This is a genomic window from Anaerococcus provencensis, from assembly GCF_000312365.2.
GTDB lineage: Bacteria > Bacillota > Clostridia > Tissierellales > Peptoniphilaceae > Anaerococcus > Anaerococcus provencensis.
Map to the genome: position 1 here is coordinate 1 of NZ_HG003684.1, position 57,671 is coordinate 57,671.

Here is a 57,671-nt window from a genome sequence, read left to right on the forward strand (position 1 = left end):
GATGCCTCAAGTAAATGGACAAGCAGAATACGTGGCTGGGATCAAATCTTATCACAATTATCAATATTTTTTGAAGGGAGGTTTTAAATAAGTAAAAAAATCGAGTATAAAATCTGCTGTAAATTTTCATGAAAATTTGACAGTTTATTAAAGTTGTGTAAAATTAAGACAAGCTCCATTCCTATAGGAATGGACATATATTGATACATAAAAAATGTATCAACCCTTACCCTTACTCAGGATTTAGGTTGATACACAAAATTATTTACATATCCTTTGGAAAAGTAAAAAATAATAATAATATGTAAACCTCCAAATATATATTATGTTGTAAAGCCCTCGCTATAAATTAGTGAGGGCTATTTGTTTGCAATAATTAAAATTCAATCTCCATAACTATTGGTGTATGGTCTTGTCTATCGCCAGAATCTAGGATATCTGACCTTTTTATCTTATCTTTTATCCTATCAGATACTAGGAAATAGTCGATTCTCCATCCTGAGTTATTGATTTTACTTGTTTTAACCCTTTGGGCCCACCAAGTGTACTTGCCCTCTACATCGCCATTGATGTGGCGGAAGGTGTCTATAAAACCTCTGTTTAGTAGGTTAGTAAAACCCTCACGTTCTTCATCAGTAAAGCCTGCTGACATATGGTTGTTATCTGGATGAGCAAGGTCGATTTCTTTGTGGGCAACATTAAAGTCGCCAGAAGCTATTACAGGTTTTTCTTTATCTAGTTTTGCTAGATAATCTGCATATTTTTGATCCCAAACTTGGCGAAGAGGAAGTCTAACTAGTTCGTTTCCTGCATTAGGTGTGTAAACTTGGGTGAAGTAGAAGTCATCAAATTCTAAAGTTACTATCCTTCCTTCCAAATCCATTGGTTCTGGTGCATCTATAAATGGGAAGTTAGAGTTAACTTCCAATTCTTTTTTAAATAGTGTCATGCAGCCAGCGTATGATTTTCTAGCGCCTTCAGAAGAATTGACGTGAACGTAATTATATTCTGGGAAATATTCTTCTAGCTTTTCCTTATGCTTTTTACTAAGGCCTGTTTGTGGAAGTTTTGTTTCCTGTAAGGCAATTACATCAGGATCTTCTTTTCTTATAGTTTCAAAAACATCGCGTGTCATATGGGCTCTATTAGAATCGCTTGTTAGAGCTGCATTTAGCGAATCTATATTCCATGAAATAAATTTCAAATTAATCTCCTTTTAAATTTCTATCTTACTTTAACTATAAAATTTTTATGAATAAATGCAAGCTCATAGATATTAGAAATTTGTAATAAATATGTAGAATTTTTTATTGTGGGTATAATAAATATAAGAAAGACTTACAAAGGAGGAAATTATGAATAAGAAAATTTTAGCCTTAGGTCTTAGTATGACATTTATTCTATCAATTGGAAACAATGCCTATGCTAAAGATAATCCAAGCGATGTCCCTATAGCAAGTACACAAAAAGAAGATACCCATACATATTTATATGAGGTCATAAAGCTAGAAGATGAAAAGGTAAAACTGCTTTATCAAGGGGAAATAACCGAGGATTCCATAATGATGGAAGAAATTTATAAGAATACAGATTTAGAACTTGATAGAGAATTTTTTGAAGAAGATGTAATAATCCATGACAGATACGAAATTACAAGCAATAAAACTCTTTCTAAATTAGACAGTAAAGATATCAAAAAAGACGATGTAAAATTAAAGAGAAAATACGAGAAGCCAAAAAATATGGCAAAGGAAGACTTGCCAGCCAATACAGAAAGTATGGATTTTGTTATTGAAAATCTAAAAGGTAACACTGAAGAGGGATTTGCTGCAATAGTTTCAGAAGTAGGCAATGAAAATAACAAATATTCTATTTTTAGTGATAATTTAAGAGATGATAATCCTAAAGTAGGAGATCAGTACACCATTTACTGGGACGGAGTGACCTTAGAATCCTATCCTGCCCAATTTGGCAAGATTTTTAGAGTTGAAAAATTGGTAAAGGATAATGAAAATCAAAAGACAATAGAATTTGAAATTGATGAAATAGTAATAAATAAAGATAATAAGTCTGCCATAGTTTTTGAAACAGGAAATAAGACCAATGTATTTTCAATCGACCTAGAAGATTTGAAAGATGAAAATGCAAAAGCTGGTGACAGATACGAAATTACTTGGAATGGAATAGCTACTAAGTCAATTCCAGCTCAATTTGGTGAGATTTATGAAGTAAAGAAAACTTTTGACAATAAGGAAGAACTTAAAGAAACAGCTGAATTTGAACTTGTTGATATTACTGATAGCAAGGAAGGTAAGGATGCTAATCTTAAAAAATCTGATTCTTTTGGTGAGATAAACCTTAGAATGCTATCAGAACTAGAAGATGACAATGCTAAAATAGGGGATAAGTATTTAATAACCTATACAAAAGATCAGCTGGGCCACATGGGCATCATAGAAAAGGTTGAGAAAGTTAAAAATGAAGATGATACTGATGTGAAATTTGATGAACTTAAAAAGACAGTTGATGAAGCTGGAAGCATAGTGTTAGGTGATGGTACATTTACAAAAGAAAGTGCTGACAGATTCCAAAAAGCCTTTGAAAATGCCAAAGAGATCTTAGATAAAGCTGATGCTAGCCAAGAAGAAGTTGACAAGGCTAGCAAAGAATTAAGAGAAGCTATGGATGGACTTAGCGAAAAAACAGGAGTAATTACTCGTCAATTTGTCCTAACAGAAATTGGCGAAAAAGCTGGCAAGTTTGCTCGTCTAACCGACTCAGAGAATAAGGACGTGGAATTTACAATAGACTTTGAAAGCTTGGGAGATCCAAATGCCAAAGTCGGAGATATTTACAATGTTACTATGGAACATGTCGATCCAAATGAATCACCATATCAAATGGGCAAGATTACAAAAATAGAAAAAGTTCCTAATTATGGAAGACTAATTGATGCTATAGAAAAAGCTAAAAAAGCTTACGACAAGAACAAAACTTACACAAAAGAAAGTTTAGCAGCTTATAACAAAGCCTTTGAAACTGCTCAAGATATGATTGCCAAGAATTCACTAGATAGTCCAGAAAATGTAGACAAAGCAGCAAATGAGCTAGAAAAAGCAGCAGAAGGTCTAAAAGAAGTTAAAAAAGAAACAGACAAAAAAGAGACTCCTAAAGAAAATAAAAAGGCAAAAACTGTAAAGGGTTGGAATCCTAGTACAGGAATCACTCCAGTTGCACCACTACTAGCAGTAATCGCTGGGGCAGGATATTTATTAAAAAGGAAAAAATAGTTAGAAATTGCGGGTAAGAAATTGCCCGTAATTTTTTTGGCAAAAAATATATGCTATAATAAAGTTATGATACTAGAAGCATTTGAAAATATCCGAGTTGATAAATACATCTCCGACGAATTTGAAGAAATTCCAAGAGAGAAAATCAAAGAATTTATCAAGGATAAAAAAATAAAAGTAAATAATAAAAATATAAAGCCATCTTACAAATTAGAAATTGGTGACGAGATTGAAATAGACGATGAGCTTTTTGAAGTTCCAGAAATCAAAGCTGAGCCAATGGATTTAAAGATTGTCTATGAGAACGAAGACTACGCCATAATTGATAAGGATGAAAATGTTATAGTCCACCCGGCAGGATCTATCATCACTGGAACTTTGGTAAATGGCTTGCTCTATAAGTACGGCTATGATGGCCTATCTCACATTGGAGGAGATGATAGGCCAGGGATTGTTCATAGGCTCGATAAGGATACTACTGGGCTGATGGTAATTGCCAAAAACAATGAGGCTTATAAGTATTTGAAGGGACTTTTTGAAACAAGGCAAGTCTACAAGGAATATCTGGCTATTGTCTTTGGGAATTTTGATCAAAAATCAGCTCGTATAGAAAATTACATGGATAGGGATAAGAACAACCCTAGGAAGATGGCTGTATGTCCAAGTGGGAGAAAGGCAATTAGTGAATATGAGGTCATAAAAGAAGTGGAGGGATATTCATTAGTTAAAATCCACATTCTAACAGGTCGCACTCACCAAATTCGTGTACATATGAGCCATATCAACCACCCATTGCTAGGAGATCCGGTTTATGGCAATGTAAAGCACAAGTTTAACCTCGACCACCAACTATTGCATTGCACAAGGCTTGGCTTTACAGACCAAAATGGAGAATATGTGACCTTTAGTGCGCCTGTCCATGCCAAATTTCAAAAATATCAAGATGTCTTAGGACTTGGAGATTAATATGTATTCAAAAACTATAACTTGCTCCCTTTTGGGACTTAATGGAAAAGCAATAGAAGTAGAAAGTGATATTACAACAGGTTTGCCAAACTTTCTGATAGTTGGCTTGCCGGACTCATCAATCAAAGAATCCAAGGAAAGAGTGAGGGTAGCAATCCTAAACTCAGGCTATAATTTCCCACCTGGTAGGATAACAGTAAATCTATCCCCAGCTGACCTCAAAAAAGAAGGAACTCAACTTGACTTGCCAATAGCAATCTCCCTATTATCTTCAATGGGAGTCATTACATATCCTTATGACGATTATGTATTCTTGGGAGAATTGTCCCTTGCAGGCAAAATCGTTCCTATAAGAGGTGCTCTAGCCATGATTATTTCTATGCGTGAGCTGGGATACAAAAAATTTATAATAGCAGAAGAAAACAAGGACGAATGTGCTATTATAAACGATGTGGATATTTTGCCTTTTGATAATCTAAACGACATAGTAAGCTTTCTAAATAAGGAAAAGGAAGTAAAGCCCTACCAATTAGATTTACATAAAATAGATAACCAAGTGACTTATGACCTAGATTTTTCTGACATAAAGGGTCAAGAGAGTCTAAAACGTGCCTTGCAAATAGCAGCTGCTGGTGGTCACAATGTACTAATGATTGGCCCACCAGGATCTGGAAAGACTTTCTCTGCCAAGCACCTGCCAACCATTTTGCCAGATATGAATTTTGATGAAAAGGTAGAAGTAACCAAGATATATTCTATAATGGGACTTTTGGACAAGGGCCAGTTGGTAAATGAAAGGCCATTTAGATCACCCCACCATAGCGCAAGCGAGGTGGCACTTATTGGTGGAGGGCACTCTATACCAAAACCTGGAGAAATATCCTTGGCTCATAGGGGAGTTTTGTTTTTGGATGAATTTCCAGAATTTAATAAAAAGACTATAGAAGCTTTGAGGGAACCTCTTGAAAATCGTGAGATAAATATTTCAAGAGCTCAAGCTTCCTTAAAATACCCATCGGATTTCATATTAATTGCAGCTATGAATCCGTGTCCATGTGGTAACTATGGCAATCCACTCAAAGAGTGTACTTGTACACAAAATGAAATACGAAGGTACCTAAACAAGATTTCTGCACCGATTTTGGATAGGATCGATATTCACATAGAGATTGCTCCAGTTAAATATGAGGACTTGAAAGATAAGTCTCCATCAAAATCATCAGCAGAGCTAAAGGCAGAAGTTTCCAAGGCAAGAGTAATCCAAGATGACCGCTACAAAAATGAAAAAATAAGATCAAATTCTGAGCTTTCTACCAATCAGATGAAAAAATATATCAAACTTAAGCCAGAAGTAGAGAAAGTTGCTCAACTTGCCTTTAATAAATACAATTTTTCAGTAAGAAGCTTCAACAAAATCTTGAAAATGGCAAGGACTATAGCTGACCTTGACGGAAGTTTGGAAATAGAACAAAAACACGTCCTAGAAGCAGTGAGATATAGGGCACTTGATGATAAATATTGGACGGTATAAAATGCTTGATCAAAGAGAAATAATTTCAAATATAGATAAGTTTGTCTATGACCTCTTAGACTATGCCATATATCACAAGGCCAGTGATATACACATAGAAGGTGAGGAAACATACGCCAGGATAAGGCTTAGAATAGATGGGAAACTTAGTGAAATCTTGCATATCAGCAGAGATAATTATGAGAAACTAGTTTCAAAAATAAAACTTTTGTCAAAAATGGATATAAGCGAACATAGAAGACCCCAGGATGAGAGCCTAAAACTTGCTGGCTTTGAAAATGTAGACTTCAGAGTGTCAAGTATTGGCACTATCAATGGGGAAAAGCTTGTAATCCGTATACTTTCAACGAGTGAGTATGAGAAAAAAGCTAACTTGATTGGATTTTCAGAAACTTCCAAAGAAATTTTATATGAAGCCATGAAAAATAAATCTGGCATGATAATATTCTCTGGCCCAACAGGTTCTGGGGAGAATAGTATAATAGTGACAGATACAATAATTAAGTTAAATCAAGGTTTAAAGGCTTCCACAAAATTTTTAAACAAGATGATTTTAATTTGAATCTGTCATCTTTTTGTTGAATTCACAAAATAAATTTAATTTAGGTAAAAAGGATTGAAGAGGATATGATAATAGTTAGAGTAATTTTAAAATCATACTTTTTCCTATTAGTATAGCACTAAGTATTATTGCTATGTTTTTAACTTTTATATTGGGACTTAGTACGGTATTTTTTAAATTAATATCTTTTATTGCAATAATGGGGTTTTTAGGATCTGTTATTAACGGAGAAAAAAATCTTGCAGTTGAAGCCATTATATTAGCATTTCTTTTTAGTCCTTATGGAATTCCAGCGTTAGGATATGTTGTAGTAGAATTAATAGAAGAGGTGAATGAAAAAATAAAATTAATATAAAAACAAAACATAAAAATTAATTCAAGAAGAGATAGCAAATTAAGATATGCTGTCTCTTTTTCTGTACTAAGAAAGGGGGTGTAAGATGAAAGAAATAGTAGAATTTGAATATTACTATGGTAATGAAGCAGAACAATATTCGTTTTTTAGAATTCCAAAATCTTTATTTACTAATCAATATTTTAATAGTATGTCAGTAGAAGCTAAAGTCTTATATGGAATTTTATTAGATAGAATGAGTTTGTCACTAAAAAACAAATGGTTAGATGAGGCAAATAAAGTATATATCATCTACACCATAGAAGAAATTATGGAAGTGTTAAATTGGGGTAGAAATAAGTCCGTTAAGATAATGAAAGAAATCGAAGAAATAGGGCTATTAGAAAAAAAGAGACAAGGACTTGGCAAGCCAAATCTACTTTATGTAAAGAACTTTATATACACAGAAAACAATAAACCTACAGAAGTTTCAAAAGTAAACTTGCAGAAGTTTAAAAATCAAACTTCAAGAAGTTTCAATAATAAATCTCAAGAAGTTTTAAAAGAGGACTCTAATAATACTAATATTAATAATACTGATATTAGTAATACTGATTTTAATAATCCCACCTCCATAGCATTCTTAAAAGATGAAGAAGAAAATTTAGATAGAACAATTTTGGAGGAGGCAAAATTAAAAGAAAAGATTAAAAATAATATATCTTATGAAATATTTGAGAAATCAAGGATAGAAGATAAGAAACAAGTAGATGTAATTATAAATGTTCTGGTAAGAGCATTAAATAATTCTAAAAGCATTCACATAGGTGGGCTGAAGATAGATCATAAAAAGTTAAAAGAAAAGATTCTAAATCTAAACTATAAACATATAGATTATGTATTGACATATTTAAAAGAAAACGCACCCAAGGATATAAGAAACATAAACGCTTACTTGCTTACACTCTTATGTAATGCAGATGAAAATATTAAAAATATGGAAATTATAAAAGGCAGTAATAATAACAATAAAAAATATGACTATAGTAGGGATGAAGATATCTGGCAAGAATTTTTAAATACGGAATAGGAGGCGAAATTTCTATGGAATCAATTAGAGATATTTTAGAAAACAATGTAGAACCATTAGAAAAAATATATTCTTCAAAAAAAGACAATAATGAAAGTTATATAGATCAAAAAACAGGACTAAAATATTGCTCACATTGTAAAAGTCCAATGGAAAAAGAAATTGACTTTTTAGGAAAAAGAAAAAAAGTACCTATTTTATGTAAGTGTAAACAAGAAAAACAAAAACAGCAGGAAGAAGAAAGGCAGAAGATTAATCATCTTTTAAAGATTGATAGATTAAAAAAAGAATGCTTTGATGATCCTATACTTTTAAATTGGAACTTTGCTAACATGGATAAAGACAGCGAACATGAAGAAGTAGCAAGAAATTATGTAGAAAAATTTGATGATATATATATAAATAATATAGGTTTAATTTTAACAGGAGATGTAGGATGTGGAAAAACTTATCTTGCAAGTTCCATAGCTAATAGTCTTTTAGAAAAAGAAATAAAAGTTAAGATGACAAACTTTTCAGTAATTTTAAATGATATGACAAACTTTGAAATTGACAAAAGTAAATATATTGAAAAGCTAAATAATAAGCAACTACTTATTATAGATGACTTTGGAATGGAAAGAGACACAGCTTTTGCAGCAGAACACATCTTTAATATCATCGATAGTAGATATAGAGTAGGTAAACCTCTGATTATAACTACGAATTTAAGTATATCAGCCTTAACAAACCCTCAAACAATAAAAGATAAAAGAATTTACTCAAGAATACTTGAAATATGTAGCCCGATCATATTTACGGGGAAAAACAGAAGAATAGAAAAAATGAAAGAAAAATCGAAATTAGCCTATGGAATATTAAAAAATAAATGAAAGTAGGTGAGTAAATGCAAAATGACGATGTCAATAGTAGAACAATTGCCATAATGAAAAAAGCTGGAGTAGTAACAGCTAAGCAAGTTATAAACTTAATGAAAAAAATATTAGAAATAAATAAGCAAAAAGCAAGCTTAGAAAAGACAGGGGCAATTAGTAAATTTAAGAAAGTTAAAGTAAAAGATCTGGTAAAAAAAGGAAAAGTAGAAACCTTAGAGCTTAATGATATAGATTTAAGGACTTTAAAAAGAGAACTAAAAAGATATGGAGTTAAATTTTCAATAAAAAAAGATTTAGAAAGCGGAAATAATATTATATTTTTTCAAGCAAAAGATGAAAAGATAATGGAACAAGCCTTTAAGAAAACTGTATATAAATTTACTCGAGAAAAGTCCATGAAAAAAGAATCCGTTATAGAAAAATTAGCTAACTTCAAAGAGAAAGTAAAAGCTACAACGGATAAGGATAAGGTTAAGCATAAACATCAAGAGCAAAGTTTATAAGGGAAAAGATTGACAATATAGGATATATCCTATAAAATGAAAGTGAAAAGATAGAATGAATCAATTTATAGTTGAATATTATGAAAAGGAAGATGGAAGCTATCCAGTAGAGGAATTCCTCTTATCTTTGGATATAAAAATGAGGGCTAAAGTATTTAGAAACTTAGAACTCTTAGAAATAAAGGGGAATCAACTTAGAGAGCCATATTCAAAACATTTAGAAGATGGAATATTTGAGTTAAGAGTGAAACTAGGAAAAAACATAACAAGAGTTCTATATTTTTTTGTCATAGGAAATAAAGTGATATTGACTAATGGATTTATAAAGAAAACACAAAAAACACCAAGGTCAGAAATTAAATTAGCCAAGCAATATAGGGAAGATTATCAGAGAAGGAGTTATAAAAATGAGTAAAAATTTTAGAGATACCTTAAAGGAAGAAATGGAAAACCCCGAATTTAAAAAAGAATGGGATAATTTAGAGGTGGAATTTCAAATAATAAAGGCTATGATAGATGGAAGAAATGAGAATCACCTTACTCAAAGAGAACTCTCAGATATGACAGGTATTGCCCAAGGGGATATTAGTAAAATAGAAAATGGTAATGCTAATCCTTCTATTAAAACCTTGGATAGACTTGCAGATGCATTAGGAAAGAAATTGAAAGTTACCTTTGAAAGTAAAATATAAGTATATAAGTGTATGAAATGAAGAAAAATGTTTGTCCTAGATGTAAAAGGGAAATGAAGCAACAGTTTATAGGTTTATTACATTGTAAATGTGGAATGAGTTATCATAAAGATTTAGGATATTTTGAAAGAAGTGAAGATATGATTTTTGCTTTGGAAAGAAAAAGAATAGGTAAAAAGGTAAAAAAAGTTCCAGTAATAAGGTATAAAAAATAAACAAAACTGATAAGAGAGTTATTAATTTTTTAGAAAGGGAGTGAACAAGACGAAAATACTTAATGAAGTAATGAAAGATATAAAGAATGTATTTCACATACGAGATAAGAAAAGATTTATTTTAGAAAATCTTCCATATCTCGTATTTTTTTATATAGGAAATATACTAGCTAGTCATATAAACTCCTATGAAGGAGGAGATATATTAGATAGAATTATGGTAGCCTCTAGTCAAATTGATAGTTTAAATTATTTTCTTTCATTTAAAATAAGAAATATATTAGCAGGGTTAATACTAGCATTAATTATTAAATTGGTTTTAATACAAAAGAAGAAAAAAGCAAAAAAATTTAGAGAAGGTAAAGAGTATGGATCTGCAAGATGGGGAAATGAAAAAGATATAGAGCCATATATTGATAAAAAGTTTGAAAATAACATTCTACTAACTCAAACAGAGAGACTTACAATGAATAATCGCCCTCAGAATCCTAAATATGCAAGAAATAAAAATGTGCTTGTCATTGGTGGTTCTGGTTCAGGAAAGACAAGATTTTTCGTAAAGCCAAATCTCATGCAAATGCATTCGTCTTATGTAGTTACTGATCCTAAAGGAACATTAGTATTAGAATGTGGAAAAATGTTAGAAAAAAATGGATACGAGATAAAAATTTTAAATACCATTAACTTTAAAAAGTCTATGAAGTACAATCCATTCGCTTACATTAGAAGTGAAAAAGATATACTCAAATTAGTACAAACAATCATTGCAAATACAAAAGGTGAAGGTGAAAAGTCAACTGAAGATTTTTGGATTAAGGCAGAAAAGCTCTATTATACTGCCCTCATCGGTTATATTTACTATGAAGCACCAAAAGAAGAACAAAATTTTTCAACCTTGTTAGCTATGATAGATGCATCAGAAGTTAGAGAAGAAGATGAAAACTTTAAAAATGCTGTTGATTATATGTTTGAAGCTTTAGAAAAAGAAAAGCCAGATCATTTTGCAGTAAAACAATACAAAAAATACAAACTTGCTGCGGGCAAGACTGCTAAATCTATTCTTATCTCTTGTGGAGCAAGACTTGCACCATTTGATATCGAAGAATTAAGGGACTTAATGAGCGAAGATGAATTAGAGCTTGATAAAATTGGAGATAGAAAAACTGCTTTATTTGTAATAATATCAGATACAGATGATACCTTTAACTTTGTAGTATCAATAATGTATTCTCAGTTATTTAATCTATTATGTGATAAGGCAGATGATGAGTATGGCGGAAGATTGCCAGTTCATGTAAGATGTCTACTTGATGAGTTTAGCAATATAGGTCAGATTCCGAAGTTTGAAAAGCTAATTGCCACAATTAGAAGCAGAGAAATATCAGCTTGCATTATTTTGCAAGCTCAGTCTCAACTAAAAGCAATTTATAAAGATAATGCGGACACCATAGTAGGCAATTGTGATTCCACATTATTTTTAGGTGGCAAAGAAAAAACAACCTTAAAAGAATTATCTGAAAGTTTAGGCAAAGAAACAATAGATTTATATAATACGTCGGAAACTAGATCAAATCAAAAAAGTTTTGGTTTAAATTATCAAAAAACTGGAAAAGAATTAATGAGTCAAGATGAAATAACTGTAATGGATGGAGGTAAATGCATTTATCAACTAAGAGGAGTGAGACCATTTCTTTCTGATAAATTTGATATAACTAAGCATAAAAATTATAAATTACTTGAAGATTATGATAAGAAAAATGTGTTTGATATAGAACAATATTTTAAGAAGAAGGATGGAATTAGATTAAAAAGTGATATGGAAGTTGAAGTTTTAGAGGCATAAAATTAAAATTGAATATTGTCTAAGGTATAAATAAAGTTCTTGACAAAACATACCATATCATATATTATGATGGTAACAGAACCCGACGCGCCTCTTAACAATGCGGACCAAGTCGGGTCATTTGAGTTTAGATAGAATATTAAGAAATAACTTTGAAATAGGAAAGGAGGGTATAAAATATATGGCTAAGAAAACTTACTACGCAGTTAAAGTAGGGAAAAACCCAGGAATATATCGAACATGGGAACAAACCAAAGAACAAGTTGAGGGATTTTCTGGTGCGGTGTATAAATCATTTTTAACGGAAGATGAAGCCATAAAATTCATTGAAGAGATTGATACAACAACAGATATAGAATCAGAAAGTATCAAAGATTTAAATAGTCAAATAGCCAAAGAAATTGAAAATTTAGAAAACGATTCAGTAATTGCATTTGTGGATGGAAGCTATTCAGAAAATGCTGGTGGAAAAGAAAAATATTCTTTCGGAGCGGTTATTCTATCAGATCAAACAGAGAACAACTTATATAAGGCCTATGTTGATACAGATAATTTGAAGTATAGAAATGTTGTAGGAGAATTAAGTGGGGTTAAAGAAGTTATTCTTTGGGCAATAGGTCATAACAAGAAAAAAATTACAATTTACTACGATTATGAAGGCATTGAGAAGTGGGCAACTTCTGAATGGAAAGCGAATAATGATTTAACAAAAAATTATGTAAAGTTTATAGAAGAGAAAAAATTACTAATTGACATTGAATTTTGTAAAGTTCCAGCACATAGTGGAATTTCTTATAATGAAAAAGCTGATACTTTGGCGAAAAATGCGTTGTTAGCACAAGGGTATAAGGCTTATAGTGATGGTTCAGTTTATTTTATTGGACTTGATGAAAGAGATTGGATTCGCATAATTGAAGAAATACAGTATGATTTTGAAGACGAAAATGAAAATATATCGTATAAGTCAGATAGAGTAAATAATTATTTAAATAAGATTAGAGTTCAAAGAAAAACGAAAAACTTGTTATAAATTGCTATAAAGGAAAGAAATCATACGTTCAAGGCAAGCAAAGTTCTTTATTTCAAAAATTGATATCTTATGCTATAGAATTATTGCCAACAGAGAATGCTGTAGTAGAAGTTTTAAATACCTATCATGCGGTTAATATAGAAAAGGCAGACTTGGAAAATACTTTTTCACAGTTAATGCCGGATTTTCCTGATAATGAAGAGGACGTAAAAGTTAGAAATACTTTGTTAACAGCTGTATTTAGTACAAAGATAGTAGCCGATTTACCAGATTTTACATTTTTAGTAACACCTATTTTTAGGACAATGGAATATTATCTGCATAAAATTTTACACGATTATCTAAAGAAAGATACAGAGAATGAAAAAGGAAAAAATAATTTTCATTTCTTCAGTACAAATGATACAACTAAAGAATATTATTATAATTCAGGGCATGTAAACTTAAATGATATACAGATAGATTATTTAAATAGACTGTATAATGCGTATAATAGAATTAGGCATCCTTATTCACATTGGAGTCAGGATTCAATAGATACTAAAGTTATTGAAGATTTAAAAACAGCAAGAGAATTAATTATTACAAATTTAAAATTAATTAATGAGTTTTATCAAGTATTTAATTAATAGAGGAACTTTGGAAAGGAGGAAGTTTTATGGAAAAATATTTAATTAATGATTTAAATATATCAGGATATAAAAAGATAATAACATTATTAGATTATAAAGAAAAAATTTCTACTTGCTTAAAAAATATAAAGCTACTTCCTTCATCTGAATATAAGGTTTTAATCGACACTGCTTTAGTTTCAGGAATAAATAGCTATAGGTTTCTAGAAGTAAAAATTAATAAAGACGGAACAATAAACTTAAATAAATATTCATATCCCATAGTAGATGAAAATATAATTAACAAAGCTAATTCTATAATTAGTAAAGAGCCAATATGGCTAAAAAACTCAATTTTAACAAATTCTCAGAAAGAGTTAATAGCAACATTTTAAATAAAAAAACATGAAATATATAAACACCTAAAGAATATAAAAAACTTTAGGTGTATTTTTTTATACTAAATGGGAGGATTGCATGAAGATATACAATGAAAGAGATTCTCCTTTAAAAATTAAATAGCTATAGTATCAGGACATCTAATAAAAATAGATGTTCTTTTTTTGAAAAAAACATAAAAAAATCAAGGAGAAAATAAGATATGGAAAGAGAAATGATAAACATAAATGGAAACTTAGTTGGAGAAATAAAAACAACAACAATAGATACAAATGAAGGAAAAAGGGAAGTAGCAAATTTTACTGTAGTAAATAAATTTAAAGAAAATGGAAAAACAAAAAAAGAATATATTTATTGCAATCTATACGGAGAAAAAGTAGAGACAGTAGAGGATTTCGAAAGCGGTGAGTATGTTCATATATTTGGATATTTTAAAGAGGTAAAAAAAGAGGAGAAAATATTCAAAAATTTTATTGTAAAACATATTAATAGAATAAATAAAGAAGAAAAAGAGGAGGAATAAAAAATGGAGTTTTTCACACAAGCAGTAAATGTATTAAAGGTATTAGTAACAGCGATTGGAGCTGGACTTGGTTCTTGGGGAGTAATTAATCTAATGGAAGGTTATGGTAATGATAACCCTGGAGCTAAATCTCAAGGTATTAAGCAACTTATGGCAGGTGGAGGAATTGTGCTTATTGGACTTAAATTAATTCCACTTTTAGCAAATGTACTAAAATAAGATGTTTAATATAGTAGATAAGATCAAAGAGTTTTTTTCGGAGATGCTTATAGACATGATCAAGGAAAATTTAAGTGGAATGCTTCTTGATATAAATGATAAAGTATCTACGATAGCAACAGAAGTTGGAAAAACTCCGAGTGGATGGAACTCGGAAGTTTTCCACTTTATAAAATCAATAAGTGAAAATGTAATACTTCCTATAGCAGGTCTTATCATAACTGCAGTTTTATGTATTGAGTTAATTCAAATGGTAATGAATAAGAATAATATGAATGATACAGATACATTTGATTTCTTTAAATATATTATAAAAATGTGGATAGCTGTATGGTTGGTATCTCATGCTTTTGAATTTTCTATGGCAGTATTTGATGTAGCTCAAAGTTTAATAGGAAAAGCAGCAGGAGTAGCTAATGTGAGTTCAAAAGTTTCACCAGGTGACATAGCGGCTATGACAGAAGCATTAAAAAATGAATCAATAGGAAAACTTATGACAGTAGTAATAGAAACCTCTATAGTAAAAATGATAATTCAAGGAATATCAGTATTAATAACGGTAATACTTTATGGAAGAATGATAGAAATATATATCTATACATCTGTTTGTGCTATACCTTTTGCCACTATGGGAAACAAAGAATGGGGGAGCATAGGAACTAATTATATTAGAGGACTTTTTGCTCTTGGACTACAAGGGTTATTTTTGCTTATATGTGTAGGTATTTATGCAGTTCTTGTAAAGACTTTAAGTATAACAGATATACACAAGAGTATTTTTGAACTACTTGGCTACACACTAATACTTGGAATTACGATGATGAAATCTGGAAGTATTGCAAAATCAATATTAAATGCACATTAAAGGGAGGAGAAATGTTTAAAGGAATAAATAAAAGAAAGAATGAACATAAAATTAAAAGGATTGGAATAATAGGATTACCAATAATTATAATTGGATCATATATAACAAATAAAATAAGAAAAAAAGAAAGGAAAGATGAGATGATGATTTATAGAATAGAGGAAATAGAATAATGGCATATGTAAATGTTCCAAAAGATTTAACTAAAGTAAAAACCAAAGTAGCATTAAATTTAACAAAAAGACAATTAATTGGATTTACAATAGCAGGAGTAATAGGCTTTCCTATTTATATATTATCAAGAAAAAATCTACCAAATGATATATCTATGCTTATTATGATAGGAGTAGCATTTCCTATTATTTTCACAACACTTTATGAAAAAGATGGTCTGTATTTTGAGAAGTATCTTAAGTACATGATAGAAAAAAAGATGCAACCCAGTATTCGACTATATAAAACAGATTGTATTTATGATATAGAAAGAAAAATAAGTAAAATGAAAGAAGGAAGAAAATGAATCAAATACAAAAAAGACAGCAAAAAAATTAAATGCAGAAAAAGAGAATTTAAAAAAGCAGAAAGAAGACTTAAAAAGCATAGGTAAAAGTCAAAAGAAAATAGAAAATTCAAAGAAGTACAAAGGACAAAGAAAGCAAAAGAAAGAGCTTTCTTTTTTTAATGGAAGAAAACAAAAGAAAAAAAGTGTTCAAGATACAATTCCCTATTTAAGAATGCTTAAAAATGGAGTTTGTCAAATAGAAAAGAATAAATTTAATAAAATGATAAGATTTTTAGATATTAATTATCAGCTTTCGACAGAAGAAGATAAAGAAAGTATTTTTAATGAATTTTCTAACTTTTTAAATTACTTTGATCCAAGTGTAGATATTGAACTCTCATATATTAACAGAATAGGGAAAAATGAAGAAATAGAAAAAAATATTAATATCCCCTATAGAGATGATTCTTTTAATGAGATAAGGAAAGAATATAGAGAGATGTTAAAAAATCAAAGTGAAAAAGGGAACAATGGATTAAGTAAATATATGTATATCACTTTTAGCTTAGAAGCACAGGATATAAAAGAAGCTACAATTAGACTTGAAAGAATGGAAATGGATATACTAAATAATTTTAAGAAAATGGGAGTGAAGGCTTATGTGCTAGATGGATACGAAAGATTAAAGGTGATTCATGATATTTTAAATAAAGATAAAAAATTTACTTTTTCATATGATGATTTAAAACATAGTGGTCTATCTACAAAAGATTATATTTCTCCGACTTCTTTTAATTTTTCATCTATAAATCAGTTTAGAGTAGGAGAATACTTTGGAGAAGTAAATTTCTTACAGATTCTTGCACCAGAATTATCTGATAGACTATTATCTGAATTTTTAGAAGTTGAAGAAAATATGATTGTAACCTTTCATATAAACTCTATCGATCAAACAAACGCAATTAAAATGATAAAAAGAAAAATTACAGATCTAGATAAGATGAAAATTGAAGAAAATAAAAAAGCTATAAGATCGGGATATGACATAGATATACTACCTTCAGACTTGATCACTTATGGAAATGATGCTAAAAGACTTTTATTAGAGCTTCAAAATCATAACGAGAGAATGTTTGTAATTACCATTTTATTTACAAATATAGAAAAAAGCAGAAAGAAATTGAGCAACGTAATTTTTCAATTAAACTCTATAGCAGGTAGACATAATTGTGTATTAAAGAATCTTAACTATAGGCAAGAACAAGCTCTTATGTCCTCATTGCCTATTGGAAAGAATGACATTGAGGTGAAAAGGGGACTCACTACAAGTTCTACAGCGATATTTATTCCATTTACTACAGAAGAATTGTGTTTAGAAGGAGAAAGCTTATATTATGGTTTAAATGCGTTAAGTCGAAATATCATAATGACAGATAGAAAGCTGTTAAAAAATCCTAATGGTTTAATACTTGGAACACCAGGGTCGGGAAAATCTTTCTCGGCTAAAAGAGAAATTACCAATGCCTTTTTAATTACACAAGATGACATTATAATATGTGATCCTGAATCCGAATATGGGAATTTAACTAGAGCATTAGGAGGAGAAGTTATAAGGATATCACCTACTAGTAGAGACTATATTAATCCATTAGATATAAACTTAGATTATGCAGATGAAGATAATCCATTGTCATTAAAGTCTGACTTTATACTATCATTATTTGAATTAGTAGTGGGAAAAGAAGGACTGAGTGCAGAAGAAACTTCTGTTATAGATAGATGTCTTCCAATCTTATATAAAAACTACTTTGATAATCCTATACCTTCTAATATGCCAATTTTAGAAGATTTATATAACTTACTTTTGGAACAAGAGGAAAAAGTAGGGAAAAAACTTGCGGTAGAAATGGAAATATATGTTAAAGGAAGCTTAAATGTTTTTAATCATAGAACTAATGTAGATACTAAAAATAGAATACTTTGTTATGACATCAAAGAATTGGGAAAGCAATTAAGAAAAATTGGAATGCTTATTGTTCAAGATCAAGTTTGGAATAGAGTTACAATTAATAGGAATAAGAAAGAAACTAGGTATTATTGCGATGAATTCCATTTATTGTTAAGAGAAGAACAAACAGCAAGTTATTCAATAGAAATTTGGAAAAGATTTCGTAAATGGGGAGGAATACCAACAGGGTTAACTCAGAATGTCAAGGATCTTTTAGCTAGTCCTGAAATAGAAAATATATTTGATAATACAGACTTTATATTGATGCTAAATCAAGCCTCTGGGGATAGGGAAATATTAGCAGATAAACTAAATATATCACTTTACCAATTATCATATGTAACCAACTCTAATGAAGGAGAAGGGCTTTTGTTTTATGGAAATACCATTGTTCCATTCGTGGATAGATTCCCTAAAGATACTAAGCTATATAGACTAATGACAACTAAACCAGAGGAGTTAAAAGAAAGTTATGAAGAATAAGATAAAAAGTAACTATATTATTAATTTAGATGCATTAGTAGCCTTAAAAGAACTACCTAATGAGATATTTGATTGCTGTATTACTTCTCCTCCTTATTATGGATTAAGAGATTATAAAGTTAAAGGTCAAATTGGAAGAGAAGAAAGTCCTGAAGAGTATTTAAATAAGTTAGTAGAAGTATTTGACCAAGTAAAAAGAGTATTAAAAAAAGATGGAACTTTATGGATTGTAATAGGAGATTCTTACGTTGGTACTGGAAGCAAGAAAGAATACAAAGACCCAAAAAATAAGAATGGAAGAACAGGCCAAAAAGTTTCTGTCACGAAAAAATTAAAAGGATATAAGACAAAAGATTTGATTGGAGTTCCTTGGCAACTTGCATTAAAACTAAGAGAAGACGGTTGGTATTTAAGAAGTGATATTATATGGCACAAAGAAAATGCTATGCCAGAATCATGTAAAGATAGACCATCGAGATCATACGAGCATATTTTTTTACTCTCTAAATCAAAAAAATATTTTTATAACTATGAAGCAATGAAAGAACCCATGAAAGAGATAAGTAAAAAAAGATATATAAGGGCAAGGGGAAAAGACAATAAGTACCTAAAAGAAAATACAGGTGCTAAAAGACAGAGCATAAATGAAGCAAGAGAATATGGAGAATATATAGGAGATAATGTTCCTCAGTTTAGAAATAGTAGAGATATTTGGACAATAAATACTAATGCCTTTAAAGGAAAACACTATGCAGTATTTCCACCAAAATTAGTAGAAATTTGTATAAAAGCAGCTTGTCCTAATAATGGGTTAATATTAGATCCATTTATGGGATCAGGCACAGTTGGAATGGTTGCTACTAAAATGAATAGAGAATATATAGGAATAGAATTAAATGAGGACTATTGCAAGATGGCTAAAGAAAGGATTGAAGAAAATATGAAATAGGAGGCGTTTATGAAAAAAGAAAAGGGCAAAATAAATCCTAGAGATGTACCAAAAAGTAAGCTTATATTAGAAAAGAAAAATATAAGTAGCAACACTATAAAAAATAAAAAAGATTCACCCATTTTATTAAACAAAAATTCTGAAAGAGAAAATAGCACTTTTATGAATGAAAAAGATAGCTACAGACAAGTTTCTGAAGTTGAGAATTATGATAATATAAAGAAAACTTCTAGCCACTTTCAAGAACTAGATAATAAATATATACCTAATATTAATGAAAAATCAGATAAGGAAAAAATACAAAGAAAAAGACAGGAGAAAGTATATAGAGAAAAATATAAAATACTTGATAACTTGAAACAAGATAATGAAGTAGAAGATAAAATTAGAGAAGAAAGAATCAAGAAAGAAAATGATAGAGTATATGAAAATAGGATAAGTAATTTCAAGAAGAGTTCTAATCATATATCTAAGAATGGAATAAAGAATAAAGATAAGTTAGAAGTTTATGACCCATTGTCTAAAGATTTAGATAATGATGGAGTAATAGATCGTTATGATATGGACTTTAGAGATAGTAATATTTCTTATAGAGATACTAGTGATGATGAAAAGTATTTTTCAAAGTATAGAAATAAAAGATTTCTAAATGACTTTAGAAAGAATAAAGAGCAGTATCAAAGTGACAAACAAGAAAATTCATTTCAAGATAAGTCCATTTCAACAAAAATAGAAAGATCTAATGTAAGGGATTATAAAGGTAAGAAGTTTAGGGCAAAAAGTTTATACTTAACAGAAAGTGAAATGGATAATAAGAATTATCAGAAACTAAAGACTGGTAAGAACTTAAAGGAAAAATGCTCTGTAGATCTAAATAATAAAAATAAAATTATAGATAATAACAAAAAAGAAGGTAAAAGAGCTAATTTTAATCTAAATGAAAAATATACAAGAACAAAAAAGGAAAGTTCGAATGTAAAAGAAGGACAAAATAAGTTTAAAGAAGATAAATTGAAGGAAGAAGATAAGCTTCAAAAAAATGAAGAAAAGATCTCAAAATTACACTCGAAAAAAGCAAAAAAAGAAAAAGACTTAGTTAAAGATAATAAAAAAGCAAAAAAAGGAGGATTAGAAAATCCTTTAATTCTTGCAAGTGCAATGGCATCAAACTATCTTTATAGCGGAAAAGAAGATAATGCAGGAATAGATGTATCATATAAAGTAAGCAGAAGTACAGAGCTTATTGGAAAAAATATTAGACGTAATCGTAGAAAAAAAGCTTTAAAAACTAAAAGAAAATTAGAGAAATTAGATAATAAAATTCATAAAAAAGAAAGTAGATTATTATTTGAAAAAAATTTTGAAGAATTAAAAAAGTCTAGAGTCTATCAAAATACCAATAAATTGAATCGATTTTTTATGAAGAAAAAATTTCAGAAAGATTTCAGAAAAAAACAAGAAGTAAGCTTAAAAAATAGAATAAAAAAGTCTATTACAAATATGAGTAAAAAGACAGCAGAAGTTCTAAAAAATAAGGGATATAAAAATATTTTTATTGTCCTTTGCATTTTAGGACTTTTTTTCATGCTGTTTAAAGAAATAAGTAATATTGGAAGTATTACTTCAGGTATTACAAGTAATGTTATGGCTACAAGTTACTTATCAAAAAAAGAAGTGCTAAGTGATGTAAATAATGAATTTTCAAGTTATGAATATGCTTTGCAAGATGAGATAGATAGTATTAAAGAAAATTATCCAAACTACGATGAATATCATATAAAAGGAGATCCAGTAGGTCATGATGTTCACGAGCTATTTAGTTATTTAACAGCAAGATATGGAGAAATTAAGTCGACTGATGAAATAAAAAAGGAGCTAAAAAAACTCTTTAATCAGATGTACAAAAAAGAGTATACATCAAAAACTATTACTAAATATGATAAAGATGGAAATCCATACACCTATAAAATATTGACTCTTACCATTACCAAGAAAAGTATTGATAAAATTGCAAAAGAAGAGTTTGCAATTTATGAAACTAATATGGCTCACTACTTATCATTATTAGAAAATCAAGGAAATATGGGAGATTATTTTGGCTCTGGTTATGGAGATTTAGGGGATATAGTAGATAATCCAAATTTTGGAAATTCCGGTATAGAGTTTGATGATGTAGCAGTAAGGAGATTATTTGGAGAAGCTGAAAAACATATAGGAAAAAGATATGTTTTTGGAGCTAGTGGACCAAGGAATTTTGACTGTTCAGGATTTGTATGTTGGTCATTTACAAAATCAGGAGTAAAGAATATGCCAAGAACAACAGCTTGGAGAATATATACTGATTATTGTAATCCTGTATCGCCTAGTCAAGCAAAGCCAGGAGATATAATTTTTTTCAAAGGAACATATAATTCTGGAACACCAATATCTCATGTAGGGATATATGCAGGCAATGGAATGATGATTCATGCAGGAGATCCTATTCAATATGCAAATATTAACACAAGATATTGGAAAGAACACTTTTATGCCTTTGGCAGACCAAGATAGAAAAGGTGATAAAAAATGAATAAAAAAATAATCAAAAATATAGAAAAACAAAAAAAGTTAGTAAAGAAAAAAGAAGATATTGAGTTGGAACTTCAAATCTTAGAAGAAGAACAAGAAGAATTAGAGAATATGGAAGTTATCAAAGAGTTTCGTAGCAAAAAAATATCCCTTGATGAATTTTTATATATAGTAAGAAAAAATAAGGAAGAAGAAAGAAAAGAAAAAAGTATATGTCAAATTAATGAAGGAGAAGAAAAGTAATGAAAAGAATAGGAAATAGAGTTTTAGCGTTTGGAATGATACTAGCAAGTATTATAAATATATCGCCTATGAGTCATATATACGCTAGTTCAGAAAAAAGTTTACAAAACACAAATAAAATTGAAGCTGAAATGGTATGTAGCAATGTAGAAAATTTAGAAAAAGAAATTACAGACTTACAAGAGAAGATTAAAAACTTAAATAAAGATAAAGAGATAAATAAAGATCAAATAAAAAAGCTTCAAGAGAAATTAGATTCATATAAAAACAAGGAAGATAAGTTTTTAGAAGATAAGAAATGCCTAGAAAATCAATTATTAGAAAAAGAAAGAGTAATTAAAGGTCTAGAAGAAAAAATATGTGCTCTAGAAAGTAAAGACAAAAAGCAAATAGCTGAGCTAGAACAGCTAAGAGATGAAGTAAAGAAACTTCAAGAAGAAAGTGAAAAATTAAAAGAAGAATTATCTTCTGCAAAATGGGAATTAGAAGCAAAAGGTGAAAAGGCAGAAGTTAATGAAAAAAGTTTTAAAGAAATAAGAGAAAAGATTGGTCAATTAGAAAAAGAGATTAAAGAAAAGGATCAAAATATAGAATTAAAAGAGGAGAAAATAAAGAAAATAGAAGATACTTTAAAGGCAAAAGAAGAAAGATTAGAAAAATTAAAAGACCAAGTAGATAAGGCAAAAGAAGATAAAGAAAATTCTTGTGAGAAAGTAAGATCTCATGAAAAAGAATTAGATGAATTAAAATCTAAAGCAGAAAAAGATAAAAAAGAATTACAAGAACAGATAAAAAGCTTGCAAGATAAGATAGAACAACAAACAAAAGAGTTTGAAAGTCTCCAAAATGACTTAGACAAAAAAATAGAAGAATGTAATAAAAAAATCAGTGAACTAGAGAAAAACCTAAAGGAAAATAAAACAGGGAAAAAAGAAAAAGCTTTAAATGACAAGGAAAAGCTTGAAAAAACTTTGGATAATCTTAAGAAGAAACAAGCAGAAATAGAAACAAAACATGATAAAGATGTAGAAGAAAAGATTACTAACAAAGAAGTAGTAGATACTAAAGAAGTTGTTAGTAAAAGAGAGGATAATATAAAGCCATGTAGTAAGAGTGATGAATTTAGCGTGTTTCAAGTGGGAAAAAATTACTATAATGTCATAAAAGATGGAAAGAAAACTACTGTGTATATGGATGTTAAGGCATACATTCAAGATGATCATATTATGTTACCTATAAGATATACAGCCTATACTTTAGGATTTAACGTTGAATATGATGACAACAAAAGAGAAGCTATATTTTCCAATAAAGAAAATATCGTTCTTCCAAAGAAAACATTGAGATTAAATATAGACACAGGAGTCATGAAAGATAGTGACGGAAATATTTATCATTCTGATACTAAGCCAGTAATTATAAATGGAAGAGTTCATGCTTCTATTTCAAATATTGCAAAAGCTTTTAATGCAACTTGTGGAGATATAAAAGACGGAAAAGATCAAAGCATTGAATGGGATAATAACAAAAAAGCAGTATATGTATTTAAAAATATAAAATAAAAAAGGAGCTAAAGATGAAGAAAAGCGGAATAAAAGTAGCCTTAGTGTTACTCTTTATGTTTACAATAATACCAAGTATATCCATGGCAAAAAGTAATGAAAGTGAAATAACGAGTCAACTAAATAATATATATACTCCAGAAAATAATAAAGAATTAGAAAATTTATTTGATGAAGATGTGTATAATCCTTCTGATGAAAAACAAAAAATACCCTATCAAGAAGTACCTAAAATACCAGATAGTAAAAATGTAAAAAGTGAACAAAAAGAAAGATCTATTAATTCATGCCAACCAGCAAAACCTGTAAAAGGAGGGAATACAAAAGCGATTAATTCTTTAGCAACAAAGGAGAATAAAGCAAGAGGGACAGTATTGGAAAATGTAGATGAAAGTGGAGAAGATCTAACTCCTAAAGTTGGAGATAAAGAAGTAAGAAAAGAGGGCGAAGAAAATCCTGTAGACGTTAGACAATTTTTAACTTTTCAGACTAAATCAGGCAAGACAATGCACCTTATTATAGATCATTCACAAAACCAAGAAAATGTTCAACTATTAACAGAAGTTGGTGAGCAAGACCTTTTAAATATGATCGAAGGAGAAAGTGATACTAAATCAAAAGAAGAAAAAGTAGTTAGAAAAGAAGAGCCTATAAAAAAGGAAGAACCTCAAAAAGAAAAAGAGAAAGAAAAGAAGTCAGGCGTAGGATTATATATTTTTATAGTTCTTATAATGCTAGTGGGAATAGGTGCAGGATATTATTTTAAAGTTTACAAAAAAAGAGAAGAGGATACTATTGAAGATGATGAAGATTATGACGAATTAGAAGATGATTATGAATATGATAAAGAAAATGATGAGAAAGAAAGTATAGAAGATACAGAAATTATTCCAGAAGAAGATGATTTTTAATAATGAGAATTTTTTGAAAAGATGGGAAGTTTATTCGAGAAAAACATATATGCGAAGGATATAACATTTGAAGAAGTGTTAAATAATGGAATAAAAATTATAAAAATATAGAAACACTCAGATATGAAACTCAACTATCGTATAACAAGAAGAATCTACGATAGAAAAGTATACGGTTCTTAAAATTTATATTAAAATCTAAAATAATTTGTGAAACTAAGAGAAGATAATAGTTTGTTAATAAAAAATAAATAAGTGATGTAGTAAAGGCTATGATAAATTGCGAGCGAAGGAGAAATCTTTCGCTCTTTTTTTATAAAAAATTAAGGAGGAAAAAATGAAATTAGTTATAGCAGAAAAACCAAGCGTTGCAATGTCAATAGCAAAGGTTATAGGAGCAAAGAATAAAAAAGATGGATATTATGAGGGAAATGATTATAGAGTATCTTGGTGTGTAGGTCATCTAGTTCAGATGGCAAATCCTGATAGTTATGATGAAAAATACAAAAAGTGGAGAATTGAAGATTTACCTATTATTCCAAAAGAATACAAGTACGAAATTGTAAAGTTCACAAAGAAACAATTTAATATTCTTAAAAAGCTGATGAATAGCAAAGAAGTGGATACTATAATTAATGCTTGTGATGCAGGAAGAGAAGGAGAAGCTATATTTAGACTTGTGTATATGAAAGCAAATTGTAAAAAGAAAATAGAGCGTCTTTGGATTTCATCTATGGAAGATTCTGCAATAAAAGAAGGATTCAATAATTTAAAAGATGGAAAATACTATGATAATCTTTTTGACTCAGCAAAGGCAAGAGCTATAGCCGACTGGCTTGTTGGAATGAATATGAGTAGACTTTACTCTTGCTTATATGACGAGAATTATAGTATAGGGAGAGTTCAAACACCAACATTGGCAATGATAGTAGATAGAGATTTTGAAATAGAAAATTTTAAAAAAGAAAAATATTATACAGTAGAAATAGAACTTGATAAGTTTTTGCTATCCACTAATAGAATAGATAATAGGGTGATAGCTGAACAGCTGATAAATTTAATAGGCAATACAATAAAAATTACAGATTTAGTAAAAAAAGAAAAAATAACGAAACCAGATTTACCTTTTGATTTAACAACACTACAAAGAGAGTGTAACAAATATTTTGGATATAGTGCAAAACAGACTTTAGATTATGCTCAAAGCCTTTATGAGAAGAAATATATAACCTATCCAAGAACAGACAGTAGGTATTTAACAGAAGATATGATTGTAAGCACAATAAATAATATTTTGGGGAAAAATGATTTTGATACAGAGCGTATTAAAATTGTATTTAATTCAAAAAAAGTTAGTGATCACCATGCAATTATACCTACAGTAAGTTCATTGAGTAAAGATATATCTTATCTTCCAGAAAGTGAAGCTAAAGTGTATAGACTAATATTAAATAAACTAAACGCAAGTGTTGGATATCCACTCGTTGAAAATACAACAAAAATTGTAGCTATATTTGATAGCTTTGAATTTACAAACACTGGCAAAGTAATTAAAGATGAGGGCTTTACAAAGTATTTAAAAGAATATACATCGAAAAAGAGTGAAGATACGATATTTCCTAATGTGAATATTGGAGATGAACTTGAAATAAAGGAAAAAAATATTAAAGAAAAGTATACTACACCTCCAAAACATTTTACTGAAGATAGTTTACTTAAAGCTATGGAAATAGCAGGAAATGACGCTTTAGAAAAAGGTATTGAAGTAGAAAGAAGGGGTATAGGGACTCCAGCCACTCGTGCAGGAATAATAGAAAATCTAATTTATAAAGGTTATATAAAAAGAGATAAGAGAAATCTTATTTCAACAAGAAAGGGCCTAAACTTAGTATCAATAGTAATAGATGAATTTAAATCACCAAAGACAACAGCAGAATGGGAAATGAGATTAAGTGAGATTGCAAATGGAAAAGAAGATAAGGAGATATTTTTAAAAGAAATTGAAGAAGAAATCAAAAACACCATTGGTAGATGTAAATAGGAAGAAAGGAAGTGATTTTTTGAAGAATTACAGTATTGCGTAAATAATAGGATTAGTGTTTGGGAAATTTATTGATTTGATATTATTAAGAATATTTGCTATACTTTTAATAAATAAAGAAGGTGTCTCGCTACCTATATCCCAAAGGTGAAATATTAAAGTAACGGAGAGGATAAAACCTCTCTGTTTTTTTTAGGAGAAAGAAATGGCAGAAAGGATTAAATATGGATTTTACACTGTAAGCCCAGATTACCTTGAATATCTAAATCAAATAGATTCATAAGTTTATTACAATCCATCATATGGAAACAGTATCAAACCATTTTTTGAAGTTATCGTTGGGATAGAGGATTATAATTATTTTATTTCAATTTCTTCTGCAAAGGAAAAATACAAAAGATAGAAGAATGTCTTTGATGAGCATTTTCTGATTTATGAAGTAGTTTACCATGAGAAAAGTAGTTACTAATAAAATGCATTTCGTGCACCCCAAAATATATAATTTTAGGTGCAGGAAGTTTTATAAATGATACAAAAAACAATAAAGCTTAATGGCTAAGGAGGTATAGAAAATATATCTTCTTTTTTATTACTAAAATAAGAAAATATAGAGTGCCAAGATATTATACAGTAGATTTAACTATATCAATATATCTTGCAAAAGAAGAATTTAAAGAAAAGTGCAAAAATTAAATGTCACCCAATTGATTTTTTGCACCCCAAAGTATATAATTTTAGGTGCAGGAGGTATTAGAAATGGAATCAATAAACAAGAAAATAGAAGATATAATGACAAAAAATACAGGAAAAATTTTTTCTATTAATGACTTCTATGGACTAGGGACAAAGAATACAATCAAATCCGTTTTATACCGATTAAATGAAGAAGATAAAATCATAAGACTTATAGATGGATTATATACAAAGCCTAAGTATAGCGAAATCCTTAAAGAATATTCTTATCCAGATGCAAACGCCTTGGCAGAAAAGATAGCCGATAAATTTTCTTGGACCATATCTCCAACAGGAGATACAGCCTTAAATTATACTGGATTATCTACACAAGTTCCAAACGAATATATATATATTTCTGATGGACCATATAGGCAATATGATTACAGAAATAAGAAAATACTATTTAAACACACAAGTAATAGAAACATTACATCTTATTCAAAAGAACTATCTATTTTAGTTCAAGCAATTAGAGCTTTGGGAAAAGATGGGATAGGGGAAGAAGAACTCAAGAAGTTAGCCGTATTTGCCCAAAATATTAAAGAAGACTTAAAGCGTGATACCTTAAAGCTACCATTTTGGATACAGGAAATATTAGAGAAAATACAGGAGATTAACAATGAAAAAGCTATTAGAAATATCAAATGAAGAACTTGAATTAGTTATACAAAATACATCAGATAAATTGAACTTGTCAAAGGCAATTGTGGAGAAGGACTTATGGGTCTGTATTATTTTGAAATATCTATTTAGTGATTTTAAATATAGGGACTATATTGTCTTTAAAGGGGGTACAAGTTTATCTAAAGTATATAAATTAATAGAAAGATTTTCAGAGGATATAGATCTTGCTCTTAATTGGCAACTCTTGGGCTATGAAAAGTTAGAGCCTTATGAAGAGAGGAGTAAAACAAAGCAATTAAAATTTAATGATAAACTAAATGAAGATACAAAAAAGTTTATACAAGAAGAATTTTTGCCAACCCTGCAAAAAGATTTTAAAAAATTATTAAAGAACAAGAAATATAATTTTTATATTGATGAAATAGATGGACAAACTATTGCCTTTGATTATCCTAAAAATTATGAAGATAACTCCATACTTCAAGTCATAAGATTAGAAATAGGAAGTTTAGCAGAACCGATTCCATCAAGTAGGAAAAAGATAAAAACCTATATAGAGGAAACTTATCCAGAGGTATTTAATGAAAATATAGAAGTTGTATCTGTAAATAGTTTAAGGACTTTTTATGAAAAAATAACTATACTACACAGAGAGGCTAACAGAATAAATGGAAATTATCCTACAAGGTATTCAAGACATTTTTATGATGTATATAAAATGCTACTTACTGACATAAAAGAAGAAAGTTTTTCTCAATTAGAATTATTAAATTCTGTTATTCAATTTAAGAAAAAGTTTTATGCAAGTAATTGGGCGAAATATGATGAGATAATGGAAGGAAGAATAAAGTTAATTCCATCAAAAGAAGGAGTGGAGATTTTTTCCAAAGATTATGATAGTATGAAAAATATGATATTTGGAGAAAAAATACCATTTGAAAAGATAATTAGCGAACTAAAAAAATATGAAGAGAGTTTAAATGAAAAAATAAGGGACAATAAAGCTTAATGGTTAAGGAGGTATAGAAAATATATCTTCTTTTTTTATTACTAAAACAAGGAGGGATAGAATGCCAAGATATGATACAGTAGATTTAAGTAGATCAATATATCTTGCAAAAGAAGAATTTAAGAAAGATATAAAGAAATATGAAGAGTATTTAAAGGTAGTAGGTAACAACTATAAGTATCCATATATACACCAAATATCTATTTACAATATGGATACTAAGGCTACAGCTTGTGCGGAATTTGATTACTGGAAAAGCATAGGCAGGAGTGTCAAAAGAGGAGAAAAAGGAATACCGCTTTTAGATATAGAAAATGGAAAGATAAAATATATCTTTGATATAAGGCAAACGGTAAGCGTTGATCACAACATTTCTGAGGTAAAATTATGGGAATATGATGGCAAAAAACATTTAAACTTATTAGATGAACTAATAGATAAGTTTAAAGAAAAAGACAGCCAGCTTTTATTGAGTCAAGAAAATAAAATAGATGCCTTAGCAGGAAGTTATGTTCGAAGAAAATTTGATGAAATATTAGAAGGTCTATCCGATGAAAGCCTGAAGGCTATTCAAAAGATAGATCTTTTTAATTTACTGAAAGAATCTGTAAAAGTTTCCGTAAGTGAGAGAATGGGAGTTTCCTATGAACTAAAGGAAGAAGATTTGTCTATATTATCTAAAATATCAAGTGTGGACATAGATAAAGCTTTAAATTTTACATCTAATATAAGTAAAAATATTTTAATTGATTTAGGAAGAGAAATAAATAAATTAGAAATTTCAGAGAAAGTTCAAGAAAGAAAAAATTGGGAGCAGACAAAAGATGTAAGGGAGCGTTATAATAAATCAACGGCTAATATAATAGAAGAAGATCACAATAAATTAGAAGAAGGAGGCTTAGAAGATGAAAGAGAAAGTAGTATTAGCAGACAAGGAATATCTAGTAGAGGAAGGAATTTACATACCAGTAATCAAGGAGAATCCCTTCGAGATACATGGAGGGACTTACAAGATGGAACTGATGAATCAAGAAGTGGAAGTATTAGTACCGAATATGGAGATGCCGAAAGAAGTGGATATAGGAAAGCTCAATTATTGGGGAAGGATGAGGTTGAACTTTCTCAAGGAAAACAAGGAAGAAGACTATCAGATAATGTATCTACAAGGAACGTTAATGAGTCATCTACTATCCAAGGAAGAAGAAATAGAGGAATTTATCAGCCGAGAAGAAGTCAAGATGATGGAAGCTTGGGGACTGACAGAAGAATTGAAGGAAAAGGATTATCTGAAATATATAGGACTGAAGAAGAATATGGATATGCTCCTACAAGAGATGGGAGAAAAGGAGATTATCCTAGTTTAAAAAATGAACATGAAATTAAAGATATAGGGGAAGTAGAGCTTACTTCCTTTTTTTCTGCCAATAATCAGAAAGAGCAGACCTTTATTACAAGTACAATAAACCAAAGAGAAATAGATATATTTTTAATCTATGGAGGAAATAATCAAGATGGTAGATTGCCAGTAATAGCAGAGTTTTCTAAGGGAAAGTCCTTGAAAGAACAAGCAAACTTCTTAAAAGAAACATATATAGGAGCTAATGGTTTTGAAATTGGTGGAAGAAGAATTTCAGCTTGGTTTGGAGAAGAAGGAGTAATTTTTAAAGAGGGAGATGGAGCAAGAGATAGGGAAGGTCAAATAGTTTCTTGGGAGGATTTAGCTAGTAATATTAATGATTTATTAGATAGAGGAGAATTTGCTACTAATGTAGAATTAATAGAAAGTTCGTCTTATGAAATAGAAAAAATAACAGAAAAACTATGGTATTTAAAAGAAGATTTTTCTGATGAAATAAAAGATAGTTATCTTAAAAGTCTAAGTGAAATAAAAGAAAAAAACTTCCAAGAAAAAACAGAAAATTTATGTAGAAAGCTAAAAGATAAGAATTTTAGAAGTGAATTAAGAAAAGAATATGAAGTATTTTTGGAAGAATACAAGAGTAATCCTAATATTTTACGATTTAATCACCATAAAGTAGATAGAATTTATCAGGACCTTAAGGACTTAGAAATAGAAAGAAAAGTATACCAGTCAAGTTTGACCGATATTGAATCTATCTATAGTTTTATTACAAAAGATGAAATAGATGAGAATTTACGAAAAGGTAGTGGATTTTCCGATGGGAAAAAACGAATATATGACTTTTTTAGAGAAGAACATACTTTAAAAGAAGAGGCAAATTTTCTAAAAAATGAATATGGAATAGGTGGTTCTTCTCATGCCATATCAGGGGCAATGGGAAGTGGAGAATGGCATGATGCAAAGGGAATAAAATATAGTAAGGGAAATGCTGAAGAAATTAAGCTATCTTGGTCTGATGTTGCAAGAAGAATTGATGACCTTATTAAAGAAAATAAGTATATAGAAGAAAGTATTGAAGAGGATAGTGAGAAAAAAGTTTATCATGATATAAAAGAAGAAAGTCAAGAGTCTATAGATTATCAAGATGATCTACCTCCTACAGATAGTGAGGTTTATACAGAAAAGATAAATAGTATTTCTACCTACTACTATCAAGGGCAATCTGTAGCAAGTATTGGAGAAAATGGAAGACTTGTAATTTATGATGACTTTATGCCAAATTCTTTAAAAGAGGACTTATACTCATTAGCCTATGAAAAACAATTAGATTCATCCTTAGACCATTTAGAAGATGGAATTGTTCTTGAGGGAATAGAGGACACATTTTATATTAAAGATATAGAAGAGATAGAAGGAAAAGAATATTATCTTTTAGAAAGTCAAAGTCAATATGATGACATTCCAAATATCATAGTAAATTCCGATAGGGAAATTATAGACGATGATATAGTAAATGGTTTTGAAGAATTTAAGGAATTTTACATTAGTAAAGATAAAATAGAATTTAATCAAGATAATCTTATAGATAATGAAGAAGATTATTGGATAGTTGAATTTAATGAAAGTTCAAGTCTGATAGAAAAAAATTATGAAGGTCAAAGACTAACTAAGGAACTATTAGATGAGATAAAGGAAGTAGATGAAAAGATAAGACTTCAAAATAAGGCATTTGAAGAAGATAAATATCCACAGCTGACTGATGAATGGGTAGGATATTCCAAATTCTATTTCGACCATATAGTAGATGGGAAAAAGGTTGATTATTATAGGATAGACATAGGTGATGAAAATGAAGCTAATCAAAGGGGCTTCGATTTTCTTTATGAACAAATAGGAAGAAATCAGAAAGAACTTAATCAGGTTAGTGAAGAAAGTAAGATAGGTGAAAAAGTACTTTCTATAAATCAAATTGAAGATAGACTTTTCGATGTATTAGTTAAGGATAAAAATTTAGAAGAAGAAATTATAAAAGCAAGAGAAAACTTAGGGAATGATACCTTAGCAAGTTTTAATTCTGTATTTCAAAGAGAATATGCAAAAATAATGAGAGAAGTTTCCCATAAACAGGACAATCTTCCAGATGATATGAAGTCTATAGAAAGCGTTAAAAAATTAAGTATTAGAACCCAAAATAGGTATAGAGAATATTTAGATAATTTATTTAAGAATTATGTAGAAGCTGATAAGAATATGGACTCTATAAAAATAGGGGACATAGTTAAAACAGAAGATAATAAGTATTTAAAAATAAAAAATCTTTCTAATGTATATGATGAGAATGGCAATCCAATCACTTATTATTCCTATGATGCCTATTTTGATAAGGACTTAAAACTATTTTCACATTCTTTTAAAGAAAGTAATTTAAAAGTAGTAGAAATACTAAGAGATAGTCCAGAAGAAGAATTAGCAAAAGAGATAGAGGAAGATAAAATAGCAGTAAAAGTAGGTTACTATTATGCTCTAGTAGATAGAGAAAAAACAAAAGATATAGGATTAGAAGAAACAGGAAGTAGAGTTTATCCAAGAAAGGACAATCCTCAAGGAAATGTATATACCTTATATAAGGGCAAATCCTTTGAAGAAAGCAGAAAAGTAGATAGCTTATTTGATGAAATGGCTATCAAAATGAAAGATATAAATCTTAGAAATTTAAATGATGTCTTTACATTGGAAAAGGAAGGCTTATTTGAAATATCTGATGATGAAGTAACAAAATTTAAAGAAGGTTATGATATAGATATAAAAAGTTTTGGTCAGCAATTTCCAGATTACTATGATGATATATATGTACTAAATAAAAATCTTGAAATTAATGAGGCCTATCAGAATCTTGCCTATATAAATAGAGAAAATGAAATTACTTTTAATGTGGATCTATCTCAAGAAGAAAAAACACAAATTGAAGAAATAAGAAATAAAAAGGAAGTCATATCTAAGCTAATAGAAAAGGATACTAAAGAAAAAAAAGAGTACTACTTTGATCCTCAAAATGAAGAATATTTACTTTTATCAAAGAAAGTAGAAGATGGCTTATTAAAAATTCCATATAGTATTAAAGACACTATAAAGGGAAAAGAAGGCTTTGAGGTTGAGTTAGTTTTAGATACAAAGAAAAAGTCCCTTAAACAAAATCTGCGATACAATGGATATATTTTGAATACTAATTCAGCTATAAAATATAAAAGCTATAAAGACTTATTAAATAGTGTCCCTTATTTATTGGATGATAGACACAGGAAAGTACTTTTAGAGGGATATTTAAATCAGCAAATAGAAAAGGAAAAAGAAAAACAAGAAGAAAAGTCTTTTACAGAAGGCATTAATGTTAGATACCAAGGTAGAGAATATACCATATCTAACATTAATGATAAGACAAATCCTAAAACTATAGAACTAGAAGATAGTACAGGACTAATGAATGGTTTTATTACAGGGAGTGAAACCATTCTTTTTAATGATTATAATGACCTTGATTTAGAAGTTATAGGAAATAAAGAAGTAGAAAATATAGAGGCAGTAAAGCAAATTAGCTTTGGAGACTTTGCGAGAGATCTTAAAGAAGAAAAAGCCGATAAGAAACTTAAAATCAAATATAAGTTGGAAGAACAACAATCTATTCAAGAAAAAGAGATAGAGGAAGTTTCCCTAGAAAACTATAAAATCTTAAATGAAGAAGAAAACTTAGCGCCTTCTCAAAGGCTAAAGAATAATATAGAAGCTATTAAACTTTTAAAGAATCTAGAAAGAGAAAATAGATTTGCAAAAAAGGAAGAACAGGAAATTTTAGCAAGGTATGTAGGCTGGGGAGGACTTGCTAATGTATTTGACGAAGAAAAGGAAGGTCAGTGGCTTGATGCGAGAAATTTTTTAAAAGAAAATTTAACTGGTGAAGAATATAATAGAGCAAGAGAATCTACCTTAACAGCTTTTTATACTCCTAAATTAGTTATAGACTCTATCTATGAAACTCTTTCTAATTTTGGATTTAAAAAAGGTAACATCTTAGAACCAAGTGCTGGGACAGGAAGATTTATAGGAAATCTACCTGAAGAAATGAATGAGTCAAAATTTTATGGAGTAGAGTTAGATAGTATTAGTGGTAAAATTGCTAAACACTTATATCCTAATGCTAATATACAAGTTAAAGGCTTTGAAGATACAAATTTTTCCAATAATTTATTTGATGTTGCCATAGGAAATATTCCTTTTGGAGAATTTAAAGTAGCAGATCGTGAGTATGAAAGAAATAACTTTCTTATCCACGATTATTTTTTTGCTAAATCATTAGATAAAGTTCGTGATGGCGGTATTATCGCATTTATTACATCATCGGGAACAATGGATAAAAAGAGTGAAGACGTTAGAAGATATATATCTGAAAGAGCAGAATTTTTAGGAGCTATAAGATTACCAAATACTACTTTTAAAAGACAAGCAGGTACAGAAGTAACCTCGGATATAATTTTCTTAAAAAAGAGAGATAGACTTCTAAAGATAGATGAAGATTGGGTTAAGTTAGATAAAGATGAAAAAGGATTAAGTTACAATAAATACTTTGTTGATAATCCAGATATGGTAATAGGGACTATGGAAGAAGTATCATCAAGATTTGGAACAAGTCTTTCCTGTATAGAAAGAGAAGATGTTTCCTTAGAAGAAGGACTAAAATTAGCCATAAAGAATATTAAAGGAAAATATGAAAAGGTTCAAATAGATGAAAACTTGGGAGAAAAACTAATACCTGCCGATGATAGTGTTAAAAATTATTCATTTGCTCTAGTAGATGATGAAATATATTTTAGAGAAAATTCTATTATGCAAAAAGTATCCTTAAATGAAAAGGATAAGGGCAAGGTGGAAGAGTATTTAAAATTAAATGCAAGTCTAAGAAATGTAATCATTTTTCAAAAGGAAGATTATTTAGATGAAGAGATAAAAGAAGAACAAGAAAAGCTAAATAGCTTATATGATGAATTTTCAAAAAAATATGGGAGATTAAATTCAAAAGCTAGTAAAAAGTTATTTAGAGAAGATTCCAACTTTTCCTTGATTTCAACCTTGGAAAAATTAGATAAAGAAGGAAACTTTATAGGGAAATCTGATATATTCACGAAAAGAACCATAAAAAAAGCTGTAGTTATAGATCATACGGATAAGTCGATAGATGCTCTTGTATTATCTATTAGTCAAAAAGGGAAAGTTAACTTTGATTATATGGAAGAATTAACAGACAAATCGAGAGATAAATTAATAGAAGAGTTAAAAGGAGAAATATTTTTAAATCTAGATTCATTTGAACCTAGTGATATAAATCCATTTAAGTCCGCTAAGGATTTAGGAGATTTTTCAAGATCTTATGTAACTGCTGATGAATATTTATCAGGAAATATAAGAGAAAAAGTAGAAGTGATAGATTCCTATATTAAAAATATTGAAAAAGAGCTAGGACAAAAAGAAAATTTAGCAGATAGAGAGTTATTAGAAAAGGAATTAAAAGAGTTACACTTTCAAAAAACAAAGCTAATGGAAGTTATACCTAAAGAACTTGATGCAAGTGAAATTACAGTTAGAATGGGTGCAACATGGATACCGGAACAAGATTACAAAAAATTTATGTTTGATTTGTTGAAAACACCAGTTTCATCAAGGTGGAATATAGATATTAAGTATTCTGACTTTACAGGAGAATATAGAGTTGAAGGAAAAAGCTTTGATAGGGACAATGACCTTGCTTCTTTTACCTATGGTACAAATAGGGTAAATGCCTACAAGTTGATAGAAGATACTTTAAATTTAAGAGATACTAAGGTATTTGACCAAGTAGAAGACAGTGATGGAAAGAAAAAATCTGTGCTTAATCAAAAAGAAACAATGCTTGCAAGAAGTAAGCAAGAGATGATAAAAGAAGAATTTAAAAGCTGGATATTTGATGATGTGGAAAGAAGAAATAGATTAGTAGAAGATTATAACGAAAGATTCAATTCCATAAGACAAAGGGAATATGATGGATCTAATCTTACTTTTGAAGGAATGAATCCTGAAATAGAATTAAGAGCACATCAAAAAGATGCAATAGCAAGAGGGTTGTTTGGTGGAAATACTTTACTTGCCCATGAAGTAGGAGCAGGAAAAACCTTTGAAATGATAGGTATAGCCATGGAGTCAAAAAGACTTGGTATGAGCAATAAGTCGATGTTTGTTGTACCTAACCATATAGTAGAGCAGTTTGGAAGAGAATTTAATGAACTTTATCCAGGAGCTAATGTATTATGTGCAACAGAAAAAGATTTTACACCAGATAGGAGAAAAAGATTTTGCAGTCGTATTGCTACAGGAGATTATGATGCAGTTATTATAGGGCATTCTCAGTTTGAAAAAATTTCTATATCAAAAGAAAGACAAGAATATGAATTACAAAGTCAAATTGATGAAATTATTGACTATATAGATGAGTATAAAAGGGAAAGAGATCAAAGATTTACTGTAAAGCAATTAGAAAAGACAAAGAAAAAGTTAGAGACAAAGTTAGAAAAACTAAGTGCTGACTATAAAAAAGACGATGTAGTAACTTTCGAAGAATTGGGAATTGATAAGTTATTTGTAGATGAAGCCCACGCTTATAAGAACCTATATCTTTATTCTAAAATGAGAAATGTAGCAGGTATTACTTCTACAGATTCACAAAAGTCAAGCGATATGCTTATGAAATGTCGCTATATGGATGAAATAACTAATAACAAAGGTCTAGTATTTGCTACTGGAACACCTGTAAGTAATAGCATGGCTGAACTTTATACTATGCAGAGATATTTACAATGTGATGAATTAAAAAAGATGAAGTTACAACATTTTGATTCTTGGGCTTCTACTTTTGGAGAAACTATAACAGCTATTGAACTTAATCCAGAAGGAAATGGTTATCGAAGTAAAACGAGGTTTGCTAAGTTCTATAATCTACCGGAACTTATGAATACAATAAAAGGATTTATGGATATTAAGACAGCAGATGTATTAAATTTACCGACTCCTGAAGCTTGCTATGAAACTATAAAGACAAAGCCTACAGAAGAACAGAAGAAAATACTTGAAACTTTTTCAGAAAGAGCAGATAAAGTTCGTAATAAACAAGTTGATTCTAGTGTAGATAATATGTTACTAATTACAAATGATGGAAAGAAAATGGCTTTAGATCAAAGATTAATAAATACTCTACTTCCAGATGATCCAAACAGTAAGGTAAATACTTGCATCAAAAATGTATTTAGTATTTGGGAAAAATATGAGGATAAAAAATCGGCACAATTAATCTTTTGTGATATGTCTACACCAAGTAAGGAGTTTAACATCTATGATGACATTAAACAAAAACTTATGAATTTAGGAGTGCCTGAAAAAGAGATAGAATTTATCCATAATGCAAAAAATAATAGGGAAAAAGATGCAATATTTGACAAAGTGAGAAAAGGAGAAATACGAATATTACTTGGCTCTACTCAAAAGATGGGAGCAGGTACTAATGCTCAAGATAAATTAATCGCTATCCATGATCTTGATATACCATGGAGACCTGCCGATCTTTCTCAAAGAGCAGGTAGGATTGTAAGACAGGGAAATGAAAATAAAAAAGTTTATATTTTTAGATATATAACAGAAAACACTTTCGATGCTTATCTTTTCCAAACTTTAGAAAACAAACAGAAGTATATTTCTCAAATTATGACTTCAAAAACGCCAGTAAGAGTAGCAGAAGATGTAGATGAGGCAACTTTAAATTATGCAGAGATTAAGGCACTTGCAACGAGTAATCCTCTAATCAAAGAAAAGATGGACCTTGATGTAGAGGTTTCTAAACTTAAAATGTTAGAATCAAACTTTAAATCTAATCTTTATAAGATGGAAGATAAGGTAGTAAAGTTTTATCCAAAAGAAATAGATAGATTAAAGGAAAAAATAGAGAACATAAGAGAAGATATTAAGAATACTGAGCCTTATAAAGAAGTAAGTAAAAATACAAAAGAGGAAAATAAATTTACCTCCCTAACCATTGATGAGAAAAAGTATACGGATAAGAAAATTGCAGGGGAGTTTTTGTTGAATAAAATTAAGGGATTGAAAATTAATGGAGAAATGGATAGAGAAGGAATAAAAGTAGGGAAGTATAGAAACTTTGATCTGTCTATAAAGTATGATTCTTTTTTTAATAAGTATAACTTTATTTTGAAAGGAAAAGAAGATTATACGGGAGAGTTTGGAACAGACGGATTAGGCAATATTACAAGAATGGATAATATACTAGATAAATTACCGGAAAGACTAGAAGATAATATATCTAAACTAAAAGATACAGAAGAACAATTCCAAATAGCAAAACTAGAAGTACAAAAGACATTTCCACAAGCTGAGCTTTTGAAAGATAAGTCTCTAAGGCTTTCAGAAGTAAATAATCTTTTGGATATGGGAGATAGTGAAGATATACAACAAGATAATCCATTGCTTGAAGAAGTAAAGGAAGAATTAATTAATTTCTTGAATAGAGAATATGAAGAAGATAACAAAGTAGAAGATTTTGATAACCTATTTCCTGATTTAAATGACATAAGAATAGCTTATGCAACTACACCAGATGAAAAACATGAGATACAAATTAGTTTAGATTTGGAAAATTATAAAATGAATACCTATGTAGATAACACTTTAATTGACAGCTTTCAGTACACCTATGATCCTTTGGATGCAAGCAATTTGAAAGAGTTAATACAAATAAAGACTGCTATTGACTTTTGGGATTTTAGTGAGCTTGTAGCAGTTGATGAAAAAAAGTTAAAGGAAATTCTTGGACTTGAAATAGATGATGAAGGTAATTTTTATGATCCATTAAATTTAGACTTGGATAATGATGGAATTCCTGATAGATATGATAATGACTTTAAAGATTCTGATTATTTTGAATCTACTTATGATGTTGAAGATAATTTTCATGCTAAAGAAGAAAGAAAATCTATCATAGATAAGTTACAGGAATATAAGAACGACTTAGCAGAAGACAATAATATAAAAGAAATAGATAACTGTGAGCCTTATGGTAGATAAATATATAAGTAATATTGCTAGAGGAAGAGAATATGAGATTTGATAAAGAAGGATTTAATGAATTTATACAAAATGAGTTTTCTTTTGATGGAGCAACTCAAAGAATAATTAATAACTTAGTGGAGTATGGAATCAAAAATTTAGGAGATTCAGAGGATAAATTAGTAGACTTTATTCAAACTATAATTAATGATCCGACAGTTGAAGAAATAAAACAATTTGTAATTAATGAAGAAAAAGAAGAATTAATAGGAGGAATATTAATGGATGTACGAAAAGGAAATATAATTAATACAGAATTTGGGGAAACAATGGTACTTGATGTGAAAGATAATCAAGCTACACTATTTGATGGTAATCAATTTATTTTAGCTACAGGAATTAAGTTAAATAAGAAAAGCGAAAAGTATGAATGGGAATCAGTAAGGTATGCCAGCGATATAAAAACTATAGCAAATATGCAAAATATTGATTTTAAAAGTATGAAAAATACAATAGACTTTCTAGCTGAATATAATTATAAAGAATTTGTAAAAGGGATCGTATCTCTTGAAACAGGAGTGTTAAATGAAGAGGTTCTTAATGTTGCCTATGATAATTATATGAGTGATTCAGTAATGGGACTTATTGATGAAAAGTTTATGGATCATATAGATGAGCAAGGATTAGAAGAAAATTTAGAAATTAATCAAGAACAAGTAGATAAAGAAAGTAAGGACATATTAAACATAGATGGAAATTTAGCTAGTGATATAGAGATCAAAGATTTAAAAGCAAAAGATGGAAGAAGCTTTAAAGTTGCTTCCTTTTCTATAGCAGAAAATGACAAAGAAGGAAATGTAAAGTTTACTGATTGTTATGCATATGATGATAAAATTAGTCAAGTCGATAATATGAAGAAAGGTGACTTTGTACATTTATTTGGTAAGGGAAAAATCAACAAAGGAAAGGATGGAAAAGAATATAGGAGTATAAAGATATATTCTGCCAAGTTGTTAAAAGCAAAGGAGCAGACTAAGGATAAGTCTTCAACTATAGAAAAATTAAGGGAATTTAAAAACAAGAAAAATATAGAAATAGAAAATAAAGGAAGAAAAGATAATACTGTAGAAAGGTAGAATGAAGTAAAAGCTGATATTGCAGGATAAATTTATTTATTCTGTAATATTAGTATATTATAGAAAAACAAATGTGATGAATCAGAGCTAACAAGAAATGTAATTGATAATATAATATTTTTTAAGTCTTAGCTTTATTCTATTTGCTGCACATAAATAGAATAAAAGAGATTTTTTCTTTAATTTAGTATAGATAAACAGACTAATGAAATTATGTATCTGCGTTTATCAAGAAAGTATAGATTAATTTGAAAAAAGATTATAAATCTTTATACAAAGCGAGATCTGTTCATCCTTACTAAAAAGTATATGAATGTTAGCCAGCCAAATGTAAAGTTTGATAAATTCAATTGAAAACATAAGGAATAAATTTTTATAGGGGGATATATAAATTAATAGTTTTTAATTGCTTTTATTTTTTATTAGCAATAAAATATATACAAGAGTTGAAAGTAAGCAAAAATTTGAAATGTGTGATACAATAGTAAATCAATATACGGTGTTTGTAAGAGGAGTAGGTAGTTAATTTTATGAAGCTATAATATGTAAGAAGAGAAGATATATTAAACAAAAAGATAACAAATTTGATAAATTCAGGAATATATAAGGATATTATAATTGTTTTTAGTATGATAAAGGATGTCTATAAGATAAAGATGAACATGAATAGTTTGTATTTTTAGAATTCACTTATATGAAAATTAAATTCTTATTCTGATTGAATTATTTTAACAGAATTAATAGATCTAAAATGGAGGAAAGATAATTATGGATTACTCTATATTAGTAGTAGAAGATGATGAAAAAATATTAGATTTAATAGAGATATATCTAAAAAATGAGGATTATATTATAAAGAGAGCTACATCTTCAGAACAGGCACTCAAATATATTAAAGAAAAGGAATTTGATTTAGCTATTTTAGACATTATGTTACCAGGTGAAAATGGATATTATATATGCGCCAAGATTAGAGAATCTTATAATTACCCAATTATTATGCTTACGGCAAAGGATGATGAATCAAGTAAAATCAAGGGTTTAACTTTTGGAGCGGATGATTATGTAACTAAACCATTTTTACCTGGAGAGTTAGTTGCTAGAGTAAAGGCTCAATTAAGAAGATACAATAATTATAATTTAAAAACTAAAGAAGGTACAGGAAATATTTTAACTTATCAAAATGTGGATTTAAATATCAAATCAAGAGAAGTTTTAGTTGATGGACAGGAAATTGATTTAACTCCTATTGAATTTATTATTTTAAAATCATTACTAGAGAAAAAATCTGAAGTACTAGAATCCGAAGATTTATTCTATAAAATATATCCGGATGAATATTATATAAAAAACAATACGGTTTCAGTTCATATTAGGCATATTAGAGAAAAATTAGGAGAAAAAAATAATATAATAACAACTGTTTGGGGGGGGTAGGTTATAAGATTGGATAAAGATAAATACTTTGAAAGTATTCTGAAAAAGCTGATAAAAGAAATTGCTATATTTTTACTTATAGTTTTAAGTTGTATGCTTGCAATTGATATCAATGTATTTAAACTTAATAATGAATTACATAAATTTTTTATTGTTAGATTGGATATGATTTTTTTTATTGTGTCTTTATTTGGAATAATAGTTATAATAACAAAAGAGTTTTTAAATTTAGAAAAGGAATACATTAACTTATGTAAAATGATTGATAATTTTGATGAGAGTATAGTAAATCTTCCGATTTACTATAAAACTTTAGAAAGTTCTATAAATAAATTAAAGCTTAAGCAAAAAGATACAGCATATGAAATCAAAAAACGAGTTAATAACATATTTAGCTCACGACTTGAGAACTCCTTTAACATCTATCATTGGGTATCTATCAATGCTTGATGAAATGAGGGACTTGCCAAATAAACAAAGAGAGCAATATATTATACAAGTATTAGAAAAGTCATTGGAATTAGAAGAGCTAATAAATCAATTTTTTGAAATTACCAGATTAAATAATGGTGAGATTAGTATTTCTAAAGGAAAAATTGATCTAGAGTATTTTTTAATACAATTAAAGGATGAATTATATCCTATGATGAAAGAAAATGATAATAAGATAAAAATATTCAGTGAGGGACAAATATTTGTAAATGTTGATCCAGATAAGATGAAAAGAGCCTTTGAAAATATCTTTAAAAATGCACTTTTGTACTCTTATTCTAATATAGAAATAAAAGTTAAAATATATCAAACTTATAAGTTTGCAATTGTAAAAGTTATTAATGAAGCTGATACGCTAGAAGAAGCACAGATGAGAAATATGTTTAACAAGTTTACTAGATTAAATGGAGCAAGAAATTCTAAAAAAGCAGGTTCTGGTTTAGGGCTACCTATCGCAAAAGAAATAGTTGAATTACATGGTGGCAAGATAGAGGTAGAAAGTTTTAAAAATAAAGTTATTTTTACCGTAAGTGTGCCAAAATAAAAAGTAAAATAAGAATAGCACCTCGATTATGTTTTAATTTACATAATTGAGGTGTTTTTTATTTTTTGGAAATTAAAACACAAAACAATAATATATATTAAAATAAAAATAAGGAATAGGAAGATTGAAGTAGGGTTTCAGTTTAATTTAAACTTCCTTTTTTAGTAAGAGAGGTATTTGATGGAATTAGAAATTAGGAATGTAAATAAAAAATTTAAAGATAAAATAGCGGTTAATAATGCATCAGCTACATTGACTCCAGGAGTTTGGGGACTCTTAGGTGCAAATGGTGCTGGGAAAACAACTTTAATAAAAATGATCACTGGATTTGGAGCAGTTCCAAGTGGGACAAGGAAAAAAACAAGGACTATCTCAATAAATACTAACGCAAGCACAAGTATAAAATGGGCTAAAGTGACTTATTAGCTTATTTATGATATAATATATCTTAACAATAAAACGGATAAGGGGTAATAATATGGCAATTTCTTATAAACCATTATGGCACTTATTGGTAGAAAGAGAAATGAACAAAGAAGACTTAAAAAGAGCTGCAAACATAACAAGCAACATAGTTTCAAGAATGAGCAAAAACTCTTATGTGAACTTAGAGTCATTAGAAAAGATTTGCTTGGCATTAGATTGTAAGATTGAAGATGTTGTTGAAATCATTAAAGATACAGACTAACAGTTGTAAAACCACTCGATTATATAATTGGGTGGTTTTTATCATCTTCAGATAGTTTCTTATATTTGATTGAAATGAATTATAGAAAATCTCAATAAAAATATCTATACCATTATTGAAAGAACGCATAATTTGCGATAATTCACTGACAAGTTTAACTTATGTGCAAATCTTAAATCTTTTAGGCGTTCCTGTAATGTTATTTTACACTTCATAACAGATGACCTCCTTGATACAAAATATTATTGTAAATATTATATCATACCATTTCCACAATCGCGGAAAAATGGGAATAAAAATAGATATTCCAAGATTTAGGACATACGGGAATAGGAACAAAAATACAATATCATACAGACATAGAGAAAATTGATCTTTGAAAATGGAATAATCGGTCTGTAAGGATATGTATCTATGAGGAAGTAGGCGATGACTTTCTAAATATCAGAAAAGAGCTTGCCAAGTAGAACAAAACGTTGCTGTGAGATTCGGGGGGCAGGAACTACATCAGGTGTAACCGACAAAAATAAAAAACGCAATTTATACTTGCAAAGTAAAAATGAATATGATAAACTATAATTAGTTATTAATAAGGAGTTACAGATGAAAAATAGAATTAAGGAAGTTAGAAAAGAAAAACATATCACTCAAGAAAAGCTTGTTGAAAATATAGATATTACAAGACAATATATAAGTTTGATAGAGCGAGGGGATGAAACACCATCTTTAAAAGTGGCTAATGAAATAGCAAAGGGATTAGGCACTTCTATGTATGCAATTTTTGATTTGGATGGTACTGGAGAGTATAGGTGTTCATTTTGTAATCATAGCTGATAAACACTAATTGATATAGTGATTAAAATTTATAAGGAGGTGAATGTTTATGAATTATAAAAATCCTCAGAGGTATAAAAACGGAGATTGAGTATTTTTATAGGGATGAAGTAAATTAATTGTAATTGTACAAGGAGGTATAATATGTTAAACAAAATGAAGAAGTTTGTGGCGTTGTCTTCTATGGCGGTAATGATGTTAATAAGTACTAATGCAGTTTTTGCAGCGGAAGTAAATACGAGTGTAAATGATGATGTTAATAAAACCGTAATTTCAACATCTTATGGAGATATGACTGAGGGTGAAATTCAACCAGCATGGTTGGGATATGGTCCGATTACTAGATATCCAGCTGAAGGTGGAACTTGGGAATATGGCTTTTGGGATGCAAAAGTTCGTTCTTACTATACAGTGAATCGTTGCCATGGAAGTACTGTAAAATTGAATGGTAAAGAGAGTCGTTCTATAGACACTGCATCAGGTAAAAAATCATATGCGGAACTTTGGGCACTTCAGCATAATGGTAATGATAGATATTACTATAGAGTTTGCAAATAAGTAGAAATATCAAAGATTTAATAGAGAGTGCGAGGGAGTTCCTTACACTCTCCTTATATTTGGAGGAAATTCTATGAAGAAATTGATTACCTTATGTGGTATTGCCATTTCAATAGTTATATTGGTACTTTCTGTTAATTTATTAGAAACAAGACAAAATAGCAAACCTTTTAATTCTAATATGATTGTAGAAATAAGTACCACAAACACCAAGACAGATAAAAAGCAATTGATAGATGAGCTTAATAAAATTGCTGAAAATGGTGGAGTTTATAAAGAAGTTGCAAGCAAAGACGATTTTCTGAAAAAAAGAAATATAATTTGGTTTGGAAAAAATAAGCCACAGTCAGATAACATTATAATAAAGAATAATAATATTGATTGGTTATCAAATGACTTTAATGGGAAACTAATTCACAGTAGTGAGATGGGAGAAATTCCTTTATCAGGGGAATATGCCATTACAGATAATTTGAAAATTGAATTAGAAGAGTGGGCAAATAAAAATGATATACGAATAACTTTTTTTAAAGATATTAATTTAATTAAAACAATATATTTAACTTTGGTGGAAAATCCTATAGGTAATTCATTAGTAGCGATGTATATAATAACAACAATGCTTTTTATTTCATATTTTATTGTGAAGGCAAAAGAAAGAGCCATTAAGCTATTATCTGGCGTGAGGCAGGTTAATATTATAAAACATGATGTTTTATTTTTGTCAAAAAATATGATATTAGGATTTTTAATGGGTACTGCTGGAATATCAATTTATTATGGAATCACAAAAAATGTAGAAAATTTATTCTTGATATTTAAATCATCATTGACTTTGATTCTTTTGGCTATTTTTATTTTAATGATAATTGCTATTTTGCTTTCTGCGGTAGTTTCACCAAAAGTCAGTCATATTTCAGACAGAGAAATACCACTTAAGAGATTTAATTATTTAATTATATCTTTAAAAGTTATAGCGATACTGTTTTCGGTATCAGTTTTAGCTAATACAGTATTATCAGCAACCATAGCAATGAAAATGTCAAATGAACATGCATCATGGAGTGCAATCAAAAATAACTACAGATTATCATTTTCTGAACTTGATGAATTGTATGAAGATAGTAATGTAAAAGAAATAGAACGATTTATTAACTCTATGCAAAGAAGTAATGATATGAGCATATCATTAGTTGTAGATAAAAGTATAGAAATTGACAATGAATTAAAAGAATCTGGCTTTGATCATTTTGTTATTTCTGATAAGGCATGGATAAATGCTATGGGTGTTGGTATAAATGAAGAAAAGATAAATGGTAAATTAAAAAGTTATAGTTTTGAGGATATAAATCCATCATTAAAAAAATTCATATTAGAACAGATGCCACTATTGATAAATGAAGATATAGTCAAAACCCAAAATCTAAAATTTTATACATTTGAAGGGAACACAATAAGAGCGTTAGCACCCAATACAGGGGATATGGATGCTTTTATAACTTTAAAAAATCCACTACTTGTTGTGATTGATAATCCTGCTGATGAATTAAAAACAAAGGGCTTTACAATACCAGCATTGTCCAGTGGAAATATAATTTTTTCTGATAAAGATAATTTGGACAAAAGTTTAAGCGAAACTGCTATAAAGAATTACGTAATATCAGTAGATAGTATTGCCGATTTAGCATTAAAAACCGCTCAAGATTTTCAAAAGCAGTTTTTAAATCATGTATTTGGAGGAATATTGTTATTGATTACTATAATTTATGCAGGAGTATTAGAATCTAAGTTGTGGGCATATAAGAATAAGAAAAAAATATATGTCATGGTAACTAATGGTAATAAATATTTTGATATTTTTAAATTCAATATGAAAAATGATATTTGTTTGTTTATAATTGTTATTTTGATTTCAGGGGTATTTACACGTTTTTTTAGAAGTGTTGGAATTAACATTATTGGCATTGTGATAATTATGGTTACTTTGTTTTATGTGATCGGATTATATTTTGCTCACCGTATTTCTTCAAAAAAAGAATTTGTTAATGCAATTAATAGAGTGTAGGAGGAAGTTATGATTAAATGTGAAAATGTCTCACTTAATATTAAAGGAAAAGAAATCTTTGACAATTTAAGTTTCTATATCAATAAGCCACAAATGGTAGCAATAACTGGAGTTTCAGGCAGTGGAAAAACCTCATTGTTGAATTGTTTGGGCTTAATCAAGGAAATAAGTTCAGGAAGAATTTTAATTGATGGAAAAGATTGTACACATTTGTCAGAAAAAGAAAAAATTTCTTTTTGGAAAGATAAAGCAGCATTTATATTTCAAGATTATGGTATTCTTGATGAGGAAAGTGTGATCTATAATATAACTTTTTCCGATAAGAAGTCTGATAGACAGAAAGCTGAAAATTTTCTTAAACAAGTTGGTTTATCAAGCAAGGTAAATAGCTTAGCGTCTACCCTATCGGGGGGAGAAAAACAAAGGTTAGGAATTGCACGAGCTTTGTATAAGAAAGCAAAATTTCTTTTTGCAGATGAGCCTACAGCTTCCTTAGATGAAAGAAATAGAGAACTTATATTAAGACTTTTGAGAGACTGCTCAGAAAAAGGAATTTTTGTGATACTTGCTACTCATGATGAGAAATTATCCAAATCATGTGATATGGTGATTTCAATGAGATAAATAACTTGAAAAACAAATAAACGATCGAACATAAAGGACATATAAAAAATATATGTCCTTTTAATATTGAGAAATATTGAAGTGAAAGAATCAAGATGAAAGAATTAAAAAAATAATGGAACAATTTGAGTAAGAATTAGACAAAATAGAAAAGGTACAAAACTGAACTGACCTCCTCAAGTTAGTTTTTAGGTCTAACTTTATGGGGTCACCTTATTTCTTGATAGCTTTTATTGGTGCTATTTTTATAAGTTTAATATTTATTATTCTTCTTAAATATAATGGTATGTAGATAAAATTAAAGATTTAAGCCTATAATTAAGCGTTGTTTGAGTAAATAAAGGCTTAAGCTACCTAATTAAGAGAATTATTATAAAAGTATTTATCATAAAATTATCTTAACAAAGTTGATATTTATTTGTGGTAAGTTGCAGAGTAATATTTTTGTTTGATAGCAAAAAATATTACTTATATAACTCATTATTAAGATATTTATTGGTATTTTTTCTCAATTGAGTAAGCTCGTAAATCAAAGTGTTCTTATTAGAGTAGTCTTTCATAAGAATATCTTTTTTACTTTTATATTCATCGTAAATATTTGATAATTCTTTTATGCTTAAATTTTTATACTTGTTTTTGTCTAAAGTGGTTATTGACTTTTCGTATGTGATAATTTGAGTTTTATATTCGACATAAAATTCTTTATCTTTAGAGTTTGATTTATAGATCTCATAAATAGATTTATTCAAATTTAAAGTGTTTAAAGCTTCAATTGCAGTATAGATTTCGTTCAAATTTTTTTCTATATCCTTAATTTTATCTAAAGTTTTTTGTCTATTAATGGCTTCTTGTTGAAGTTTATTTTCTAGATCTATATTAGATGTCAGCCCATACTTTCTGAGTTGATTTAAAGTGTCAGCCATAGTATTCATATTGTGTTTCTTTGCCCATATTTTATAAGCCTCAGAAGATTGTATCTTTTTATTATTTTTTAAGTCTATTATATTGTCGACTTTTTTATATGTTTTCGTAGAAGAATCAAAATCAATTTTTACGAACTTTTTATTCATATTATTCTCGATTCTTTCCTTTATCTTTTCATTGGTATAATCTTTTCCAAGAGTATTTTCTTTAGTACGAATAAATCGTCCTTTTTCTCCTTGTTCTTTATGACGAAAAGATAAATACTTACCTAATTTGATTTCGTATCCATATTCTTCCATAGTTTTTAAAAAGTTATCATAGCTATTAGACTTTTGAATAGCATGATCAATAGATATTTGAAGTCTATATTTCCAAGATGTCCCTTTTTTAAATTCCATATATTCTTTATATGATTTCCCATTAGTTTTATATTTATTTTTAAACTTCATATAGTCTTCATCTATAATAGATAACTTATATTTTCTACACAAGTCATCACTATAATTTCTAATTTGATGGTAAGATTTTTTATTGCTTTGATAGGCTTTACCTGTATGAAAAGAAACATTATTAAATAGAATATGGTTATGAATATGCTCCTTATCAACATGGGTAGTTATTACATATTCATATTTTCCTTGCAGTACCTTCTCACATAATTCAATTCCAATTTTGTGAGCCTCTTCAGGTGTAGTTTCTCCAGGTGCGAAAGCTTGAATTAAATGCCTAGCTAAAACTTTAGCTTTAGAATTACATTCTATTTTTGTTTGTTCAAACTCTAAATGAGCAGTTGTAGGGTTACAATTTAGAGATGAAATTAGAATTTTTTCGTCTGTTTTATTGCTATCCATAATATAATCAAGGGCAGCTTTTAATGTAGATTTAATAGGATGAATCTTAGTAACAGCCATTATTTTTTCTCCGTATTAAAATTATTGGAATAAGTAAGAGAGTATATCTTTTTACGCATGGATAAAATATCTTTTGCTTGCTTTTCTAATGATTTTTTCAAATCATCTATATCATTTTTATATATAAGGGATGTTGAGTTTACTCTTTTTGCAATTTGATTTATATTACTTGAAGTATGACTTATATTTGTTGACATTTCACGAAAAACATCCATATCTAGAATAAAGATATCTTTTTCTAAAACACATTTTATAATAAATTGTCTAAGAGATTTGCATTTAGATGCTTTATATTTTTTGTTCAGTAATTCTAATTCTTCATCAGATAGCATTAGATATATCCCGTTATTTCTAGTTCTATTTGCCATAGGTTACCTCCTTTATATAGTTAAGTAAAAAAAGAAAAACCTGTAAAAGCAAGTATAGCAACTTGTTTTACAGGTTTAATTTATTATATATTCTTTAAGAAAACTCCTGAGTTTTGCTTCTAATTATCTTATATTTTATCACCTTTAAAAAGAAAAATCAAATTTCGTATATGAGAGAATGTAAATATTTTTTATAAGGATAGCTAATGCAAGTTAAAAAAAATTAGGGGTTTGGGGATATTCCCCAACAAGCAAAATAGATTAAAACAAACAGTAGCTATATAGTTGATTTAATCTATTTTTTCGTAAGTGCATATGCACTTACTGTGCTTGCTACATAAGCCATTTAAGCTCAAAACTAAATATAATTAAGAAATTTTGCTTGATTTAGTAATAGATTCTATCCTTACTTAAAACTCGAATTTTGATGGACTAACCCCAAACTTTCTTTTAAAAATTCTACTAAAATAATTTGCATCATTAAAACCACATTTTATGGCAATTTCTGTTATATTTAATGTATTAGTCCTTAATAATTCTATAGATTTTTTTAGTCTTATATCATTTATGTATTTTGTTACTGTTTTACCAGTCATATCTTTAAAAAGTCTGCAAAAATGGAATTTACTAACATAAGCGATGTTGGCAAGATCTATAAGTGAAATTTTAGAATCGTAATTTTTGTCTATAAATTCAAAGACATCATAAAATCTTTTCGTATTATTTAATCTCATATCCAGTTGAGTGTTAGTTAGAAATTTAACCATATAATTTCGTAATAATAATACGAATAATTCGTAAAATTGAGATTTTATAGCAAGTTCATAACCAATATCTTTTTTGAAATATTCTTCAATGATTAAATCAATACATTTTTTTACGATAGGATCATTACGTATTAAGTTCTTAAAAAGAATTGAATTTTCTGAAAGTGGGGATAGATATTTAGTTTGGCACAAATCTATTTGATTACTAAATAAAAATGGCATATCTATACGAATTAAGAAAAAAGTAAATTTATCATTTAAACTTTCTAGATAATGCATTTCCTTAACATTAACTATTATTATATCTTTCTTTGTCACATTATATAATTTGGTATTGCATCTTATAAAACCTTCTCCAGCAGTAACATAAAAAATTTGTAGATGTTCATGCCAGTGTTCTTTAAAATTTTTACCTTTTTCCCAGGGGTCTGATAATCCAATATCAACACAAAAACTTTTATTAGGCATTTCTTTACAATAGTAGCTATCATTTTTTTCCATGAAATCCTCCTATACAAAATTTTTTGAATTTTTAATTGTCTTAAGTATATCATGAATAGCAAAGAAATACTATAAATGGAAGAGACAAGTCTCTATATAAAGTAATTATGAGTTGGGTTAATTTCTACCTATAAATTCATATAATAGCAAAAAAATACTAATATAAAGCAAACAAATTCTTGGATGAATAGTATTACTTTTATAAAATAATTATAAAAAGGAGGTTGCATATGGATAGTATTATTAGTAATTATGTTGGAACTATGAGTAAGTATCAAAACTTTTTAGATAAGCATACATATGAAAAAGATACTAAAATTACTGGTTATTGCCCTGTTATCGATACTACTGTAGCCATGTTTCTGAAAGTTCTTATTGATATAAAAAACCTAAAAGAGTATTAGAATTAGGGACTAGTATAGGGTATTCTACAACAGTGATGGCTCAAAGTCTTAGTAAATATGGAGGGAAAATAACAACAATTGAATTTGATAAGGATATTGCTGTAGAAGCAAAATTAAATTTTGAGAAATATAGAGTTTCACACATAATAAATGTTATTAATGCGGATGCAACAAAAATATTGCCAAGTTTAACCGAAAAGTTTGATATGATTTTTTTGGATTTATATAATGAAGTATATTTGAGTGTTTTAGATTATTGTGTTGATTTATTAGATGATAATGGACTATTAATAGCAGATGATACGCTTTTTCCTGTTGCTAAAAATAGAAGTATTTTCAAAATGAGTAATAAGTATTTACATAAATTTAATGTGGAGATTAGCAAAAGGGAAGATCTTAATAGTGTATTAATTCCTTTAGACGATGGAATAACTCTTATAGTTAAAAATAATGATATTTAAAAAGTAGAGGATATAAAATGAAAGATAAAACCAATATAAAACTTTTATTATTACCTTACGCAGGTGGTTCGGCATTATTTTATACTCATTGGAAAAAGTATTTGAAAGAAAATGTTGAAATTATACCAATTGAGTTTCCAGGTAGGGGTTTAAGATTTAAAGAAAAACCATGTGATAAAGTATCAGATCTTATTGATTCTATATGGGATACGGTAGAAAGAGAAATAAAAAATCAACGATATGTTATTTTTGCTTATTGTGTAGGAACTATTGTATTATATGAGTTATTTAAACTTATTAGAAAAAATAAATTAACTGAACCAGAACATTGTTTTATATGTGCATATTCTCCTCCAAATTTAATTAAAAAAGACACTGACGAAAGAAACATTAGTGAGGATGAATTAATACTTGAATGGTGCATGAAAAGTCGAATTAGTAAAGAGCTATTGGAAGAAAAACCGTATTTAAAAACTTTTTATGATGTATGGAAATTAGATCGAGAAATGGTGGACAATTATATTTTTAAAGGGGATATAGAATTATTAAATTGTAATATTACGTTAATTAGAGGGGATAAAGATTTTGCTTTATGTCAAAGAGATGGTAAGGATACAGTAAATAGTACAATTTAAAATCGAATATCTGGTACAATAAATAATAAGAAATCATAGGGGGATTTTAAATTGGCTAAACACTACGAAGAAGACTTCAAGAAACAGATGGTAGAAATCGTTAACCAAGGTAACTACACATATAAAAAATTGGGAGAAGAATACGACATAGCACCATCAACAATAAGAGATTGGGTTAATAGATACAACAGCTCAAATTCCTTCAACATTGATGATAATAGAACAGAAGAAGAAAAGGAATTAATCAAACTAAGAAAAAAAGTAAAACAGCTTAATGGAAAATGATATTTTAAAGCAAGCTGCACTACTACTAGGCAAAAAGTAAAGCTCATAATCTCAAACAGGGATAAATACAGTATTAGTGCAATGTGTAAGTTTTTAGGTATACCAAGAAGTTTAATATACTATCATCTAAACAAAAAAGAATCAAAAGACAACCTAAAAACCGAAGAGCTTTTAGAAGAAAAAATCATAGAAATATTCAGAAAAAGTAAAAATTCATACGGATCAAGAAAAATCAAAGTAGAGTTAGAAAAACAAAATATCACAGTATCAAGAAGAAAAATATGTAGAATAATGAAAAAACATGCCTTAGTATCAAGCTATACAGTAAAACAATACAAGGTAGAAAAAACCACATGTAACAACAAAAAGATTAATAACAAGATAGATAGACAATTTTACAATAGGCCATCTTTACAAGCATGTGTAAGTGACTTAACTTACGTAAGAGTAGGAAATAGTTGGAACTACATCTGTGCAATAATCGATTTACACAATCGAGAAATAATAGGATATGCAGCAGGAAAAAATAAGAGCGCAGATTTAGTAAAAGAAGCAATATATTCAATCAAGTACCCATTAAATAAAATAAAAATATTTCACACAGATAGAGGACGAGAATTTGACAACAAAAGCATAGATAAAATTCTAGACATATTTGGCATAGAAAGATCCTTAAGTGGAAAGGGAAGTCCATATGATAATGCAGTAGCTGAAGCATTTAATAAGGTGATGAAAACAGAATTTGTTTATCAGAAAGAATTTAAAAACTTAAAACAACTAAAATTAGAACTATCAGAATATGTTTATCGGTACAACAACCTAAGAATCCATGGATCCTTAGGTTACTTGTCACCAGTTAAATATAGAAACCAAATCTTAGCTAGTAACTAGTTAAAATTATAATGGTGCGTTCGATTTTAGATTGTACAAATAGGTGTTGACAATCCAGAGATATTGAGTCTTGGAAAGATTTTACTATAGGGAATGTTGAGAATGTTGTGGTTGAAGGAAGTCACGATTTTTTAAAAACTAATGAAAAGTCGGTAATCAGAATAATTAATGCAACACTAGAAAAATTTTAAAATATGGAGGTAAATAATAAATGAAGGGTTTAAAAGAAAAGTTAGAGAATATAATTATTAGCTTGATGACTTCACATGATGATACTGAAGATAATGATTTTTGTTTATGTAAAAATGTAGAAGAATATTTGTGTTATATTGATTCAATAAGATTTATTGAACTAATTACAACTGTTGAAAGTGAATTTGATATAGAAATCAACAATGAAGATTTAGTTGAAGAAAATGTAAAAAGCTTTGATAAATTTATGCAACTTATAAGCAAATATGTAAAATGAAAGGAATTATTGGTATGTTTAATAAAAAAATTTTGTTGCCACATCAATACTATTATCCGCATATGGACCTTGTAGAAGATAAAAGTACTATTAGAAAAGAAGAAGAATTTTTTAAAAGTTTGGAGATTGCAAAGAAAAAGAAAAGGGCTTCTGTATATATACATATTCCGTTTTGTGATTCTAGATGTGAGTTTTGTGGATTTGATAAAGTTAAAAATACGTCTGAAATGGAAAAATATAAAGATATTGCTATAGAAGAAATCAAATATTATGCAAATAAAAATTATATACAAAATTTAGAAATAGATGTTATCCATATAGGTGGAGGGACCCCAACTATATTACCACCTAAAATTTTTAACGAAATCCTGGGCGCAGCAAAAAAGTATTTTAATACTACAGATAATTTAGTTATTAATATAGAAGGATCTGCAACAACAATTTATAAAGATGAAGTTATTGAATATATAAAGGAAAATAATATTTCAAAAGTTAGCGTTGGTGTTCAAACATTTAATTCAAAATTAAGAGAAAAATATAAATCTAAGGCGACTTTAGATGAAGTTTATCTAACATTAAATAAACTTAAAGATAATAAAATAAAAACTGGAATTGATATTATGTATGGCTTTCCAGATTTTCGAATAGGGAATATAGCTGAAATTACATTTAACGATATTAATGAGGCCATAAAGTTAGATATAGATGCAATTGATTTTGGACAATTATATCCTTATTGCAATAATTTGGAAAAAAGAATTAAGAATGAAAGACTGAAATTACCTAATAAACACCAGATAATTAATGTTATAAAAACTGTAAATAATATTATGAAAAAAAACGGATATGAGCAAAAAGCATCATATGGATATACCAAAAAAAATTCAGATATTATGGTTATGGAGTCCTCTTATTACGGTGGAATTAAGGATGTACCTGATTGTATAGCAATTGGGTCTGGAGCTTTTGGTTTTATAAATGGATATAAATACAGAAATAATTCATATAATGCATATCTTATAAATAAGAAAATGAAATTTTCACAATTAAAAAAGTTGAATGATATACAATTACAGAATTTAAATGTAGTAGGATTTCCTAAAGTTTTATATCTATCAAAAAAACAATTAACTATGAACGGTGCAGAAAGATATGATTATAAAATAAAAAAATTATTGGAAAATGGAATGCTAGAGGAGTCGTTGGATGGATTTAGTATAACTGAAGAGGGAAAATGCTTTATTGATAATATATACTATTATCTTTTGGAAGATGAGGAGAAAGAAAGAGTTACTAGGCAAACGAAAATATTATATATTTAATAAGTGAGATTTAGTACTGAGAAAGCAAAGGTATAAATATGGAACAAAATTTATATTATAAATGCGGATTATTAAACAAAACTTTTATAGAAAATAAAATATTGTATACATGTAGTTTATTAATTAAAAAAGGCATTAGAGATAATGAGATAGTTATTTGTAAGTCGGATTCTCAGTTAGGAGTGTATATACAGTGGGAAGTATGTCTCAGAATGGGTTTAGTACCATTATTTATATATAAAGAAACTGCAGAAAATGATATTCTAAGATTTAGAAAGATAATTAATATTAGAGCAATTGTTGAATATAAAAATAATGAAATTTATTTATTTCTGTTTAATGAGGATATTTGTGAGACAAGTATATCAGAGGATTTAAATGCTGGATCGGTTATTCATGTAACATCTGGTTCGACTGGTTATCCAAAGTTAGTTTTGAGGACAAAACTTCAAATGGAAGAAGAATTGAATAGATATGCGGGGGTTTTAAAAATAACTAAAAAAGATGTGATTTTTCCGCTTGTTCCGTTTAATCATTCATTTGGATTTGTATCAGGCATGTTATTAAGTAAAAACTTTGGATTAAATTTAATATTATATGATAATCTAATTCCAAGAAATATACTTAATATTAGTAATAAAAATAAAGCTTCGATTATGTTAGGATTACCATATTTTTATAAAAAAATGCTCGAATTACCAAAAAAGTATAAATTCAATTCTGAATTAAGGTATATTATATCCTCAGGAGGTCCAATAGAAAATGGAATTCAAAAACAATTTTTTGATAGATTTGATAAAAAAATATATCAACAATATGGATCAACTGAAACAGGGAGTTTGAGCATAGGATATTCAGAAACAAATGCTAGATATGTTGGAAAGCCTTTTAATGGAGTAAAAGTTAATGTTAATAATGGAATAAAAGGATATTTATATATTAATACTCCAGCAACAATAGGGGCATATCTTACAAAAGATGGAATACAAAGATTGGATGAAAGCGTGTATAAAATGGGTGATATAGGCAGAGTGATTGATTCTGGAGGTATAGAAGTGTTAGGAAGAGGTGATGACATAATTATAATTAATGGAAATAAAATAGATAAGGAATCAGTTAAAAAGTGTATTAAAAAAATTAATCATATAAAAGAAGTCAATATTTTTTCGGAAAATTTCCACAATATAGATGAGCTCGTGTGTGAATATACAAGCGACATTGAATTAGACAAAAATGATATTATTTGCTTTTTATCCAGACATTTATCAAGTTATGAAATACCTAAAAATTTTAAGAGAGTAAAAGAACTGTCTAGTACGGAAAATATAACTTGGAAGTAATGAATTTAAATGTAAAGGGAGAATTAATAATGAATACAGATGTTTTGAAAGTTAAAGCGGAGAAGTCTCCGTTAACAGATAGTAAAAGGTTATTGCCAAATCAACTTTACAAAAATCCTTTATTATCAGTAGAAAAAAGAAAATTAAGTGATGAAATAGAGGATAATAAAATAAGATTAAAAATGATATATGTAGGTATTTGTGGAACTGATTTGCATCTAGTTAACAATAACAAAAAGACTGGATATATAAGAAGTTCTGCTCCAGTAGATATTCCTATAGACGGAAGGGTTATTGGTCATGAAGGTGTAGGAGAAGTACTACAAGTAGGAAA

General features: G+C 28.6%; 51 protein-coding genes and 3 pseudogenes (1 of these 54 running past the window's edge). 50 read left to right on the plus strand and 4 right to left on the minus strand.

What is annotated here, in order from left to right; all coding sequences use genetic code 11:
• Window positions 1–376: 376 nt before the first annotated feature.
• Window positions 377–1,204, minus strand: a complete 828-nt coding sequence (locus BN38_RS00005; RefSeq protein WP_044564898.1) for an exodeoxyribonuclease III — start codon at window positions 1,202–1,204, stop codon at window positions 377–379.
• A gap of 151 nt (window positions 1,205–1,355) precedes the next feature.
• Between BN38_RS00005 and BN38_RS00010 the strand changes: the two genes are divergently transcribed.
• The 42 genes and pseudogenes from BN38_RS00010 to BN38_RS00195 all read left to right on the plus strand — a co-directional run bounded on the left by BN38_RS00010 (window position 1,356) and on the right by BN38_RS00195 (window position 48,059).
• A complete protein-coding gene (locus BN38_RS00010) occupies window positions 1,356–3,290 on the plus strand; it encodes a methyl-accepting chemotaxis domain-containing protein (protein ID WP_044564899.1) in 1,935 nt (644 codons plus the stop codon).
• A 36-nt stretch (window positions 3,291–3,326) separates the two neighbouring features.
• Window positions 3,327–4,256 carry an RluA family pseudouridine synthase gene (locus BN38_RS00015; RefSeq protein WP_230197677.1) on the plus strand — a complete coding sequence of 310 codons (930 nt, stop codon included), beginning with the start codon at window positions 3,327–3,329 and terminating at the stop codon, window positions 4,254–4,256.
• Window position 4,257: 1 nt separating this feature from the next.
• Window positions 4,258–5,787: a YifB family Mg chelatase-like AAA ATPase gene (locus BN38_RS00020; protein ID WP_044564900.1), complete on the plus strand. Its 1,530-nt coding sequence runs from the start codon at window positions 4,258–4,260 to the stop codon at window positions 5,785–5,787.
• Window position 5,788: 1 nt separating this feature from the next.
• On the plus strand, window positions 5,789–6,349 hold the full coding sequence (locus tag BN38_RS00025) for an ATPase, T2SS/T4P/T4SS family (RefSeq protein ID WP_049944397.1): 561 nt from the start codon (window positions 5,789–5,791) through the stop codon (window positions 6,347–6,349).
• Between the two features lie 133 nt (window positions 6,350–6,482).
• On the plus strand, window positions 6,483–6,704 hold the full coding sequence (locus BN38_RS00030) for a CD1845 family protein (protein ID WP_044564901.1): 222 nt from the start codon (window positions 6,483–6,485) through the stop codon (window positions 6,702–6,704).
• An 85-nt stretch (window positions 6,705–6,789) separates the two neighbouring features.
• Window positions 6,790–7,773: a replication initiator protein A gene (locus BN38_RS00035; protein WP_044564902.1), complete on the plus strand. Its 984-nt coding sequence runs from the start codon at window positions 6,790–6,792 to the stop codon at window positions 7,771–7,773.
• Between the two features lie 14 nt (window positions 7,774–7,787).
• Complete coding sequence (locus BN38_RS00040; protein WP_044564903.1) at window positions 7,788–8,645, plus strand: ATP-binding protein; 858 nt, start codon at window positions 7,788–7,790, stop codon at window positions 8,643–8,645.
• A gap of 14 nt (window positions 8,646–8,659) precedes the next feature.
• The gene (locus tag BN38_RS00045; protein WP_044564904.1) at window positions 8,660–9,151 is read left to right on the plus strand and encodes a PcfB family protein; all 492 of its coding nucleotides are present in this window, start codon (window positions 8,660–8,662) and stop codon (window positions 9,149–9,151) included.
• Window positions 9,152–9,206: 55 nt separating this feature from the next.
• Window positions 9,207–9,566 (plus strand): type II toxin-antitoxin system RelE/ParE family toxin, encoded by a 360-nt coding sequence (locus BN38_RS00050; protein ID WP_010245415.1) that lies wholly within the window; start codon window positions 9,207–9,209, stop codon window positions 9,564–9,566.
• Window positions 9,559–9,843: a helix-turn-helix domain-containing protein gene (locus BN38_RS00055; protein WP_010245412.1), complete on the plus strand. Its 285-nt coding sequence runs from the start codon at window positions 9,559–9,561 to the stop codon at window positions 9,841–9,843. The genes BN38_RS00050 and BN38_RS00055 overlap by 8 nt, the downstream gene beginning before the upstream one ends.
• A 17-nt stretch (window positions 9,844–9,860) precedes the next feature.
• Window positions 9,861–10,058: a hypothetical protein gene (locus BN38_RS00060; RefSeq protein ID WP_044564905.1), complete on the plus strand. Its 198-nt coding sequence runs from the start codon at window positions 9,861–9,863 to the stop codon at window positions 10,056–10,058.
• Window positions 10,059–10,128: 70 nt separating this feature from the next.
• Window positions 10,129–11,901 carry a VirD4-like conjugal transfer protein, CD1115 family gene (locus tag BN38_RS00065; RefSeq protein ID WP_044564906.1) on the plus strand — a complete coding sequence of 591 codons (1,773 nt, stop codon included), beginning with the start codon at window positions 10,129–10,131 and terminating at the stop codon, window positions 11,899–11,901.
• 181 nt (window positions 11,902–12,082) lie between these two features.
• A complete protein-coding gene (locus BN38_RS11200) occupies window positions 12,083–12,931 on the plus strand; it encodes a ribonuclease H1 domain-containing protein (protein ID WP_084593702.1) in 849 nt (282 codons plus the stop codon).
• A gap of 83 nt (window positions 12,932–13,014) precedes the next feature.
• On the plus strand, window positions 13,015–13,560 hold the full coding sequence (locus BN38_RS11205; protein WP_230197679.1) for a hypothetical protein: 546 nt from the start codon (window positions 13,015–13,017) through the stop codon (window positions 13,558–13,560).
• A 29-nt stretch (window positions 13,561–13,589) separates the two neighbouring features.
• Complete coding sequence (locus BN38_RS00080; RefSeq protein ID WP_044564908.1) at window positions 13,590–13,937, plus strand: type II toxin-antitoxin system RnlB family antitoxin; 348 nt, start codon at window positions 13,590–13,592, stop codon at window positions 13,935–13,937.
• A 206-nt stretch (window positions 13,938–14,143) separates the two neighbouring features.
• Window positions 14,144–14,464 carry a hypothetical protein gene (locus tag BN38_RS00085; RefSeq protein ID WP_022620858.1) on the plus strand — a complete coding sequence of 107 codons (321 nt, stop codon included), beginning with the start codon at window positions 14,144–14,146 and terminating at the stop codon, window positions 14,462–14,464.
• Window positions 14,465–14,467: 3 nt separating this feature from the next.
• Window positions 14,468–14,683, plus strand: a complete 216-nt coding sequence (locus tag BN38_RS00090) for a Maff2 family mobile element protein (RefSeq protein WP_044564909.1) — start codon at window positions 14,468–14,470, stop codon at window positions 14,681–14,683.
• A 1-nt stretch (window position 14,684) separates the two neighbouring features.
• Entirely contained in the window at window positions 14,685–15,548 is an 864-nt protein-coding gene (locus tag BN38_RS00095) for a VirB6/TrbL-like conjugal transfer protein, CD1112 family (RefSeq protein ID WP_044564910.1), read from the plus strand.
• An 11-nt stretch (window positions 15,549–15,559) separates the two neighbouring features.
• Window positions 15,560–15,721 (plus strand): hypothetical protein, encoded by a 162-nt coding sequence (locus BN38_RS11055; protein WP_154649901.1) that lies wholly within the window; start codon window positions 15,560–15,562, stop codon window positions 15,719–15,721.
• Window positions 15,721–16,068, plus strand: coding sequence for a PrgI family protein (locus BN38_RS00100; protein WP_044564911.1), 348 nt, complete (start codon window positions 15,721–15,723; stop codon window positions 16,066–16,068). The genes BN38_RS11055 and BN38_RS00100 overlap by 1 nt, the downstream gene beginning before the upstream one ends.
• A 79-nt stretch (window positions 16,069–16,147) precedes the next feature.
• On the plus strand, window positions 16,148–18,541 hold the full coding sequence (locus BN38_RS00105; RefSeq protein ID WP_230197684.1) for a VirB4-like conjugal transfer ATPase, CD1110 family: 2,394 nt from the start codon (window positions 16,148–16,150) through the stop codon (window positions 18,539–18,541).
• Complete coding sequence (locus BN38_RS00110; RefSeq protein WP_022620850.1) at window positions 18,531–19,490, plus strand: DNA-methyltransferase; 960 nt, start codon at window positions 18,531–18,533, stop codon at window positions 19,488–19,490. Before BN38_RS00105 ends, BN38_RS00110 begins: the two co-directional genes overlap by 11 nt.
• Before the next feature lie 9 nt (window positions 19,491–19,499).
• Complete coding sequence (locus tag BN38_RS00115; RefSeq protein ID WP_044564913.1) at window positions 19,500–22,040, plus strand: C40 family peptidase; 2,541 nt, start codon at window positions 19,500–19,502, stop codon at window positions 22,038–22,040.
• Window positions 22,041–22,055: 15 nt separating this feature from the next.
• Complete coding sequence (locus BN38_RS00120) at window positions 22,056–22,301, plus strand: hypothetical protein (RefSeq protein ID WP_044564914.1); 246 nt, start codon at window positions 22,056–22,058, stop codon at window positions 22,299–22,301.
• 1,175 nt (window positions 22,302–23,476) lie between these two features.
• Window positions 23,477–23,863 (plus strand): annotated as a pseudogene (locus BN38_RS11605) (copper amine oxidase N-terminal domain-containing protein); the annotation flags it as partial.
• 14 nt (window positions 23,864–23,877) lie between these two features.
• Window positions 23,878–24,774 (plus strand): CD1107 family mobile element protein, encoded by an 897-nt coding sequence (locus tag BN38_RS00130; protein WP_044564916.1) that lies wholly within the window; start codon window positions 23,878–23,880, stop codon window positions 24,772–24,774.
• Window positions 24,775–25,111: 337 nt separating this feature from the next.
• A complete protein-coding gene (locus BN38_RS00135; protein WP_044564917.1) occupies window positions 25,112–26,815 on the plus strand; it encodes a DNA topoisomerase 3 in 1,704 nt (567 codons plus the stop codon).
• 313 nt (window positions 26,816–27,128) lie between these two features.
• Window positions 27,129–27,218 carry a hypothetical protein gene (locus BN38_RS11635; protein ID WP_434781414.1) on the plus strand — a complete coding sequence of 30 codons (90 nt, stop codon included), beginning with the start codon at window positions 27,129–27,131 and terminating at the stop codon, window positions 27,216–27,218.
• 353 nt (window positions 27,219–27,571) lie between these two features.
• Entirely contained in the window at window positions 27,572–28,198 is a 627-nt protein-coding gene (locus tag BN38_RS00140; protein WP_044564918.1) for a DUF6088 family protein, read from the plus strand.
• Window positions 28,170–29,183, plus strand: a complete 1,014-nt coding sequence (locus BN38_RS00145) for a nucleotidyl transferase AbiEii/AbiGii toxin family protein (RefSeq protein WP_044564919.1) — start codon at window positions 28,170–28,172, stop codon at window positions 29,181–29,183. Before BN38_RS00140 ends, BN38_RS00145 begins: the two co-directional genes overlap by 29 nt.
• A 1,061-nt stretch (window positions 29,184–30,244) precedes the next feature.
• Complete coding sequence (locus tag BN38_RS11610) at window positions 30,245–30,547, plus strand: TnpV protein (RefSeq protein ID WP_407636480.1); 303 nt, start codon at window positions 30,245–30,247, stop codon at window positions 30,545–30,547.
• A gap of 1,271 nt (window positions 30,548–31,818) precedes the next feature.
• Window positions 31,819–39,699 (plus strand): SNF2-related protein, encoded by a 7,881-nt coding sequence (locus BN38_RS00150; protein ID WP_407636481.1) that lies wholly within the window; start codon window positions 31,819–31,821, stop codon window positions 39,697–39,699.
• Between the two features lie 32 nt (window positions 39,700–39,731).
• Complete coding sequence (locus BN38_RS00155; protein WP_044564921.1) at window positions 39,732–40,817, plus strand: hypothetical protein; 1,086 nt, start codon at window positions 39,732–39,734, stop codon at window positions 40,815–40,817.
• A 768-nt stretch (window positions 40,818–41,585) separates the two neighbouring features.
• Window positions 41,586–42,271: pseudogene (locus tag BN38_RS00160) on the plus strand (response regulator transcription factor).
• Complete coding sequence (locus BN38_RS11215; protein WP_230197680.1) at window positions 42,264–42,704, plus strand: hypothetical protein; 441 nt, start codon at window positions 42,264–42,266, stop codon at window positions 42,702–42,704. Before BN38_RS00160 ends, BN38_RS11215 begins: the two are co-directional and overlap by 8 nt.
• Window positions 42,616–43,290: a sensor histidine kinase gene (locus BN38_RS00165; protein WP_230197681.1), complete on the plus strand. Its 675-nt coding sequence runs from the start codon at window positions 42,616–42,618 to the stop codon at window positions 43,288–43,290. Before BN38_RS11215 ends, BN38_RS00165 begins: the two co-directional genes overlap by 89 nt.
• 180 nt (window positions 43,291–43,470) lie before the next feature.
• The gene (locus BN38_RS11220) at window positions 43,471–43,716 is read left to right on the plus strand and encodes an ATP-binding cassette domain-containing protein (RefSeq protein WP_044564922.1); all 246 of its coding nucleotides are present in this window, start codon (window positions 43,471–43,473) and stop codon (window positions 43,714–43,716) included.
• A gap of 52 nt (window positions 43,717–43,768) precedes the next feature.
• Complete coding sequence (locus BN38_RS00175) at window positions 43,769–43,978, plus strand: helix-turn-helix domain-containing protein (RefSeq protein ID WP_044564923.1); 210 nt, start codon at window positions 43,769–43,771, stop codon at window positions 43,976–43,978.
• A gap of 603 nt (window positions 43,979–44,581) precedes the next feature.
• Window positions 44,582–44,812, plus strand: a complete 231-nt coding sequence (locus tag BN38_RS00180) for a helix-turn-helix transcriptional regulator (RefSeq protein ID WP_022620818.1) — start codon at window positions 44,582–44,584, stop codon at window positions 44,810–44,812.
• A 144-nt stretch (window positions 44,813–44,956) separates the two neighbouring features.
• On the plus strand, window positions 44,957–45,370 hold the full coding sequence (locus tag BN38_RS00185; RefSeq protein ID WP_022620819.1) for a lactococcin 972 family bacteriocin: 414 nt from the start codon (window positions 44,957–44,959) through the stop codon (window positions 45,368–45,370).
• Between the two features lie 73 nt (window positions 45,371–45,443).
• A complete protein-coding gene (locus tag BN38_RS00190) occupies window positions 45,444–47,435 on the plus strand; it encodes a DUF6619 domain-containing protein (RefSeq protein ID WP_022620820.1) in 1,992 nt (663 codons plus the stop codon).
• Between the two features lie 9 nt (window positions 47,436–47,444).
• Complete coding sequence (locus BN38_RS00195) at window positions 47,445–48,059, plus strand: ABC transporter ATP-binding protein (RefSeq protein WP_022620821.1); 615 nt, start codon at window positions 47,445–47,447, stop codon at window positions 48,057–48,059.
• A gap of 464 nt (window positions 48,060–48,523) precedes the next feature.
• Here the strand turns inward: BN38_RS00195 and BN38_RS00200 are convergent, their stop codons facing one another.
• From BN38_RS00200 to BN38_RS00210, 3 genes are all read right to left on the minus strand, one after another.
• Window positions 48,524–49,894, minus strand: a complete 1,371-nt coding sequence (locus tag BN38_RS00200; protein WP_044564924.1) for a relaxase/mobilization nuclease domain-containing protein — start codon at window positions 49,892–49,894, stop codon at window positions 48,524–48,526.
• Entirely contained in the window at window positions 49,894–50,262 is a 369-nt protein-coding gene (mobC, locus tag BN38_RS00205) for a plasmid mobilization relaxosome protein MobC (protein WP_044564925.1), read from the minus strand. Before mobC ends, BN38_RS00200 begins: the two co-directional genes overlap by 1 nt.
• A 410-nt stretch (window positions 50,263–50,672) precedes the next feature.
• Window positions 50,673–51,530, minus strand: a complete 858-nt coding sequence (locus BN38_RS00210) for an AraC family transcriptional regulator (RefSeq protein WP_010247228.1) — start codon at window positions 51,528–51,530, stop codon at window positions 50,673–50,675.
• Between the two features lie 230 nt (window positions 51,531–51,760).
• Between BN38_RS00210 and BN38_RS11060 the strand changes: the two genes are divergently transcribed.
• From BN38_RS11060 to BN38_RS00250, 8 genes and pseudogenes are all read left to right on the plus strand, one after another.
• Window positions 51,761–51,934 (plus strand): hypothetical protein, encoded by a 174-nt coding sequence (locus tag BN38_RS11060; RefSeq protein WP_154649903.1) that lies wholly within the window; start codon window positions 51,761–51,763, stop codon window positions 51,932–51,934.
• 35 nt (window positions 51,935–51,969) lie between these two features.
• On the plus strand, window positions 51,970–52,395 hold the full coding sequence (locus BN38_RS00215; RefSeq protein ID WP_049944398.1) for an O-methyltransferase: 426 nt from the start codon (window positions 51,970–51,972) through the stop codon (window positions 52,393–52,395).
• Window positions 52,396–52,412: 17 nt separating this feature from the next.
• A complete protein-coding gene (locus BN38_RS00220; RefSeq protein WP_044564938.1) occupies window positions 52,413–53,030 on the plus strand; it encodes a thioesterase II family protein in 618 nt (205 codons plus the stop codon).
• A gap of 51 nt (window positions 53,031–53,081) precedes the next feature.
• Window positions 53,082–54,206: pseudogene (locus tag BN38_RS00230) on the plus strand (IS3 family transposase).
• A 211-nt stretch (window positions 54,207–54,417) separates the two neighbouring features.
• Window positions 54,418–54,675 carry a phosphopantetheine-binding protein gene (locus BN38_RS00235; protein WP_010247222.1) on the plus strand — a complete coding sequence of 86 codons (258 nt, stop codon included), beginning with the start codon at window positions 54,418–54,420 and terminating at the stop codon, window positions 54,673–54,675.
• A 14-nt stretch (window positions 54,676–54,689) separates the two neighbouring features.
• Complete coding sequence (locus BN38_RS00240; protein WP_141567130.1) at window positions 54,690–55,997, plus strand: radical SAM protein; 1,308 nt, start codon at window positions 54,690–54,692, stop codon at window positions 55,995–55,997.
• 38 nt (window positions 55,998–56,035) lie between these two features.
• The gene (locus BN38_RS00245) at window positions 56,036–57,337 is read left to right on the plus strand and encodes an AMP-binding protein (RefSeq protein ID WP_081498006.1); all 1,302 of its coding nucleotides are present in this window, start codon (window positions 56,036–56,038) and stop codon (window positions 57,335–57,337) included.
• 29 nt (window positions 57,338–57,366) lie between these two features.
• On the plus strand, window positions 57,367–57,671 hold the beginning of the coding sequence (locus BN38_RS00250) for a zinc-dependent alcohol dehydrogenase (RefSeq protein ID WP_036743319.1). 805 nt of this gene lie beyond the right edge of the window; 305 of the gene's 1,110 nt are visible here — the first part of the coding sequence; its start codon is at window positions 57,367–57,369; the stop codon falls past the right edge of the window.

Coding starts and splice junctions, on each gene's coding strand:
- BN38_RS00175 (WP_044564923.1), top strand. CDS start 43,769: ATGGCAATTTCTTATAAACCATTATGGCACTTATTGGTAGAAAGAGAA.
- BN38_RS00050 (WP_010245415.1), top strand. CDS start 9,207: ATGAATCAATTTATAGTTGAATATTATGAAAAGGAAGATGGAAGCTAT.
- BN38_RS00240 (WP_141567130.1), top strand. CDS start 54,690: ATGTTTAATAAAAAAATTTTGTTGCCACATCAATACTATTATCCGCAT.
- BN38_RS00095 (WP_044564910.1), top strand. CDS start 14,685: ATGTTTAATATAGTAGATAAGATCAAAGAGTTTTTTTCGGAGATGCTT.
- BN38_RS00245 (WP_081498006.1), top strand. CDS start 56,036: ATGGAACAAAATTTATATTATAAATGCGGATTATTAAACAAAACTTTT.
- BN38_RS00135 (WP_044564917.1), top strand. CDS start 25,112: ATGAAATTAGTTATAGCAGAAAAACCAAGCGTTGCAATGTCAATAGCA.
- BN38_RS00060 (WP_044564905.1), top strand. CDS start 9,861: ATGAAGAAAAATGTTTGTCCTAGATGTAAAAGGGAAATGAAGCAACAG.
- BN38_RS00165 (WP_230197681.1), top strand. CDS start 42,616: ATGAAATCAAAAAACGAGTTAATAACATATTTAGCTCACGACTTGAGA.
- BN38_RS00100 (WP_044564911.1), top strand. CDS start 15,721: ATGGCATATGTAAATGTTCCAAAAGATTTAACTAAAGTAAAAACCAAA.
- BN38_RS00010 (WP_044564899.1), top strand. CDS start 1,356: ATGAATAAGAAAATTTTAGCCTTAGGTCTTAGTATGACATTTATTCTA.
- BN38_RS00090 (WP_044564909.1), top strand. CDS start 14,468: ATGGAGTTTTTCACACAAGCAGTAAATGTATTAAAGGTATTAGTAACA.
- BN38_RS00115 (WP_044564913.1), top strand. CDS start 19,500: ATGAAAAAAGAAAAGGGCAAAATAAATCCTAGAGATGTACCAAAAAGT.
- BN38_RS00220 (WP_044564938.1), top strand. CDS start 52,413: ATGAAAGATAAAACCAATATAAAACTTTTATTATTACCTTACGCAGGT.
- BN38_RS00145 (WP_044564919.1), top strand. CDS start 28,170: ATGAAAAAGCTATTAGAAATATCAAATGAAGAACTTGAATTAGTTATA.
- BN38_RS00180 (WP_022620818.1), top strand. CDS start 44,582: ATGAAAAATAGAATTAAGGAAGTTAGAAAAGAAAAACATATCACTCAA.
- BN38_RS00040 (WP_044564903.1), top strand. CDS start 7,788: ATGGAATCAATTAGAGATATTTTAGAAAACAATGTAGAACCATTAGAA.
- BN38_RS00185 (WP_022620819.1), top strand. CDS start 44,957: ATGTTAAACAAAATGAAGAAGTTTGTGGCGTTGTCTTCTATGGCGGTA.
- BN38_RS00085 (WP_022620858.1), top strand. CDS start 14,144: ATGGAAAGAGAAATGATAAACATAAATGGAAACTTAGTTGGAGAAATA.
- BN38_RS11200 (WP_084593702.1), top strand. CDS start 12,083: ATGGCTAAGAAAACTTACTACGCAGTTAAAGTAGGGAAAAACCCAGGA.
- BN38_RS00155 (WP_044564921.1), top strand. CDS start 39,732: ATGAGATTTGATAAAGAAGGATTTAATGAATTTATACAAAATGAGTTT.
- BN38_RS00210 (WP_010247228.1), bottom strand. CDS start 51,530: ATGGAAAAAAATGATAGCTACTATTGTAAAGAAATGCCTAATAAAAGT.
- BN38_RS00120 (WP_044564914.1), top strand. CDS start 22,056: ATGAATAAAAAAATAATCAAAAATATAGAAAAACAAAAAAAGTTAGTA.
- BN38_RS11055 (WP_154649901.1), top strand. CDS start 15,560: ATGTTTAAAGGAATAAATAAAAGAAAGAATGAACATAAAATTAAAAGG.
- BN38_RS00130 (WP_044564916.1), top strand. CDS start 23,878: ATGAAGAAAAGCGGAATAAAAGTAGCCTTAGTGTTACTCTTTATGTTT.
- BN38_RS11060 (WP_154649903.1), top strand. CDS start 51,761: ATGGATAGTATTATTAGTAATTATGTTGGAACTATGAGTAAGTATCAA.
- BN38_RS00140 (WP_044564918.1), top strand. CDS start 27,572: ATGGAATCAATAAACAAGAAAATAGAAGATATAATGACAAAAAATACA.
- mobC (WP_044564925.1), bottom strand. CDS start 50,262: ATGGCAAATAGAACTAGAAATAACGGGATATATCTAATGCTATCTGAT.
- BN38_RS00150 (WP_407636481.1), top strand. CDS start 31,819: ATGCCAAATTCTTTAAAAGAGGACTTATACTCATTAGCCTATGAAAAA.
- BN38_RS00195 (WP_022620821.1), top strand. CDS start 47,445: ATGATTAAATGTGAAAATGTCTCACTTAATATTAAAGGAAAAGAAATC.
- BN38_RS00215 (WP_049944398.1), top strand. CDS start 51,970: ATGGCTCAAAGTCTTAGTAAATATGGAGGGAAAATAACAACAATTGAA.
- BN38_RS00020 (WP_044564900.1), top strand. CDS start 4,258: ATGTATTCAAAAACTATAACTTGCTCCCTTTTGGGACTTAATGGAAAA.
- BN38_RS11220 (WP_044564922.1), top strand. CDS start 43,471: ATGGAATTAGAAATTAGGAATGTAAATAAAAAATTTAAAGATAAAATA.
- BN38_RS00200 (WP_044564924.1), bottom strand. CDS start 49,894: ATGGCTGTTACTAAGATTCATCCTATTAAATCTACATTAAAAGCTGCC.
- BN38_RS00055 (WP_010245412.1), top strand. CDS start 9,559: ATGAGTAAAAATTTTAGAGATACCTTAAAGGAAGAAATGGAAAACCCC.
- BN38_RS00235 (WP_010247222.1), top strand. CDS start 54,418: ATGAAGGGTTTAAAAGAAAAGTTAGAGAATATAATTATTAGCTTGATG.
- BN38_RS00030 (WP_044564901.1), top strand. CDS start 6,483: ATGTTTTTAACTTTTATATTGGGACTTAGTACGGTATTTTTTAAATTA.
- BN38_RS00190 (WP_022620820.1), top strand. CDS start 45,444: ATGAAGAAATTGATTACCTTATGTGGTATTGCCATTTCAATAGTTATA.
- BN38_RS00035 (WP_044564902.1), top strand. CDS start 6,790: ATGAAAGAAATAGTAGAATTTGAATATTACTATGGTAATGAAGCAGAA.
- BN38_RS00080 (WP_044564908.1), top strand. CDS start 13,590: ATGGAAAAATATTTAATTAATGATTTAAATATATCAGGATATAAAAAG.
- BN38_RS11610 (WP_407636480.1), top strand. CDS start 30,245: ATGCCGAAAGAAGTGGATATAGGAAAGCTCAATTATTGGGGAAGGATG.
- BN38_RS00045 (WP_044564904.1), top strand. CDS start 8,660: ATGCAAAATGACGATGTCAATAGTAGAACAATTGCCATAATGAAAAAA.
- BN38_RS00065 (WP_044564906.1), top strand. CDS start 10,129: ATGAAAGATATAAAGAATGTATTTCACATACGAGATAAGAAAAGATTT.
- BN38_RS00025 (WP_049944397.1), top strand. CDS start 5,789: ATGCTTGATCAAAGAGAAATAATTTCAAATATAGATAAGTTTGTCTAT.
- BN38_RS00110 (WP_022620850.1), top strand. CDS start 18,531: ATGAAGAATAAGATAAAAAGTAACTATATTATTAATTTAGATGCATTA.